Genomic DNA, 42,688 nt, shown 5'->3' with positions numbered 1-42,688 from the left:
GACTCGCCAATCGACAGTGCCGGCAACTGCCGCTCGGCCTGCGCCAGTGCCCACTTAACCCCGCCGGGGGTGGCGGTAAGCCACCAGCCGGCGACGACCGCCAGGATTGCCAACAGCACCGCCGACCAGCCGGCGATCAGCACCAGTCGCCGTAGCCAGACCAAGGATGTCAGGAGAGCTGAAGCCGTGCTCAAAACGCTGCCCCCAACCCGAGATGCAGCATCGGCAGGCCATCACTGCCGTCCAGTGGCTGGGCAATATCGACGCGCAGGATGCCCACCGGCGAGCGCCAGCGCACACCCACCCCGGCACCGGTCTTGAGCTCGGCCTCGGGGTCAGTGTAGGCATTGCCGCTATCGACGAAGGCGGCCAGATACCAGTCATCCCCGACCACCGGGAACATGGCCTCGAGACTCCCGGCCAGCAGGTACTTGCCGCCGGTACGCGTGCCGTCCTCGTCGCGGGGAGAGAGCGACTCGTACTCGTAACCCCGCACCGAACGGTCACCGCCAGTGAAAAAGCGCAGCGAACGCGGCATCTTGTCGAACTGGTCGGTCGCGATCATGCCCGCCTCGGCACGCCCGGCAAAGATCCATTTCCCCACCGGCAGGTAACCACCGGCAAAGGCCCGGCCACGGACGAAACTGGCCGCCGAGGCGATCGGCTCGGCCGCGCCCTGCAGCGACACGTCGAACACGACGCCCTGGGTGGGGAACAGCGGGTCGTCGAGCCCCTGGTAACCCAGCCGGCCACCGACGATGGCGAAGCCGTTGGACTCGGCCGGCTCGTCACCGTAGCGCGTCCGATCGAGCAGGTACTCCGTGAACAGCGATCGCGTCCACCGTTCGGTCTGGCGCACCCACTGCACGCCGCTGGCCGCCGCGGTGGTGACGATGTCGTTGTTGTCCTCGCGCGTGACCCGGGCGTAGATGTCATAACGCTCGCGCAACGGATCGGCCGCCCGCGGGATGGTGTAACTGGTCTCCAGGCGCTGCTCGATCGCCGAGAGCTGGGTGCGGGCCGACCACTGGTGGCCCCGCTTGTTGACGTAGCGACGCTTGACGCCGGCGCCCACGCGCGGCCCGACGTCGGTGGCGTAACCGGCGCGCAGTTCGTAGGAGGTCCGCGGGTTGCGATAGGTGGTGATCTCGACCGGCACCTCGAGGTTCTCGCGCTCGTCGAGCATCGGGCGAACCGACACCGACTCGAAATACTCGGTGCCGGTCAGGTTGCGGTTCATCGCCAACAGATCGCGGCTGGTGTAGGCCGCGCCCGGCGGCACGCCCGTCAGACGGCGGGCGAGTTCGGGCTCGAGAATGGACTGCTCGATCACCACCTCGCCGAAGCGATAGCGCGACCCCGACTCGAGCGCCAGGGCGATGCGCGCCGACTGCGTGGCCGGATCGACCACGAGTTCCCGCCGGGTGAAACGCGCATCGAGGTAGCCCAGTTTCTGCACGCGAGAGAGGATTCCATCGCGAAGGGCGTCATAAGCGGCCTGGTCGAGAGGCGAGCCCTCCTGCGGGCGTCGTTCGCTCACGAACTCGCGCACCGATTCGATCTCGCGGATCGGTTCGGGCAGGTCGATGCTCACCGACTCGATCGTGGTGACCGGTCCGGCATCGATATCGAGCGCCGGATCACGGCACTCCGCTCGTCGCTGGATCGACGGGCGGATGCGGGCATTGAAGTACCCGTAGGCCTGCAACGCTTCCTCGGCCGCCTCGATGGCGGCATCCAGGTAGCGGCGGATATGGGCGGTACTCGCCTGACAGGAAAAGCCGATTCGCGGCACGGACAGGCCGACGTTGGTGATCAGGCGGGTATCGGACAGACCGGTCAGCTGAAACTGCGGGCTCGGGGCGCCCATCGCCGCCCTCGCCCCGAACAGCCACGCCATGGCAAGCATCGCCAGGGCAAGCCGGGCCGCGCCTAGACGCGGCATGAGCAACTACACCACCTCGGCGAGATCGCCGTTTCGCTCCAGCCACGCGCGGCGGTCGGCGGCACGCTTCTTGGCCAGCAGCATGTCGAAGACCTCGATGGTGTCGTCGCCCTCCACCTTGAGTTGCACCAGTCGGCGGGTAGCCGGGGCGAGCGTCGACTCGCGCAGCTGCACCGGGTTCATCTCGCCCAGCCCCTTGAAGCGGGTGACCTGGATCTTGCCGCGGCGCTTTTCCGCCTCGATGCGATCGATGATGCCGTCACGCTCGTGCTCGTCGAGCGCGTAGAAGGTCTCCTTGCCGATGTCGACGCGATACAGCGGCGGCATGGCGACGAAGACGTGCCCGGCATCCACCAGCGCGGGGAAGTGCCGGAGGAACAGCGCCGAAAGCAGGGTCGCGATGTGCAGGCCGTCGGAATCGGCGTCGGCCAGGATGCAGACCTTGCCGTATCGCAACTTGGACAGGTCGTTCGACCCCGGCTCCAGCCCCAGGGCCACGGCGATGTCGTGCACTTCCTGGCTGGCGAGCACCTGGGCCGGGTCGGTCTCCCAGGTGTTCAGGATCTTGCCCCGCAGCGGCATGATCGCCTGGAAGTCGCGATCGCGGGCCTGCTTGGCCGAACCGCCGGCGGAGTCGCCCTCCACCAGGAACAGCTCGGTGCGCGAAAGGTCGGTCGACGCGCAGTCGGCCAGCTTTCCGGGCAGGGCCGGGCCGCTGGTCACCCGCTTGCGCGCCACCTTCTTTTCGCTCTTGATGCGGCTCTGGGCCGATTCGATCGCGATGGTCGCGATCTTCTCGCCGGCATCCGGATGCTGGTTGAGATACAGCGAGAGCGCATCCTTGACCACCCCGCCGATAAAACTCGCCGATTCACGCGAGGACAGGCGCTCCTTGGTCTGCCCGGCGAACTGCGGATCGTGCAACTTGGCCGACAGCACGAAGCGCACGCGCTCGAACACGTCCTCCGGCGCCAGACGCACGCCGCGCGGCAGCAGACTGCGGAACTCGCAGAACTCGCGGATCGCCTCGGTCAGCCCCTGCCGCAGGCCGTTGACGTGGGTCCCGCCCTGCAGGGTCGGGATCAGGTTGACGTAGCTCTCGGTCAGCCCCTCGCCGGGCTCCGTGGCCCAGACGACCGCCCAGGAAACCTCCTGGGCGCGCCCCCCGTCCGGGGCCTTCATGTGGCCGACAAAGCCCTCCGGTGGCAACACCTCCTGGTCGGCGACGCTCTCGAGCAGGTAGTCGCGCAGACCGTCGGCATAGCACCACTCCTCGCGCTCACCGCTGGCATCGTCGGTCAGGCTGACCTTGAGCCCCGGGCAGAGCACGGCCTTGGCACGCAGCACGTGGCGCAGGCGGGCCATGTTCATCCGCGGCTGGTCGAAGTAGCTCACATCGGGCCAGAAGGTCAGGCGCGTGCCGGTGTTGCGCTTGCCGACGGTATCGACCACCTCAAGTGGGCGGGTGACGTCACCATGGGCGAACTCGATGCGGTGGAGCTTGCCGTCGCGCTTGATCTCCACGACCAGACGGTCGGATAGCGCATTGACCACCGACACACCTACCCCGTGCAGACCACCGGAGAACTGGTAGGACTTGTCCGAGAACTTGCCGCCGGCGTGCAGCCGGGTGAGGATCAGTTCGACCCCGGTGATGCCGTGCTCGGGATGCACGTCCACCGGCATGCCGCGGCCGTCGTCGGCCACGCTCAGTGCCCCGTCGGCGTGCACCGTCACGTCGATCCGGCTGGCGTAGCCACTGATGGCCTCGTCGACGCTGTTGTCGATGACCTCCTGGGCCAGGTGGTTGGGCCGGGTGGTATCGGTGTACATGCCCGGGCGCTTCTTGACCGGATCGAGCCCGGTGAGCACCTCGATCGAGCCGGCGGTATAGTCGGATCTTTCAGCCATAATCAACGGTTGCATGAAGTTGAACGACGCGGGCGCGATTGCGTCCGCACGCGGGCACCAGCAGAAAGTGTACACGCACCGGCGGACGTTGCCCTTGAAATGGCCGCGTCGTGCCGCCATATCCGCCCAGGATCCGGTTTCATTCCGAACGTCACGCAGCCATACCGTCAATCGATCGAGGACAGCCAGACCATGAGCGAGAGCGAGAACGTCTTTTCCGTTGCCACCCCGGAATTCGCCGACAAAGTGCTCGACGCCTCCCGGGAAACGCCCGTGCTGGTGGACTTCTGGGCCGAATGGTGCGGCCCGTGCCGCCAGCTGATGCCTCTGCTCTCGGAGGTGGTCGAGAGCATGAACGGCCAGGTGAAGCTCGCCAAGGTCAACACCGAGGAGGAGCAGGAGCTCGCCCAGCAATTCGGAGTGCGCAGCCTGCCCACGGTGATGATGTTCGTCGGCGGACGACCGGTCGACCAGTTCCAGGGCGCCCTGCCCGAGGGGCAGATCCGCGAGTTCATCGGCCGGCACGTACTCTCCGAGATCGACAAGCTCCGACGCGAGGCGCAGCAGGTGCGCGCCGCGGGTGCCATGGACCAGGCGATGGACCTGCTCAAGCAAGCCAACCAGCAGGAGCCGGGGAACGTCGAGGTGCTGCTCGACATCGCCGATCTGATCGCCGAGCAGGGTGACCTCGATCAGGCCTGGGAGATCCTCGAATCGCTGCCGGTGGACGCGGCCACACGCGACGACGTCAAGGCGTTCAAGGCCCGCATCGGCATGGCCCGTTCGGCGCAATCCGGCCCGCCGGAAGACGAGCTCCGCGCCCGGATCGAGAAGGACCCCAAGGACTGCGAGGCCCGCGAGGCGCTGGCCGCCAAGCTCGCCATGCGCAACGACATCGAGGGCGCGCTGGAGCAGTACTACCAGATGATGCTGCGCGACCGCGCCTACAACGACGAGGCCGGGCGACGTGGCATGGTCGACCTGTTCGAGATGCTCGGCGGCGAACACCCGCTGACCCGCCAGTACCGCCGCAAGATGTTCGGCCTGCTGCACTGACCGACCCGCCGCCCCCGCCGCGAGGCTCCTCTCCCGGGGCGGCACCATCCAGCGGCGCTGGCCTACACTCACGGCCATGCACGCCCATCATCACGATCACGTTCCCCCTGTCACCGATGCCGCCGGCCGTGCGCTGGGGATCGGCATTGTCCTGAATCTCGCCTTCGTCATCATCGAGGCCGTGGCCGGCATTCTGGGTCAGTCCATGGCGTTGCTGGCCGACGCGGCGCACAACCTCGGCGACGTGCTGGGGCTGGTACTGGCCTGGGGCGCCAACCGGCTGACCCGCCGCCTGGCCAGCACCCAGTTCAGCTACGGGCTGGGCAGCACCACGATTCTCGCCGCGCTGGTCAACGGCATCACCCTCGCGCTGGTCTCGCTGTGGATTCTCTGGGAAGCCGGCATGCGGATGATCGACCCGCCCGACGTGCACGGTCTCGTGGTGATCGGCGTGGCACTGGCCGGCGTGGTCATCAACACACTGACCGCCTGGCTGCTGCTCTCCGGGCAGAAGGACGACCTCAACGTGCGTGGCGCCTTTCTGCACATGGCCGCCGACGCGGCCGTCTCGGTCGCCGTGGCGATATCGGGAGTGATCGTGCTCCTGACCGGATTCTCGCGCATCGACCCCATCCTGAGCATCATCGTCAGTGTAGTCATCCTCGTGCCCGCCGCCGGCCTGGTGCGGCGTTCCCTGCAACTGGTGCTGCAGGGCGTTCCGGACGAGGTCGATCTCGACGAGGTCGCCCGTTTTCTCGACAGCCAGCCCGGCGTGACCGACCGGCACCACCTGCATGTCTGGGCGCTCTCGACCCGGGAGACGGCCCTGAGCGTGCATCTGGTGATGCCGCAACCGCCCGCCGACAGCGATGCCTTCCTCCACGAGCTCCAGCAGGACCTGCAGCACCGCTTCCGCATCCGGCATGCCACCGTGCAGATCGAGCACGGCAGCCGCCCCTGTCCTATCGACGACTGAGACGCTCGGCCGTCAGCGCAGTTGAAGGCGGTCGAAGAAGGCGTCCAGCGCCTCTCGGGCACACTCGGCGTCCTTGTCCCCGCCCGGTGCGCCGCTCACCCCCAGCGCGCCGATGGTCGAGCCGGCTGACTCGATCACCACCGCCCCGTCGAGCACGAGGATGCCGTCGACGTGATTCATCTCCATGCGGATATCCTCCCGGTTGGCGCGGAAGGCGCCGGAATCGATCCCGGCCAGGACGACCGCCCGGGCCTTGTCCGTGGCGATCTGGCGCGTGAAGTGTGGTGCATGGGTGGCACGCATCATTACCTGCGGGTCCCCGGACGGGTCGACCACCACCGCGGTCACCGAGTAACCCCGTCGCGTACAGGCAGCCACCGCCTCCTCGGCGAGGTCGGCGGCCAACCCCATACCGATGCGGTCGCTGGTAACGACATCGCCCGCACCATCGGCATGCTCCTCGGCCTGACCCACCGTGGTGACCAGCAACATCGACAACACCAGAAGACGCATTCGCGCTCCCCTCATGGAAGAACCTCCGCTATGGTTGTGGGCATTGAGTCCACCCGAGCATAGGCCGGTACAACCCGCGGAGCGAACATGGACAAGCCGATTCCGACCGACCTTCCCGACGAGGCGCGTGAGGCGCTTGTCGCCCTGCGCGAGATAGCCCCGTTCGATCGTATCGACACAGAAACCCTCGCCGGGGCCATGTCCAGCGCGCGCATCCGCCCGCTCGGGCGTGGCGAGGTGCTGCTCGACCCGGACATGGGGCCGCCCGATGCGTTCTTCGTGCTGCTGTCCGGCCGCGTCGACGGCCTGGCGGGCGATTCGGACGGCGAGCCCGTCTGGTCGCTGGGTCGCGGCGACAGCTTCCCGCTCGGCGCACTGCTGGAGAAGCGTCCCGTCGGCACCCGCCAGATGGTGGCCGAGGCAGGCTCGGCGGTGGTCCTGCCCGCCGAGGCGTTCCACCGCCTCCGTCGGGAGAGCGAGGATTTCGCCGATTTCTGCAACCGCCGCATTGGCCACCTCCTGAGCCGTCCACCACTGGCCGCCGCCGGCGAGCGGGACGCCGGCATCGTCGGACAGGGGGCGATGCTCGACCCGGCCACGCCAATCCGGCAACGGCTGGAGGCCAATCCGCTGGTGCTCGGTGGTGACACGCCGCTGGCCAGCGCTGCCGACCGCCTCGAATCGGCCGGCAGCGAGGCCATACTCGTCGAACTGGATACCGGCTGGGGCATCGCCACCCTGCGGGATCTGGCCTTCCGCGGGATCGCCCGTGCGCAGGACCCCGACGTCACCCTGGCCGACATCGCCACCCGCGATCCGGTCACCGTCGACGCGGATACCTCTGTCCTGGAGGCCGCCGTCATCCTCGCCGAACATGGCTTCCACCATCTGCTGGTCACGGAACCGGATAGCCTCGTGCCGCTGGGAGTCATCGACGAGGCGAGCCTGTACCGTGTCAACGCGATGACGCCCGGCCTGATGCACCAGCGCATCCGGCAGGCCGACGGCATCGAGGCGCTCGCCGCCATCCGGAAGGAGGTGCCGGGCATCGTCGGCGCCCTGCTCGACTCGGGCTCCGGTTTCGCGCCGATCAGCCGCATCGTCAGCGGCATCAACGACGCCATCGCCCACCGCGTGATCACGCTGACCTTCGAGGACGCCCCCCTGCCGGCCGACCTGCGCTGGTGCTGGCTCACCTTCGGCAGCGAGGCCCGCAGCGAGCAGACACTGGCGACCGACCAGGACAACGGGCTGGTGTTCGACGGCATGGAAGACCCCGACGGGGCACGTCGTCAACTGCTACCGCTGGCCCGACGCATCAACGAGGCCCTCGACGAACTGGGCTACCCGCTCTGCCCGGGCAACATCATGGCCGGCAACCCGGACCTGTGCCTGTCGGTCGAGGAGTGGTCGCAACGCTTCCGCGGCTGGATCGACCAGGGCACCCCGGAACATCTGCTCAACGCCACTATCTTCTTCGATGCCCGCGCCCTGGCCGGCGACGAGTCGCTGTTCGACCGGTGGGCCGCAAGCTGGCGTGAGCCGGCCAGCAAGAACAGCCGCTTCCGGCGGCAGCTGGCCGCCAATGCGCTGCGTCTGCAACCGCCGCTGACCCTGTTCGGCGGTTTCCGCACCCGCAGCCGGCAAGGCCAGCGCGGCATCGACATCAAGACCGACGGCGCCACCCCCTTCGTGGACGCCGCCCGCATCGAGGCACTGGCGAAGGGAGCCACCGTCACGCGCACGGACCAGCGGCTGGCACTGGTCCCGGAACGCGCCCTGCCGGCCGAGGACCTCAAGGCCGCCTACGACTTCATCCAGCGGTTGCGACTGCGGCACCAGTACGAACAGATCGCGCGCGGCGAGGCACCAGACAACCTGATCGACCCCGATGGACTCGACGGGCTGACCCAACGCCTGCTCAAGGAGGCGTTCCGCATCGCCCGCAAGCTCCAGCAGCACCTGGCGATCGCCTACCAGCTCTGACCCGGATCGCTCGGAACTCGCCCCTCCGCATAAAGGTTCCCATTTGGGCCATTGTTCCAGTAGGCTTACGATGCGCCGGGATCCGGTCCACCTCTACGCGGCCGAATCCGGGTCGAGAAAGGAAGACAAAACGTTCGGAACCCACCGAATCGAATAACTCGAGGAGCCACTTATGGAGCAACGTTCCAATCGCGCCGATTACTGGCGTGCCAACCTGAAGGTGCTGTTCGGCTGTCTGGTCGTCTGGTTCCTGGTGTCCTACGTATTCGGCATTCTGCTGGTCGATACGCTCAACCAGATCATGCTGGGCGGTTATCCGCTGGGCTTCTGGTTCGCGCAGCAAGGCTCGATCTTCACCTTCGTGGTGCTGATCTTCTTCTACGCCTGGCGCATGAACGCCATCGACAAGAAATTCGGCGTCGCCGAAGACTGATAACGCAGGAGCCCAAGATACATGGAACTTCAGACCCTGATTTACCTGGTGGTCGGCGCCACCTTCTTGCTTTACTTCGTCCTCGCGATCGTCGCCCGAGCGGGCACCACCAGCGAGTTCTACGTCGCCGGCAAGGGGATCAACCCCGTCCTCAACGGCATGGCAACTGCCGCCGACTGGATGTCCGCCGCATCGTTCATCTCGATGGCTGGCCTGATCGCCTTCAACGGCTACTCGGCCTCTGCCTACCTGATGGGCTGGACCGGCGGTTACGTGCTGCTGGCAATGCTGCTCGCACCGTACCTGCGCAAGTTCGGCAAGTTCACGGTGCCGGAATTCATCGGTGACCGCTTCTACTCCCAAGGCGCGCGCGTCATTGCCGTCATCGCCCTGCTGGTCATCTCCCTGACCTACGTCATCGGCCAGATGAAGGGTGTCGGCGTGGCGTTCTCGCGCTTCCTCGAGACCTCGGTCGAGGTCGGCCTGTTCGCGGGCATGGGCATCGTGTTCGTCTACGCGGTGCTCGGCGGCATGAAGGGCATCACCTACACGCAGATCGCGCAGTACGTGATCATGATCTTCGCCTACACCGTGCCGGCGATCTTCATCTCCCTGCAGCTGACCGGCCACTTCCTGCCGCAGACGGGCACCGGTGCCGAGCTGACCGACGGCTCGAACCAGTACCTGCTGCAGAAGCTGGACATGGTCCTGGTCGACCTTGGCTTTGCCGAGTACACGGCCACCCCGGACCTGATGAACACCTTCCTGCTGACGCTGGCACTGATGATCGGTACCGCCGGTCTGCCGCACGTATTGGTGCGCTTCTTCACCGTCCCGCGTGTCCGTGACGCCCGGAAGTCTGCCGGCTGGACCCTGCTGTTCATCGCGATCCTCTACACTACCGCCCCGGCCGTCGGCGCCATGGCGATGTGGAACACCCTGAAGACCGTGCAGGACACCGATCAGATCGGGGCCGCGGACGGCAACCTGGTCTACGAGGATCGTCCTGCCTGGATGAAGAGCTGGGAGACCACCGGTCTGCTCGAGTTCGAGGACAAGAACGGCGACGGCCGCATCCAGTACTACAACGACAACAATGAAGAATTCGCGGCCATGGCCGAGGAAGAGTACGGCTGGCAGGGCAGCGAGCTGACCGTCGACCGGGACATCATGGTTCTGGCCAACCCGGAAATCGCCAACCTGCCCAACTGGGTCATCGCGCTGATCGCCGCCGGTGGTATCGCCGCCGCGTTGTCGACCGCCGCCGGCCTGCTGCTGGCGATCTCGTCGGCCATCTCGCACGATCTTCTCAAGGGCGTGTTCATGCCGAACATCTCCGAGAAGAACGAGCTGATGGCCGGTCGGATCTCGATGACCGTGGCGATCATCATCGCCGGCTACCTGGGCCTCAACCCGCCGGGCTTCGCCGCCCAGGTTGTGGCACTGGCCTTCGGTCTGGCCGCAAGCTCCCTGTTCCCGGTGCTGATGATGGGGATCTTCTCCAAGCGCATGAACAAGCAGGGCGCGATCGCGGGCATGCTGGCCGGTCTGACCATCACCCTGCTGTACATCTTCTGGTACAAGGGCTGGTTCTTCATCCCGGGCACCAACATGCTGCCGGACAATGCCGAGAACTGGCTGTTCGGCATCAACCCGACCTCGTTCGGTGCCATCGGCGCGGCGATCAACTTCATCGTGGCGATCCTCGTCGCGAAGATGACCACCCCGCCGCCGGCGGAGATCCAGGAACTGGTCGAGGAAGTCCGCGTCCCGCGCGCCTCGTAACCTCGCCAGCCAGACTGGTCGACCAAAAGAAATCCCGGGCAGTGCCCGGGATTTTTTTGTGTCTGCACGGCGCCGGCAGGACCGGCGGCTCGGGCTCTAGCAAGAGGCGATTTCAGCGTCCCCCGGCAATCACCCAGCCGGTGATGCCGGCGAACATCAGGATCACTCCTGCCGGGGCGAGCATAAGCAGGTTCATGAGCTGCAGCTTCTCCTCGGAGGAGCCGAAGACCATGGGGCCGAGGCCGGCGACCACACCGACGGCAGACATGATCGCACCGACGATCAGCATGTACTTGGAGGCACGGGCGAACCCCGGCTGGCGCGTTGGGGCCTCGAACCGGTACGGATCACCGATCCCCGGCTCGAACTCCTCCTCTTCCGGAGCATCCGGTTTCCTGTCGTGATCGTCTTTCATGGCATCGCCTCGGCTGTTATCCGCGTGTCTGAACGTGTTCGAATGCTACCAGCGCTCTTACCGGAACCGGAAGCTCGCGAGGGCATTGCCCGATGTTTGCTAGACTGACACTTCCGGATTCCCGCGGACTGCGGCAGCAAACCGCCAGCACCTGCCATGCAGATGGACTCGGCGCCGCTCCGGCATGTCCGCCCCCAGTGACGCGAAACAACCCCAAGGAGTCTCCACCGTGCTCGAATTTTCCGTAAAGAGTGGCGCCCCGGAAAAACAGCGAACCGCCTGCCTGATCGTCGGCGTGTTCGAGTCACGTCGGCTGACGCCGGCGGCGGAAACCATCGACCGGGCAAGTGAGGGCTTTCTGACGGCAGTCACGCGCCGGGGTGACATGGATGGTGAAATCGGCGACACCCTGCTCCTGCACGGCGTACCCAACATCCAGGCGGATCGCGTACTGCTCGTCGGTCTGGGAAAGGAGCGCGAACTCGATATCCGCGGCCTCGTCAAGGCCACACGTGCCGCGGTCGAGGCGCTGCATCATCGCGGCACGTCCGAGTGCGTCAGCCACCTGACCGAGATCGACATCCGCGGCTGCTCGCTCGAGCAGGTCCTTCGCCAGAGCATCGTCTCCATCGAGGACACCCTCTACCGTTTCGACGAACTCAAGACGGACAAGGAGCTCGGCCCGCGTCGGCCCCTGCGCAAGGTCACCTTCATTCTTTCCAACCGCAAGGACCTGATGGAGGCCGAGCGCCACGTACGCGAGGCCACGGCCATCAGCAACGGCGTGCGCGTCGCCAAGAACCTGGCCAACCGACCCGGCAACCTGCTCACGCCGACCACGATGGCCGATTACGCGCGCAAGATGACGGAAACCCACGTCGACCTGCAGGTCGAGGTGCTCGACCAATCACGCATGGAAGCGCTGGGCATGAACGCCCTGCTCTCCGTAGCGAAAGGCAGCAGCGAGCCGCCGAAGATGATCGTGATGGAGCACATGGGTGCCGATGCGGACACGCCGCCCATCGTGCTCGTCGGCAAGGGAGTCACCTTCGATTCCGGCGGCATCTCCCTCAAGCCCGGCCCGGACATGGACCAGATGAAATTCGACATGGGTGGGGCCGCCGCCACCATCGGGGTAATGTCGGCGGTGGCGGAGATGCAACTACCGATCAACGTAGTAGCCCTGGTGCCGACGGTGGAGAACATGCCCGACGGCAATGCACTGAAGCCGGGCGACGTGATCCGCAGCATGTCCGGGCAAACCATCGAGGTCCTGAACACGGACGCGGAAGGACGCCTGATCCTCTGCGATGCCCTGACCTACGCCGGTCGCTACAAGCCCCAGGCGGTGATCGATCTGGCCACGCTCACCGGAGCGTGCCTCATCGCGCTGGGACGTGTGCCGAGCGCGGTGCTGAGCAACAAGGATGCATTGGCCAACGAGCTCATCCAGGCCGGCGAGAACGCGAACGACCGCGTCTGGCAGCTCCCGCTGTGGGACGAGTACCAGGATCAGCTCAAGAGCAATTTCGCCGACATGGCCAACATCGGCGGGCGCGAGGGCGGCACCATCACCGCAGCGGCTTTCCTTTCCCGCTTCACCCGTGAATACGACTGGGCGCACCTCGACATTGCCGGCACGGCCTGGAAGGTGGGCGACGCCAAGGGAGCGACGGGTCGTCCGGTCGCCCTGCTCGCGGAATTCCTGATGAAGCGGGCCGAGCAAGCCTCGGTCGGGAAGAAGTAGGAGGGAACCGGACGGATCCCCGGTCAGTCTTCCCCGGCCACTCGGGCGAGATTGCGCCGGCGCTGCTGGCGCTTCTTTTCCGGGAGATTCTCGTAGAGGCGGTCCCGCAGCGCGATGAAGTAGCGCTCGATATCGGGAATGCCCACACCCGGCACGTCGAGTTCGGCAAAGGTACGCGCGTAGAGCCTCTCCGCGCTCTCCCGAATCTCGTCGATGAGCGGTAGGGCCCGCTCGCTCAGTCGGATGATCTTGCAGCGACGATCGGAACCGCACTGGACCCGCTCGACCCATTCGTCGCGCGACAGCCGGTCGATCATGGCCACCAGCGACGGGCCCTCGATACCCAGCTCCTCGGCCAGCTCGGACTGGATCAGCCCGTCCGGGTGGAGCGACAGGATCGCGAGCGTCCGCCACTTGGCCTGACTCAGACCATGGTGCGCCAGCTCGTTGTCCATCAGTTGCCGCCACAGCTGATCCACCCGGTGGAGCAGCACGGGCACCCGCTCCTCGGCGCAAATGTCGAATGCAAGATCCTGATCGTCCATCGAGCGTGTCGAACCTTTTCTTGAAGAGATGGCAAACGGCCGTACCTGCTTGTCGGCACGCCGCTCTCAGACAGTTTGCCACCCACGGCGGTTCCGTCCAACTATTAGCCTATCTAGCGATAGGCACAAAAAACCGCCCCCGGTAATCGAGGGCGGGCAGTCACGACTCACGCATGAGTTTGGTTGATGGCGGGCAAGATCACCCCGACCGACGGGTCATTCGCTGAAGATCACGTCGGCCGTCACCCCTTCGGCGGCAGCATACTGCTTGAGCCGACGCACGGCCTCCAGCTGGATCTGTCGAACCCGTTCACGGGTGCAGCCCAGCAGGCTGCCGACCTGCTCGAGAGTGGCCGGCTCGTGGCCGCGCAGGCCGTAGCGCCGCATCAGCACCTCGCGCTGCTTGCCATCGAGCTTGTCGATCAGGCGATCGAGGAGTTGCATCACCCCGCTGTCCTGAAGCTCTTCCTCGGGAAGCGCACTATTTTCGTCAGGTACCATGTCGAGCAAAGAGAACTCCCCGTCTCCCTTCAACGGGCTGTCGAACGAGGACTCGCGCTCGTTGTAGGACATCACCTTCAGGACATCCTTGACCGGCTTGTCGAGATGCTCGGCGATCTGCTCCGGTTTCACGTCACCGTTCTGGTTCTGCGAGATCCGCCGGGCGGCCCGGTTATAGGAGTGCACCTCCTTGACCACGTGCACCGGCAGACGCACGGTGCGTGACTGGTTCATCAGCGCACGCTCGATGGTCTGGCGAATCCACCAGGTAGCGTAGGTGGAGAAGCGGAAGCCTCGCTCCGGATCGAACTTCTCCACCGCCCGCATCAGCCCGAGGTTGCCCTCCTCGATCAAGTCGAGCAGGTCGAGCCCCCGATTGATGTATCGACGGGCAAGCTTGATGACCAGCCGCAGGTTGCAGACGATCATCTTCTGACGCGCCCATTCCTCGCCGGCCTGGGCACGCCGCGCGAAATCCACCTCTTCGGCCGGGGTCAGCAGCCGCTCGGTCTCCACGTCCTTCAAGTACAGACGAACCGGGTCAGGCGACTCGGAGTCGTCGACGTTGAACGTCCGTGCGAACTCCGCGGCTACCGGTTCGGCCGCACGCTTTCTCTCGCGAAGGGTCGGCACGATCGTGTCGGTTTCGTCCATCGCACCGTCGATTTTCGCAGGTCCGGCCTGATGGATACCGTCATTGGTCATTACCTGTGCCATGGTCGTCTCCCTCGCTCAAAATGCGATATTGCCGATCGATCTAGGTGTACAACCTTTGCATAGTCATATGGACTGATCAATACCTACGAGATCGAATAAGACAACATCACAACTTCGAAATTATCGAAATGGATCAACAGAACCTGCTGATGCACTCGTTCCAACGCCTAACACGGGACGTCGATGAAAATTATTGTACAGGACATGTACATAAATTCACCCGCACAGTCGATTGTCCACAAGGGATGTGACAGGGACATGGCGCACAAGTTTTTCATCCGACAGGCGAGTGGAGCATCGCGCCAGGCGACGACCCGCATGGCGAAGGGCGGGCGAGGAATGCGGTAACGGGAAAAGGCCGAGTGGCAGGAAGTCCGGTTCGGATCAGGGCAGATATCGCTCCGGGTCCACCGGCTTTCCCTGGCGGCGGATCTGGAACAGCAGGTGACCACCATCATCCGGCTTGCGATGGTCGCGGGGGCCGACCCGGGCGATCGTCTGCCCGCCCTTGACCCGGTCGCCCTCGTTCACTAGGAGACTCTGGTTGTAGGCATAGGCAGACAGCCATTCGGCGTCGTGCTTCACGATCACGAGATTGCCGTAACCGGGGAGCCCGTCACCCGAATAGACCACCGTGCCTCCAGCCGAGGCCTGAACCGGCTTGCCGACGGCGGCCGCAATGATCATTCCCTTTTGGGCTCGCGCGCCCTCGCTGAACCGATGCAGAATCCGACCTTCCAGCGGCCAGGACCAGCGCACTGGTGACGCGGGCGAGCCGCCGGAGGATGCCTTGGAGGACGGTTGCGTGGTACGCGTTCCCGCGGACGAGTTGGCACGCGCTTTCACTGGCGTCGCATGGCTCGATGAGGCAGTCGCCGAGGTGGATGGGCTGCGGCCACTCCCGGGAGGGGACAGCCGGAGTTTCTGCCCGATCTTGAGCTGGCGAGGATCGGAAATACCGTTCCATTTCGCCACCGTGCGCCAGTCCAGGTTGTTCGCCACCGCGATTGAATAGAGGGTATCGCCCCCCTTGACGTAATAGACGGGGGCACCGCGTTCCCAGCTTCGGTAGTCGGTGGAACTCGCGCAACCTCCCAGCAGCAGGGCGATAACCACCGCAGGGACCAAAGACCTGATAGGACTCGCTGTCGGGCGCAACTTCAAGCCGTTCTCCCCCGATCCGGACCTAATGGAACTGCCAGACGAGTATGGCAGCGATCAGCAGCAGCACGAACAACCAGCCCAGCCACTCGATGTACTGACGCAACCGTGGCGCGATGCGCGGGCCGGCCCAGGCAACCAGCCCGGAAACGAGGAAGAACCGGGCGCCCCGCCCCGCGAACGAGGCGAGAAAGAATCCCAGCGGATTCATCGTCATCGCCCCGGCGGCGATGGTGAACACCTTGTAGGGAATGGGCGAGAAGCCCGCCACCAGCACCGCCCAGAAGCCCCAGCGGGCGAACCATTCGCGGGCCTGCTCGAAGGCACCGGCATATTTCGAGCTCTCGAGCCACGGCATGATCGCCTCGATGGCCCACATGCCGATCAGGTAGCCCAGCATCCCGCCGAGCACGCTGCCGACGGTCGCGATCAGGGCAAACCACCACCAGCACCGCGGCCGGGCCAGCGCCATCGGCATCAGCATGACGTCGGGAGGTATGGGGAAGAAGGACGACTCGGCGAAGCTCAGCCCGCCCAGCACCGCCGGGCCGCGCCGGTGGGCCGACCAGGCCAGCACTCGATCGTAAAGCGGGCCGAACAACCTCATACCAGCTCTCCCGGCAGCAACGGCACGAACGTGACCAGGTCGTACCAGCGGGTCTGGTACTCGTTCCCGGCGAGTCGGGTGATCACGGTAAGCTTCTGCCCCCCTCCCTGGGCGCCCACCGGTATCACCAGCCGCCCGCCGACGGCGAGCTGCTGCTTGAGCTCGGGCGGCACGGCATCCGGGGCGGCCGTGACGACGATGCCATCGTAGGGAGCCTGCGAGGGCCAGCCCTTGAACCCGTCACGATGCATGTAGCGGATGTTCAGCAGGCCAAGCTGCCGGTGGCGCCGCCGCGCCTGCTCGAGGAAGGCACCGATGCGCTCGACGGTGAAGACCGTCTGGCAGAGCTGGGCAAGCACGGCGGCCTGGTAGCCCGACCCCGTACCCACCTCGAGCACGCGGTTCAGCCGGGTCTCGCCGCCCATCACCAGCTCGGTCATGCGAGCGACGATGTAGGGCTGGGAGAGGGTCTGCCCCTGCCCGATCGGCAGGGAACAGTCCTCGTAGGCACGCACGCTCTGGACCTCGTCGACAAAGACCTCGCGCGGAACCGACTCGACCGCCTGCAGTACGGGCCTGTTCCGTATGCCCTGTGCCTCGAGCCGATCAAGCATGGCGCGGCGCGCCCACTGGTAATCACGTTGAAACAAGGCGATTCCCTCAGGACAGCCACTGCTCGAGGGCCGACATGGCCTCGTGGCGGGTCATGTCGAAGTGGATCGGCGTCACCGAGACCCAACCTTCAGCCAGGGCCTGGAAATCCGTCCCTTCTCCGGCATCCTCCGCCTCGCCGGCGGCACCGATCCAGACGATCTCCCGCCCCCGCGGATCGATGTCCCGCACCAGTTGCCCGGACGGATGACGCCGTCCCAGTCGAGTGGAACGGATGCCGTGGATCTGCTCGAGCGGCTGGTCCGGCACGTTGACGTTGAGCAGGGTGTAGGCAGGGATCGGATGATCGTCGAAACGGTGGATCAGCCACTCGACCCAGTGCGCGGCGGAATCCAGGTGCTCCGGCGAGAAGGACTGGCTGGAAACAGCGATCGCCGGCAGCCCCAGCGCGCGCCCTTCGCTGGCCGCCGCGACGGTGCCCGAATAGAGGACGTCGTCACCCAGGTTGGCACCGTGATTGATGCCGGAGACCACCAGGTCCGGCATCTGGGGCAGGAGTCCCTTGATCCCCAGGTGCACGCAGTCGGAGGGGGTGCCGTCGATGACCCATAGCCGCTCCTCGAGCTGACGGGGCCGAAGCGGGCGCGAAAGCGTCAGGCTGTTGGACGCGCCGCTGCGGTCCCGGTCGGGGGCAACCATGGTGACCGTGGCAAAGCGCGACAGGCGATCGGCCAGGATGTTCAATCCCGGGGAGAGGTAACCGTCATCATTGCTCAGAAGGATGTGCATGCGTCGATTCACGTTCGTTGTAGAAAAGGTGCGGGCCGGCCACCACACAGAGGATACCGCCTGGGGCTCCGCAATTCAGCCCGCCAGGGAGCGGATCCGCGCGCATGGCGCCTGCCCCGGAGGACAGGCTATGATGCGCCAATGAGTGGAAAATCACGCATCGATCCTGAAGACCGCGCCCTGTTCCTGGACGCGGTGGGTGCGGTCGACCCGGTCGAGGACCACCGGGTCGAACCCGAGCGCCCCCGGCCCAGTCCCCGGCCACGACGCGACCCGGGCTTTGACGAGATGGTCGACGACCTGGCCTTCAGCGACCAGGTCGAGGCTCCCGAACAGGGGGAGCAGATGCAATACCTGCGCCCCGGCGTGCAGAAGACCATTCTCCGCAAGCTCAAGCGCGGCGGCTACAGCGTGTCCGCCTCTCTCGACCTCCACGGCATGACGGTCGAGGAGGCTCGCGTCGCCGTGGCCGCCTTCATCCGGGTGGAGCGTGCCGAACGGCGGCGCTGCGTACGCATCGTCCACGGCAAGGGCTATCGCTCGGCCGACCAGCGCCCCGTGCTCAAGTCCATGCTCAACCGGTGGCTTCCCCAGCGCGACGACGTGGTGGCCTTCTGTTCCGCGCCACCGCACGACGGCGGCTCAGGCGCGCTTTACCTCCTGCTGCGCCGCACCAGCCCGCACGACTGAAAGTCCCCCGGAAACGAGCTCCGCAGGCACGCGGTCACGGCCGGGACCTGTCGACGTTGAACGGCAGTCGGACCAGGAAGCCACCCTCCGTGCTCCGGATGGTGAGATTGGCGATCCAGTCGGTGCGGGTGGTGGTGCAGACCGGCAGGATGATGTCCTGCCGGTAGCTGCCGTCCGCCAGCCGCTCGAGGCGATAGGCGTTGATGCCCATGTCCATGTCGACCATCTCGAAATCGACCCGGACCTCTCCGACCGACCGGGCCGCCTCCCCCTGCGGGTCGACCTCGAAGGCGAACCGCTCGAGCGGGACCACCGTCTCGGGCATGGTGACGCGGAATTCGCCCAGCCCCTCGATCGGCACCAGGCAACCCTCCCCCTTCACCTCGCATCCCCGGGGGGGTTCCACCTGGGTCAGCGGCCCTGACGTCGGCGAGTCGAAGGAAAGCTTCGACGGCGCCCGCCCCCAGAGGTAGCTCAGCACCCCCAGGATCAGCAGCGACGCCACCAGCCATTTCGCCTGTTTCATGTTCATTCCGCGCCCTCCGGGATGACGGTTGTCGCAATGCCTACCAGAATGCCGAGATCGACGCGATCCCATGTCCGCCCCGTCGCCAGGCGCGGGGCAGGTCGCGCATCGACAGCCCGCCCAGCGCCAGCACCGGCATGCGCGCCCGCGCGGCCAGCTCGGCAAACGCCGGCCAGCCCATGCCCGCGGCCTCCGGGTGGGTGGCCGTCGGCCGCACCGGCGAGATGGTCGCCAGATCCACCGCGAGATCGTTGGCATGCTCCAGAGTCACGCGGTCATGGACTGCGGCTGTTACCGGCCGCCCCTCCTGCTGCCAGGCCTCGACCGTCGCGCGGTTCGCCCGCAACAACCGCAGGTGGTTCAGATGCACGCCGGCGCCGGCAGGCAGGCCGTCAGGCAATGCCGAATCGCCTGCCGGGTTGACGATCGGCCAGTGCCCGGCCCGAGACACGGTCCGCACCAGGTCACTCCATTCCCCCGCCGACAGCGAGATCTCTCCGCCCGGGCGCAGGTTGACGGCCACCGCCGCCGGCAGATCGGCCAGTCTCGCCTTCACCTGGTCCGTCCATTCCCCCGCGGACTCGCCGCGGCGGGCCGGTCGAGTGATCGCCATGCAGCGGGGCAGCACTAGGGCATTGACCAGCCCCCGGTTCGCCGGCGGCATCGCCGCAAGCCATTCGAGTCGCGTGGCCGGAGACAGCAGGCGGCGCTCGATTCGCTGCCCCTCCTGCCCCCGGGGCTCTCCCCGCCAGCGGGTCACCTCGAAGGCCACCAGATGCAGGCGGCGATCAGGGTAGTCCCAGGCGACCTGCATCAGCCGACGAGCGCGCAGCACCTGCACACCGCATTCCTCGACCAGTTCGCGTCGCAGGGCATCGCGCCGGGACTCGCCTTGATGACGCTTGCCGCCGGGGAAAGCCAGCGCACCGGCCAGATGCGCTCCATCCGGGCGGATCTCCGCCCACACGTGTCCCGACGGCTCTCTCAGGACGCCGAGGACGATATCAACCCGGGGACGATCGTTCACGGGTCAGGAACGGTATTCGGCGTTGATCTTGACGTAGTCGTAGGAGAAGTCGCAGGTCCAGACCCGGTCCACCGCACTGCCCCGGCCGAGGTCGATGCGCATGGTGATCTCCGGCTCGGCCATCACCGCCGCCGCCTCGGCCTCGACGTAGTCCGGGTCGCGGCCGCCATCGACCACCACCCGCACGTCGCCCAGCCACAGCCCGACCCGGCCCACGTCCAGGTCATCGATGCCGGCATAGCCCACCGCGGCCAGTATCCGCCCGAGGTTAGGATCCGAGGCGAACAGCGCAGTCTTGACCAGCGGGCTGTGGGCGATCGCCTTGCCCACCAGGCGACACTCGGCGCGGTCGCGACCACCGCTCACCTCGATGGTGACGAACTTGGTCGCGCCCTCGCCGTCGCGCGCCAGGGCCTGGGCGAGGAATACGGCCACCTCGGCGACGGCGTCACGCAACGGCGCGTAGTTCGGGTCGTCGACACTCGACACCTCGAGGCTGCCCTCCCGGCCGTTGGCGATCAGCATGAAGGCATCGTTGGTCGAGGTGTCGCCGTCGACGGTCACCCGGTTGAAGCTGTCCTCGGTGACCTCGTCGAGCATGGCCTGCAGCACGGGCTTGGGCACCTGCGCGTCCAGCCCCATGTAGCCGAGCATCGTCGCCATGTTGGGATGGATCATCCCCGACCCCTTGGCGATCCCGGTGATGGTCACCGAGGCCCCGCCGATCACGCGGGTCAGCGAGCGGCCCTTGGGGATGGTATCGGTAGTCATGATCGCCGAGGCGGCGCGCAGCCAATTGTCCTCGACCGCCTCGGCAACCGCCGCCGGCAGCGCGGCGATGATCTTTTCCGACGGCAGGGTCTCCATGATCACCCCGGTGGAGAACGGCCAGACGGCTCGATCGTCACAGCCCAGCCGGTGGGCCAGCGTGTGGCAGACCGCCTCGGCTCTCTCCATGCCGTCGCGACCGGTGCCGGCATTGGCGTTGCCGGTGTTGATCACCAGCGCCCGCGGGGCGACGTCGCTCTCGCGTCGCTCCCGGCACATGACGACCGGGGCCGCACAGTAGCGGTTCTGCGTGAACACGCCGGCCATGGTTGCCCTTTCGGGTAGAAGCATCACGGCCAGATCGTCGCGACCGGCCTTGCGTACGCCCGCCTGCGTGATACCGATACGGATGCCCGGAATGGGGCGGAGTTCCCCGGGGGCGGGGGGCGTCAGTCCAACGCTCATGCCTCGTTCTCCAGATGGGGCGGTCGTCAGCCGCCGAAGGCCATGTTCAACAGCTCGTTGGCGGAAGTGCCGTTGAGCATGAGATTGCCCTGACGAAAGTCGACGGTGGTCGTGACCACGCCAGCCTCCACGCTGATCCAGCCCTTCGCGACCAACGGGGCAAGCTGTTCCTCGACGACTCCGGCCTGCTGGCCGCCCGCGACCGCAGACTTCTCCAACACGGCGATGGGTATCTCGAGACTGCCCTCGATCATCAGCGCGCTGAGCATCGCCAACCACATCATCGGATTGGGCTCGCCATGGCTCAGCCCGGTCGGCAGTTCGGCCGCGAGGCGAATCTCGGTGTCACCCTCGGCCGTCGTGGCGCGTACCGGCTCGATGGCGATCCGCGGCCCTTGGCTTATCAGGGCGGGCAATTCGGCAGTCAGCGCATCGTTGAACGCCTGGTCGACCGATGCGCCACGCGCGGCCAGTTCCTGCAACGTTTCCATGCGTTCGACCAGGGCACGCACCGCGGCGGCGTCCAGCCGATCGACCGCGAGCCGCATCTGGGCGTCACGGAACTCCTCGTCCTCGATGACCGCCTCACCGACCTCGTAGTTGACCGCGAAGCCCCACAGGTCGTCCTCGCGCGCCGAATCGAAGCGGATCACAAGGCCGTCCACATAGCCCTCGCCATCCGGCTCCTTCACGTCGATGCGATCAAGCTCGAAGCGGCCGTCACTGTCCCAGACGAACCCATCCTCGGCGACCTGCCCGAAGGCAATCAGGCGCAACCCCTCGGTGACCACGGCCGAGCCGGCCTCGACGCCCTCTGCCTCGTCGTCGACGGCCAGCCGGTCCGCTTCGATGCGGTAGTCGAACCGGCCGTCAGCCGTCGTGTCGAGCACGAGGTCCGCCCCCGAGAAGTCGACACCGTCACGATCGACCGACGGGATGCGGCCGGTCGAATGACTGGCACCGGTCGGGTACAGGGCCGTGGTCAGGGTGAACTCGACGTCTTCACCGAACACCTCCGCCAGTTCGTCGCGCAGATCGGGATCCGCCGGCTCCCAACGCGTGTGGACAGTCGCGTAACGCCCGTCGATGCCCGGCACCTGGTTGATGCGATGCGTCAGCGTCAACCGTACCGGTTCCTGTTCCGGCAGGCGCAGCAACAACTCGGATTCGGCCCGGGACTCGAGGTAGCCGCGCTGGTAGTCCGTCACCTCCAGTTCCAGGGCATCACGCGTGCCCGGGAAGCGCTCGACCTCGGCCAATGTGCTTTCCATGACATGGCCGGTGACGAACGGCGCCACCGCGAGTACGGCGGCCAGCAAGGCCACCCCGGCAAGAATCAGACGTTTCATTCCCTGTCTCCTTGAACGACGTTGTGACCGGATACGTGCCGCTTGACGTCAGAGCTTGCCGCAGCACTGCTTGTACTTCTTGCCCGAGCCACAGGGACAGGGGTCGTTGCGGCCCACCTTGGGGGTTTCCCGACGTACCGGCCGGGTCGGCGGCTCGGCGGACGCGTCCGGACGGCGGGCCGGTTCCTCGGCGGGAGGCTCGTCGAAGGTAGAGACCGACTCGTGGCGGGTGCGCAGCTGGCTGGGGTCGACCTTGGGGTTATCGATCAGCTCGTCGAGCATCGAGCTGATGTCTTCCTGCTCCATGCCCTCCGGCGCGGCCACCTGCAGGCGCGTCAGGGTGCGGACGATCTCGTAGTTCATGTCGTCGAGCATCCGGCCGAACATCTCGAAGGCCTCGCGCTTGTACTCCTGCGTCGGGTTCTTCTGCGCGTAGCCTCGCAGCCCGATGCTCTGGCGCAGGTAATCCATCGCCGCCAGGTGCTCCTTCCACTGTGCATCAAGCACCTGCAGCAGCACGCCCTTCTCGAACTGACGCAGGTTGTCCGCGCCGATCAGGGTCTCCTTGGCCTGGTAGTGACGCTGAGCGGTGTCGATGATCTTCTCCAGCAGCGTCTCGTCGTGAAGGTCGTCGTCCTCGTCGAGCCATTTCTGGATCGGCAGGTCGAGCCCGAAGTCCTCCTTCAGGTGCGCGGTCAGGCCCTCGACGTCCCACATCTCCTCGAGCGCACCGAAGGGCACGTAACGGCGGAACCGGTCGGCCAGTACCTCGCGGCGCATCGACTCGATGATCGGGCTGGTGTCGGTGGTCGCCATGACGGCACGGCGCTGCTCGTAGATGACCTTGCGCTGCTCGTTGGCGACGTTGTCGTAGTCGAGCAGGTGCTTGCGCATGTCGAAGTTGTGGCCCTCGACCTTGCGCTGGGCGTTCTCGATGGCGCGCGACACCCAGGGGTGCTCGATCGCCTCGCCCGACTTCATGCCGAGCTTCTTCATCAGCCCGGAGACGCGCTCGGAGGCGAACACGCGCATCAGGTTGTCCTCGAGCGAGAGGAAGAAGCGGGTCGAGCCCGGGTCGCCCTGGCGGCCGGCCCGGCCGCGCAGCTGGTTGTCGATCCGGCGGGATTCGTGGCGCTCGGTGCCCACCACATGCAGGCCACCGGACTCGAGCACCTTCTCGTGGCGCATCTCCCATTCCTTGCGAACGTGATCCTGCTCTTCCTCGGAGGCGTCGGGACCGAGCTCCAGCAGTTCCTGGTCGAGATTGCCACCCAGCACGATGTCGGTGCCTCGACCGGCCATGTTGGTGGCGATGGTCACCGCCCCGGGACGACCGGCCTCGGCGATGATCTCGGCCTCGCTCATGTGATTCTTGGCGTTGAGGACGTTGTGCGGGATGCCGGCCTTCTCCAGACGGTCCGAGACGATCTCGGAGGCGTCGATCGAGGCAGTGCCCACCAGGGTGGGCTGGCCACGGTCACGGGCCGCCTGCACGTCCTTGGCGATCGCCTCGAACTTCTCCTCGGCGGTCAGGAAAACCAGATCGCCATGGTCGACGCGCTGGACGGGGCGGTTGGTCGGAATCTGGATCACGTCCAGGCCGTAGATCTCGCCCAGCTCGCGCGCCTCGGTCTCGGCGGTACCGGTCATGCCGGCCAGCTTCGGGTAGAGACGGAAGTAGTTCTGGAAGGTGATCGAGGCGAGCGTCTGGTTCTCGGGCTTGATCGACACCCCTTCCTTGGCCTCGACCGCCTGGTGCAGACCCTCCGACCAGCGACGGCCGGCGAGCGTTCGCCCGGTGAACTCGTCGACGATGATGACGTCGTCGCCCTTGACGATGTAGTCGACGTTGCGCTTGTAGATCGCGTGCGCCCGCAGTGCGGCTGTCAGGTGCGACAGCAGCATGATGTTGTGCGAGTCGTACAGCGACTCGCCTTCCTCGAGCAGGTTGGCCTGAATCAGCAGGCTCTCCGCCTTGTCGAAGCCCTGCTCGGTGAGGAAGACCTGCTTGTTCTTCTCGTCGACGGTGAAATCACCGCGCTCCTCGTCGGTCAGCGGCGGCTCGTCGTCCTTGGGTTCCTCGCGCGCCTGCTTTTTCAGCTCGGGGATCAGGCCGTTGATGGTGTGGTAGGTCTCGGAGGAGTCCGCCGCCGGACCGGAGATGATCAGCGGGGTGCGTGCCTCGTCGATCAGGATGGAGTCGACCTCGTCGACGATGGCGAACACCGGCTCGCGCTGCATGATCTGCTCGGCGGAAAACGCCATGTTGTCGCGCAGGTAGTCGAAGCCCAGTTCGTTGTTGGTCGCGTAGGTGACATCGCAGTGGTAGGCGTCACGCTTGGCCCGCGCGTCCATGCCGGGGACCACCGTGCCGACCGTCAGGCCCAGCGCGGTGTAGATCCGCCCCATCCACTCGGCGTCACGCTTGGCCAGGTAGTCGTTGACCGTGACCACGTGCACGCCCTTCTTCGTGATCGCGTTCAGGTACACGGCCAGGGTGGCGACCAGCGTCTTGCCCTCGCCGGTCTTCATCTCGGCGACCTTGCCCTGGTGGAGCACCATGCCGCCGATCAGCTGCACGTCGAAGTGGCGCATGCCCATCACGCGGCGACTCATCTCGCGGCAGACGGCGAAGGCTTCGGGCAGCATGGAGTCGAGGCTTTCCCCGTCCTTCCAACGCTGGTGGAACTCCTCGGTGCGCCCTTTCAGTTCCTCGTCGGACAGCGCCTGAGTCGCCTCTTCGAGGGCGTTGATCTCCGTGACGCGTTTCCCGAGCTTCTTGACCTCACGGTCATTGCGCGTACCGAAAACCTTGGCTGCAAGCGATCCAATCATGTCCAATCCCGTGTAACGACAAACCGCGCCAGACGGCGCGCGGCCAATTAGCTAAATGCGCTGAATCTTACGGCAGATCCGTGGATAATGATAGGTGGGTCAGGCAACCTCCCGACCCCGCGCAACCCCTTGGAAAGGCGGCACGATGAACCTCCAGCGCTATCGCGTGAACAACCCCGCACTTGCCGGCATTCTCGATCGCGTCACGCTGATCCGCGCCTACCAGGCGATCGTCGACGGGCTGGTTTCGAGACGCTCTGCTGCACAGGTCCAGGTACTCAATGTCAGCGAGCAGAAGCTGACGCTGGGGGTCTCCAGTGCGGCCATCGCCAGCCGGCTGCGCTTCGAGGCCCCCGACCTGCTTGCCCGGTTGCACGAGGCATTGAAGGAACACCCAGGCGCACCCAGGCCCGCCAGTATTCAGGTCCGGATCACCGCGTCGCCCGCGGGAGGTGCCCGAAAGGCTCGCCGGACGGAACGATCATCTTCTCCGGCCGGCAGCCGGGCGCTGCACTGCCTGGCAGAAACCCAGTCGGAAGGCGACCTGGCAAGGGCATTGGAAAGGCTCTCGAAGGCCATCCGGCCCGATTGACGCTGCCTGTTCGAGATCCCGCTCAGTTTCCCGTCATCCGCTCCCTGTCGGACAGCAGCCGGAAGCGTCGCTCGCCGTCATCGTAGCGAGTCTCGAGCAGCGTGACGGTTTCGCCCGGCGAGATGGCTCGATTTCCGGCATAGAGCCGAACCTCCGCGCCGCTTTCCAGTCGGACCAGCACGACCGGGAGCGTGCCAGCAGACCCGCCTGCCGACGGGGATTCAAGCACCGTCGCGGTGACGGCGCGGGTCTGCCGGGGCTCGTCATTGAAGAACAGCAGAACGATCAGGATCGCTGGAACCAGCACGACCACGGCGCCGATCGCGCGTATCAGGCGGTAGTGGGTGGCGTAGTCACTCACGAGCGGGCTCGTTCACCAGGGCAGCTACTGCCCGCCTCAGCCGGCATGCATGTCCATGGATGACGGCCGCGCCCTGGCGGGCAGGCGCCCCTTGAGCACCAGTCGCTCGATGCGGGTGAACACCTCGGCGCGGCCGAAGGGTTTCTTCATGAAATCGTCGGATCCCATGCGATCGAGGACCATCCGGGCCATGGACTGCTCATCACCGCTGATCATGATGATGGGAATGTTGGCTGTCGCGGGATCCTGTCGCAGGCGCCGCAGGGCGGCGAAGCCGTTCATGCCGGGGAGGATGATGTCGAGAAAGATCAGGTCCGGCCGGGTTTTCCGCGCCATCTCCAGCCCCTCCTCTGCACTGCGTGCGCCAAGCGGCTCGAAGTCGTTCTGGCTGAGCATCCGGCTCAGCACCTTGACCACGGTCAGAGAATCGTCGATCACGAGGATCCGGATGCCGCGAGACGCCTCGACACGGCGTGCGCGCCGACGCTCCCTTGCCTTGCGCAGCCCGAGCAGGCTGCCCATGCGGTGCATGTAGTCCATGCCACACTCCCTTGTCATTCGTTCCTGTCGACGGCCTGTGCCGACTCTCCGCCCGACCTGCCTGTCGGGCGCTACACCAGTTCAGTCTTGCGCAAATGACCCGCCCTGTCTAGCGGAAAGAGCGCCACCCGCACCGTGAGCAGAACCCGATAAAAACGCCCGGGAATACGCCCCCTTCGGAATGCAGTCCGCGACCGGCGTTCGATCACGCCGAAAGCAACGGGCCCGGGGAAATGCCCGGGCCCGTCAGGAAAACTGCCGCAGTCTCACTCGGCGATTTGTGCCGCCGGGCGCGAGAAAGAGACCGGAGGCGGGTCCTCGTGCTCGAAGGTCACCACCTCGTAGGCCTCCTCGTTGGCCAGCAGGGCGCGCAGCAACTGGTTGTTGAGCGCATGGCCCGACTTGTGGCCGGTGAAGCTGCCGATCACGCTGCAACCGAGCAGGTAGAGATCGCCGATCGCGTCGAGGATCTTGTGCTTGACGAACTCGTCGCCGTAGCGCAGCCCGTCCTCGTTGAGGATCTGCTCCTCGCCGACGACGATGGCGTTGTCCACCGAGCCGCCGAGAGCCAGGTTGCGCGAGCGCATCATCTCGAGATCACTCATGAAGCCGAAGGTGCGCGCGCGGGAAACTTCCTTGACGAAGGTGGTCGAGGAGAAATCGATCTCCGCCAGCCGTGCGGACTTGTCCAGCACCGGGTGGTTGAAGTCGATCGACATGGCCACGCGGAAGCCCTCGTGCGGATCGAAACGCACCCAGCGGTCGCCGTCGACCACCTCCACCGGCTGGAGAATACGGATGAAGCGTTTGGGTGCGTCCTGCTCCTCGATGCCGGCGGACTGGATCAGGAAGACGAACGGGCTGGCGCTGCCGTCCATGATCGGCATTTCCGGACCATCGATCTCGACCAGGCAGTTGTCGATGCCCAGGCCGGCGAGCGCGGACATCAGGTGCTCGACGGTGGAAATCTTCACGCCGTCCTTGACCAGTGTGGTGGAAAGCTGGGTTTCGCCGACGTTGAAGGCATGCCCCGGAACCAGGGCGTCCGGCCCCAGGTCGACCCGATGAAAGACGATGCCCGCGTCCACGGCCGCGGGCTTGAGCGTCAGTCGCACCTGCTCGCCGGTATGCAGACCGATCCCCGTGGCGCGAATGGTGTTTCTGAGTGTGCGTTGCTGAACCAAGATCTTAAGAACCCAAAGCGGTAAATCTTATAATTATCGCACGCCTGTGATGGGATAAAAACAACCGATATCACCAGCACGACGCCTGTCAACGGCAGGCACACACGAAAAACCCCGGCGGCGCCGGGGTCCGTTTCCAGTGCGAGCCGCCGCTCTGTCAGACCATCAGGCGAGCAGACGGTTCAGCCGGCTGACGAAGTCGGCCGAATCGGCCAGCTTGCCGCCCTCGGCGAGCATCGCCTGCCCAAAGAGGACATGGGCGATGTCGGCAAAACGCGCATCGTCGGACTCGCCCTCGGCCTGCTGGAGCAGGCGGTGGTCGGGGTTGACCTCGAGGATCGGCTTGGACTCTGGCATCGACTGCCCGGCCTGCTCGAGGATGCGCTGCAGGTGGAGGCTGACGTCGCCCTCGTCGGTTACGAGACACGCCGGGGATTCGACCAGCCGCCGTGAACGGCGCACGTCCTTCACCTCCTCGCCCAATGTCTCCCTGAGGCGCTTTATCAGCGCTTCGTGCTCCTGCTTCTCCTCCTCGGACTCGGACTCGTCCTCCTCGTCGACGTCGATCTTCGCCTTGGTGACCGATTTCAGGGTCTTGCCGTCGAACTCGGTCAGGTGCGCCATGACCCACTCGTCGACCCGGTCGGAGAGCAGCAACACCTCGATGCCCTTCTTGCGGAAGATCTCCAGGTGCGGGGAGGCGATCGCCGCCTGGTAGGAATCGGCGATGATGTAGTAGATCTCGTCCTGGTCCTCGGGCATGCGCTCGAGGTAGTCGGCGAGCGAAACGGTCTCCTCGCTACCCTCGCCTTTCGTGGAGGCAAAGCGCAGCAGGCCGGCGATCTTTTCCTTGTTGGCGAAATCCTCGCCGATGCCTTCTTTCAGCACGCGACCGAAGGTCTGCCAGAACTCGGCGAATTTCTCCGGCTCGTTTTTCGCCATCTTCTCGAGCATCGAGAGCACGCGCTTGACCGAGCCGGAGCGGATGGTGTCGAGCACGCGGTTGGACTGCAGGATCTCGCGCGAGACGTTCAACGGCAGGTCGGCCGAGTCGATCACGCCGCGCACGAAGCGCAGGTAGCGCGGCATCAGCTTGTCGGCGTCGTCCATGATGAACACGCGCTTGACGTACAGCTTGACGCCATGGCTCTGCTCCGGCTCGAACAGGTCGAACGGCGCGCGCTTGGGGATGTAGAGCAGCGAGGTGTACTCGACCTTGCCCTCGACCTGGTTGTGCGCCCACGCCAGCGGCGGCTCCCAGTCGTGCGAGACATGCTTGTAGAACTCGGTGTATTCCTCGTCGGAGATATCGCTCTTCGACCGGGTCCACAGCGCATTGGCATCGTTGACAGTCTCCCAGCGCCCCGGGGTCTCGGTCTCGTTGCCCTCCTCGTCCTTCTCGGTCTTTGGCGGCACCCACATCTGGACCGGGAAGTTGATGTGATCCGAGTACTTGCGGATCACCGAGCGCAGGCGGAAGTCGTCAGCGAATTCCTGCTGGTCCTCGCGCAGGTGCAGGACGATGCGGGTACCGCGTTCGGGCTTCTCGACCGTCTCGATGGTGTACTCGCCCTCGCCGTCCGAGGTCCAGCGCACGCCGTGTTCGGCACCCACGCCAGCGCGCCGCGTGATCAGTTCGACGTGGTCGGCGACGATGAAGGCCGAGTAGAATCCCACGCCGAACTGGCCGATCTGGTTGGCATCCTTCTGCTTGTCGGCCTCGAGCTGCTCGAGGAAGGCCTTGGTGCCCGAGTGGGCGATGGTGCCGATGTGCTCGACCACCTCCTCGTGGTTCATGCCAATGCCGTTGTCGTCGATGGTGACGGTCTTCTTGTCGGCGTCGAAGGACACCCGTACGCGCAGGTCCTTGTCGTCCTCGTAGAGGCCGTCGTCGGCCAGCGCCTCGAAACGCAGCTTGTCGCAGGCATCCGAGGCATTCGAGATCAGTTCGCGGAGGAAGACCTCCGGATTGGAGTACAGCGAATGGATCATCAGGCGAAGCAGTTGCTTCACCTCGGTCTGGAAGGCATGCGTCTGGGCTTGACTCATGAAGCGGGTCTCCGTGTTGTCGCTCGGGGTTTCGAATACGGACAGGCGACGGCCGGGGGCCCGGCCGCCGTCGACGCCGTCGAGATAGGGGCAAACGCGGGGATTTCAAGGCGGGCCCGTTTCTGACTGACCCCGTAGGCGGGTCAGAAAATGATACGCATCGGCAGGCCGTGGGCGAGTTTCACACAAGCGCCTCATTCACGACATCAGCCGCCACTCCTGACCTATGTATCACCTTGGGGTGCGGTAATCGTGTCGATGCCCGCGACACGCAGTTCGCGAAACTCGGGCAGCAGGCACTCCAGGCGCGGGACGACCACGGCACGCAGCTCGGCAAACGGCCTGGACACCTCGGGCTGCGCGACCGCCACCCAGCCAGCGGGGGCAGCCATCAATCCCGGCAATCCAACGCGTGCTCATGTCGTCTGCCTCGGCCAGCAGGCCAAGGGCGCGAAACCCGGCACCCGAAAAAGCGAAACCCCCGTCACCGAAGGTGCGGGGGTTCGTTCCGTCGACCGGGGCCGAATCAGCCCAGGCGCTCGCGGATACGCGCGGCCTTGCCGGTACGACCACGCAGGTAGTACAGCTTGGCACGGCGCACGTCACCGCGACGCTTGACCTTGATGGACGCGATGGCCGGGCTGTAGGTCTGGAAGACACGCTCCAGGCCCTCGCCGTAGGAAATCTTGCGTACCGTGAACGAGGAGTTCAGGCCACGGTTGCGCTTGGCGATGACCACGCCTTCGAACGCCTGCAGGCGCTCGCGGTCGCCCTCCTTGACCCGAACGTCAACGGTAACCGTGTCGCCGGGGCCGAACTCCGGCACCTCGCGGCTCATTTGATCCGCTTCGATTTTCTTGATGATCTCGCTCATTTTCCGCCACCTGTTATCAATCGCGTGTTCTATGGCTGGTCCGGGGTGTTCTCTGCATCCCCGAGCCAGTGTCTTTCCAGTGCCGCCCGCTCGTCCGCGGTGGGCTCGTGTTCCATAAACAAGTCCGGCCGTCGCCGGGCCGTCGTCAGCATGGCCTGCTCGCCCCGCCATGCCGCGATCCGCCGATGGTCGCCACTGGTGAGTACTGCCGGCACCCCACGACCTTCCCACTCTGGTGGTCGTGTGTAGTGGGGGTGGTCCAGCCGGTCGGCCTCGAAGGAATCCTCGACCACCGACTGGGCGTCCCCCACCACGCCGGGCAAGCGCCGGGCGATGGCATCAATGACCACCATCGCGGCCAGCTCTCCGCCGGACAGGACCAGGTCCCCCAGCGAGTACTCCTCGTCCACCCGGGAATCGAGGATGCGCTGGTCGAATCCCTCGTAGCGACCGCAGACCAGCACCAGCGGCTGCCTGCGCTCGGCCCAGTCCGCGATCACGTGCCGGTCGAGCCGCCTGCCCTGCGGCGACAACGCCACCACCAGCGGTCGGCACTCCAGATCCGACACGGCCGCGTCGATCGCGCCGCACACCGGGCCGGGCTGCAAAAGCATTCCGGGCCCGCCGCCGAAGGGACGATCGTCCACCCGGCGGTTACGGTCCTCAGACCAGTCGCGCGGGTTGTAACCCGTCACCGCCAGACTGTCCTTCTCGATAGCCGACCGGACCATCCCGCAGCGATTCCCCGCATCCACCAGTTCGGGGAACAGGGTCACCACGGATATCCGCATCAGAAGTCCGGGTCCCAGTCGACCTCGATCCGGCGCGCATCCATATCCACGTTCAGGATCACGTCTTCCGGCAGGAACGGGATGAGTCTCTGCCGGTCGCCCTGGACCACGAGCACGTCGTTCGCGCCGGTTTCCATCAGCTCCCGGACGGTACCAAGCACCTGCCCGTTGGCGTGTACGACCTCGCAACCGACCAGGTCGCGCCAGTAGTACTCTTCCGGGCCTGCCGGCGGCAGGGCGTCACGCCCTACCACGATTTCGGCCCGACCCAGCTGTTCCACCGCGGTACGGTCGTCGACCGAGGCGAACTTCGCGGTGACACCCTTCGGGGTCACCGAGAGCTTTTCTATCCGTGCCGCCCGAACTTCCCCCTGCTGCGGCCGCAGGTAGACGTCACGGTACCGCGTGATGTTGTCGATCGGTCGGGTGAACACCTGCAGCCACACCCAGCCCTTGATGCCGAAAGGACGGCCCAGCTGGGCGATGACTACCGGATCGACCGGACCTGCCGACTCGGCCACGCCTTACTCGGCGGCTGCCGTGGCCTGCTGCTTCTTGCTCTGGCGAACCAGGGAAGCCACGCGCTCGCTGGTCTGGGCACCGCGCTCCTGCCAGAAGGCAAGGCGATCGAGGTCCAGGCGCAGGCGCTCTTCCTTGCCACGGGCCACCGGGTTGAAGAACCCGAGGCGCTCGACGTAGGAGCCGCTGTCACGGGCATTGCGCTTGTCGGTGACGACTACGTGGTAGAAGGGCTTCTTTTTGGCACCAGTACGAGCCAGACGAATCTTGACCATAACGTTTATCGATTCCTGTTGGAGTAGTGACTACCAGACTGCGTCGCCGGACGACGCCGGCCGGCAAACGGCCGATCTCGCAGCACTTGGAAATTCAAGTGGCGCGATTTTACGGATTTCTGCCGAAAAATAAAGACCTGTGTCCCGCCGATTTCGATTTCGACGGGATAACGGGCATCCGGTCGGGCCGATCAGGCCGAGTACGGATCGCGCAGGACGATTGTTTCCTCGCGGTCCGGACCGGTGGAAACCAGGTCGACCGGCACGCCGGTCAGTTCCTCGATACGGCGGATGTAATCCCTCGCGGCCTGCGGCAGGCCGTCGAGATCCTTCACGCCCACGGTGCTTTCCTGCCAGCCGGGCATGGACTCGTAGACGGGCACGCAGCGCGAATAGGTGTCGGCGGAGAACGGTGCACTCTCGATGCGCTGGCCGTCGATCTCGTAACCGTTGCAAATCTGCACGGTCTCCATGCCGTCGAGCACGTCGAGCTTGGTCAGACAGAGGCCGGACAGGCTGTTGATCTGCACCGCCCGACGCAGGGCCACGGCATCGAACCACCCACAGCGGCGGGCACGGCCGGTGGTCGAGCCGAACTCGTGCCCACGCTTCGCCAGCCGCTCGCCGATCTCGTCCTCGAGTTCGGTGGGGAACGGACCGCCACCCACCCGCGTGGTGTAGGCCTTGGTGATGCCGAGGACGTAGTCCAGTTCCAGCGGCCCCACCCCGCTTCCGGTCGAGGCGCCGCCGGCGGTGGTGTTAGACGATGTCACGTACGGATAGGTGCCGTGATCGATGTCGAGCAGCGTGCCCTGCGCCCCCTCGAACATCAGGTTGACGCCTTCCGCGCGCATCCTCGCCAGCGTGCCGGGAACGTCACCGACCATCGGCGCGAGGATCTCGGCCTGGGCGAGCAGACGATCGAGGGTCTGCTGGAAGTCGATCGCCTCGGCCCCGAAATAGCGGCGCAACACGAAGTTGTGATAGTCGAGCACTTCGCCGAGCTTCGCCGCGAGACGCTCGCGATGGAAGATATCCTCGAGACGAATACCGCGACGGGCGACCTTGTCCTCGTAGGCCGGACCAATGCCACGCCCGGTCGTGCCGATCTTCTGCTCGCCCCGGGCATGCTCGCGCGCCTTGTCCAGCGCGACATGGTGGGGGAGGATCAGCGGGCAGGCCTCGGAGAGCATCAGGCGATCGGAAGCCGGCACACCCCGGCTCTCCAGCGACTCGATCTCCTCGATCAACGCGTCGGGAGCCAGCACCACACCATTGCCGATCAGGCACCGCGTGCCCTCGCGCAGGATCCCCGAGGGGATCAGGTGCAGCACCGTCTTCTCGCCGTCGATCACCAGGGTATGCCCTGCGTTGTGACCGCCCTGGAACCGGACAACCGCGCCGACGTTTTCCGTCAGCAGATCGACCACCTTGCCCTTGCCCTCGTCGCCCCACTGAGAGCCGAGCACGACCACACTCTTGCCCATGGTCCTATTCACCCATCAACTGCCAAGTTTGTTCATTCCCGTTCGAGGCGGGGACGAGGCGTGCCTCGTCTGCCGGGATCTCCGCCGTGGTAGTAATCACTCGATAACCTTCCTCGCGCAGCCGGGCAACCACCCGGTCGAGCTCCGCGTCGTTCAACCGTGCCGGCGCATAGACCATTCTAGGCACGGTCGGCTCTTCCGACTCGCCCACCCCGAGCAGGTCACGCAGGTCGAGCGAGAAGCCCAGCGCCGGGCGTGAGCGCCCGAACACCTGGCCGATATCGTTGTAGCGACCGCCGCGGGCGATCTCGCGCCCCATCCGCGGCGAATAGGCCGCGTAGACCAGTCCGGTCTGGTAGTGGTAGCCGTGCAGCTCGGACAGATCGACGAGCACGGCGCCCTCGACCCGGCCCTCCAGCGCCTTGGCGACCACCGCCAGACGTTGCAGCGACTCCAGCCCCTCTCGGTCGAGCAGCGGCTCGAGCATCTCCTCGGCCGCACCCAGCGTCTCCTGCCAGGGGCCGTGCAGATCGCAGAGCGCCTCGATGCCCTCGGCAAGCTCGCGCGACAGATCCCATCCGGCCAGCAGTTCTCGGATCTCCGTGACGGCCTTTCTCGTCAGGGCATCGCGCAGGCGATCCTCCCGGGCCTCGTCCAGACCTCCGGCCCGCACCAGGGAGCGATAGACACCGACATGACCGACATCCAGCGTCAACTGACTGCACCCGCCGACCCTCAGCGCCTCGCACATCAGCGAGATCATCTCGACGTCCGCCTCGGGGGCATCACTGCCGAACAACTCGGCGCCGACCTGCATCGGCGCACGCGAGCCACCGAGACCATCGGTCTTGCCACGGATGACGGTCCCGATGTAGCACAGACGTCGCTCGACCACCGGAGGCAGGCTGTGCGCGTCCATCCGGGCGACCTGCGGGGTCATGTCGGCCCGCACGCCCAACTGCCGTCCGGAGAGGCCATCGGTGACCTTGAGGGTTTCCAGGTCGAGATCCTCGCCCGTGCCGACCAGCAGGGTGTCGATGAACTCCACCATGGGCGGAATCACGAGATCGTAACCCCAGCGATCGAAGATCTGGAGCATGGCCGAACGGACCCGCTCGACCCGACGGGCCTGCGCGGGCAATACCTCGTCGATGCCCGCCGGCAGAATCCAGGGTGACTGATTACTCATTAGCTTGCTGGTCACGAGTTGTTTCGGTGAGTGCCTAAGGGCGTTACCGCTGTCACGGCAGGTCCGGGCCCCGGACCGACACAGCGGGCAAAACGCGCACAGTGTAAACGCCGGACAGAAAAAACCCCAGCCCGGGCATCGACCCGGGCCGGGACACTGGAATATTCGGACCAGCCCGGATGCCCATCCGGGCTGGCAATCGAGACATGCGGACCCGACCTCGCCCGATCAAACCGGGAGGAGGCTCAACCCCAGACCCAAAGCGCGAGCCCCACGAGCAGGATCACGAACGCGATGCTCCGCATCCGCGAGTCGGGCGTGAGCGCGATCTGCGCCACGGCCTGCCGGTAGGCTCGCGGGCTGATGAACGGGAGCAGAGCCTCGATGATCAGCACCAGCCCGAGTATCCGCAGCAGGTCGTCCATCATGCCCGACCAGTTCAGCGTGCCGGCAGCGTCGTGCCGGCGGCGTCCTTGTCGCCCTCGTCCTGCGTGCCGTTCGGCGAGTTGAAGTAACGGAAGAACGGGCTGTCCGGGCTGAGAACGAAGGTGTCACCGCCCTGGGCGAACGCCTTGCCGTAGGCCTGGATGCTGCGATAGAAGGAGAAGAACTCCTCGTCCTGGCTATAGGACTCGGCATAGACACGGGCGGCCTCGGCATCCCCCTCGCCTCGGATCTCGTCGGCCTCGCGCTGGGACTCGGAGAGGATGACCACACGCTGGCGATCGGCATCCGAGGTAATGCGCTTGGCCTGCTCCTCACCGCGGGAGCGGATCGCCTTGGCCACCGTCGAACGCTCCTTCTCCATCCGGGAGTAGACCGACTCGCGCACTTCCTGCGGCAGTTCGATGCGCATGATGCGCACGTCGACGATCTCCAGGCCCAGACCGGAAATGTCCTCGTTGGTAGTGCCAATCACGTTGCGCATGAACAGGTCCCGATCCCCCGACACCACCTCGGCGATGGTCCGGCTCGAGAGCTGGCTCTTCATGCTGTCCTTGACGATCTGGTTCAAGCGGCTCTCTGCGACCGCCTCCCGGCCACCGGTGGCCCGGTAGAAGTCGGACGGGTTCGTGATGCGCCACTTGATGTAGTAATCGACGATCAGGTTCTTCTTCTCGCTGGTCAGGAACCGCTCCGGCGGCGTGGACAGCGAGAGGATGCGCGTGTCGAACAGACGCACCGTGTTCACGAAGGGCAGCTTGAAGTGCAGACCGGGCTCGAACTCCGTCTCGACGATCTCGCCCAGACGGAACTTGACGCCCTCCTGGTATTCGGCCACCTGGAATGTCGCTGTCGCGTAGAGGAACACGATCACGACGACGATCGGCAGCAAAAGCCGTGTCACCCAGTTCATTCTGACCCCCTCGTACGCAGACCGGAGCGATTGTTGTTGGTCGTGGTGCTCGGCTGGCTGCCGAACGCCTGACCGCTCATCAGGGACGGCACCGCCAGCGGGGCAACATCTTCCTGGCTACCCGTCAGATCATTCCGGGAAGCACCCCGGGCATCCATCGGCAGGTAGAGGATGTTGTTCGAGTTCTCCGGATCCACCAGCACCTTGTTGCCCTTGGCGTAGATGTCGCCGAGCGTATCGACGTAGATGCGCTCCCGGGTAATCGACGGAGCGATGCGGTACGACTGCAGCAGTGCGTTGAAGCGCGCGGCCTCACCCTCGGCGGCGTTGACCACGCGGGAGCGGTACCCCTTGGCCTGCTCGACGATCTGGGCCGCGTCACCACGGGCGCGCGGCACGACCTGGTTGGCGTAGGCCAGCGCCTCGTTGATGTAGCGCTGCTCGTCCTCTCGTGCCCGGATGGCGTCCTCGAACGCCGGCTGGACCGGCTCGGGCGGCTGCACGTCCTGCAGGTTGACCGAGCGAACGGTCAGCCCGGTCTGGTAGGACTCGAGCAGTTCCTGCATCCGGGTACGAACGGCATCGACGATCTCGACCCGGCCGTCGGTGAGCACGTAGTCCATGCGGCTATTGCCCACGACCTCGCGTATCGCGCTCTGCATGACATCGCTCAGCGTCCCGCTCGGGTCACGGACGTTGAACAGGAACTCCACCGGGTCGCGGACGGTGAACTGACTGGCGAGATCCAGCTCGACGATGTTCTCGTCGTTGGTCAGCACGGTCATGCTCAGCTCACGGTCTCGGTACTCGTCGACGTTGACCGTGATCACCTCGGAGATCGGATACGGCGGGTGCCAGTGCGGACCCGGGCCGGCGGTGTTCGTGTACTTGCCGAAGGTCAGTACGACGCCGCGCTTGCCCTCGTCGACGATGTAGATGCCCGAGAGCAGCCAGCCGACGATCACGATCACGATGATGGCCAGGATCCCCTTGTTGCCACTCGAGCCCCCCATGCTGCCGCCGAAGCGATCCTTCAGGCGGCCGAGGGCGTCATCGATGTTGGGCGGCTTGCCGCCCCGGCCGCGGGGATTCGACCAGGGATCCTTACCGCCACCTGGCTCGTTCCAGGCCATGGGCATACTCCAGAGTGATGACCTGCCCGGAGAACCCGGCAGGTGTTGGCATACGTTTCGGTTCGTCGAACTGACCTAAAGTCCTTCTCTCGCCGGGGCGACTCCCCGGCCCGACAGCGACGAAAGGCAACGTGGGAGTGTAGTGTTCGCGGCGGTCGACCGCAACCGCCGACAGTGTTCAATCGCGGGAATCGAGCACCGCCTCCCACGGCTCGAGCGGGCGCTCCGTCGGCGGATCGAGCACGAATGCCTCCAGCCGCGGCTCCTGCTTGAGCAGCTGCCCCCAGCGGGAGGCCGGCAGGGCGACCTCCAGCCGCCAGCCGGACTCGTCACAGTCCTCGGTGACGACCGCCCCCTCACCTTGCAACAGGGCGTAGAAACGACCTTCCGCCATCGGGATGAACAATCGGTGCCGCACGCCCTTCGGCTCGACCCGCTCGACCAGCGCATCGCGCAGCTCCTCGAGCCCGAGCCCCTCCTTGGCCGACACCCACACACGGACGGGCGAATCTCGTCCATCCCGGTCCACCCGCACGGACTGGTCATCCAGGCGGTCGATCTTGTTCATGACGGTCAGTCGCGGCATTTCGCCGGCGCCGATCTCCTCGAGCACCGAGTCCACGTCCTCGATCTGGCGACTCCTTTCCGGAGAGGAGGCATCGACCACGTGAAGCAGCAGATCCGCCTCGAGGGTCTCCTCCAGGGTCGACCGGAATGCGGAGACCAGCTCATGCGGAAGATGGCGGATGAAACCGACCGTGTCGGCGAACACCACCGTCAGCTGCGGGTTCAGTTCCACCCGTCGCAGCGTGGTGTCGAGAGTGGCGAAGAGCTGGTTGGCGGCAAAGGCCTCGGAGGTGGTGAGCGCATTGAACAACGTGGACTTGCCGGCGTTGGTGTAACCCACCAGGGCTACCGTGGGCACGTCGGACTGCTGACGCCCCTTGCGCCCCTCGGCACGCTGCCGGCGTACCCGGGCGATGCGCTCCTTGAGCTGCTTGATGCGTCCACCGAGCAGACGACGGTCCATCTCCAGCTGGGTCTCACCCGGCCCCCGCAGACCGATCGAGCCGCCCCGCTGGCGCTCCAGGTGGGTCCAGCCGCGGACCAGCCGCGTGGAAAGGTGTGAGAGTTGCGCCAGCTCGACCTGCAGCTTGCCTTCATGGGACCGCGCCCGCTGGGCGAAGATGTCGAGGATCAACCCGGTGCGGTCCAGGACCCGGCACTTGAGCAGCGCCTCCAGGTTGCGCTCCTGGGAAGGCGAGAGCTGGGCGTTGACGATGACGAGTTCCGCGTCATGGGCGGCGACCAGTTCCGCCAGTTCCTCGGCCTTGCCCTTGCCGATGAACAGGCGCGGGTCGGGGGTCTGGCGATTGACCACGCTCTCGGCGAGGATCTCGGCTCCGGCCGAATGCACCAACTCGCGAAACTCGGCCAGATCTTCACTCGAATCGGCAGCCCGCCGCTCGACGTGCAGCAGAACGGCTCGCTCGCCGCCCTCGTGACGTTCGAAGAATTCCATCAGGACTGGTCGTTATCCTCGTTGCCTTTCGGCGCGATGTCGATGTTCACCGGTCGGGTAGGCACGATCGTGCTGATAGCGTGCTTGTAGACCAGCTGGCTGCCATTGTTCTTGAGCAGCACCACGAAATTGTCGAACGAATCGATCTGGCCCTGCAGCTTGATGCCGTTGCGCAGGTAGATGGACACCGGAATGTGCTCCCGACGCAGCGTGTTCAGAAAAGGTTCCTGCAATGACTGGCTTTTGGCCATGGTTCGTCCTCTTTTGTTGATTATCCGGTCGATTCGATCGACACGGCGGCCGTTCTCGGGCGGCCTGGAACACCCGAATGCGTGACGTCGCCACCAGGAACGCCGACGCTCCGCCTGCCCGGCTGATTATCCGGCGCGGAGCGGTCGGCACATCCTGACTGCGGCTGGGTCGATGCCTCAGCCACGGTTATGGGGCCTTACGCAATCAATTCAACGTTGGAGTGTAGTGCCTCGATAACGACGGCACACGGAACGCCGCCTGTCGGTGGGATCACCCACCCCATTCAGGATTCCTTTCCGGCAACAAAGTTCATTATGAGCGATTCGGTCGCTTCCGTGGCCTCGGCATTCCGAGCCCGCCAGCCGGGTGCGGATCGCAGCCAGGTACGCTGTCGCTTCGCCAGTTGCCGGGTGGCGGTGATCGCGCGGTCTCGCATCTCGTCAAAACCGTATTCCCCGGCCAGATAGCCCCAGACCTGGCGATAGCCGACCGCACGCAGGGCCGGCAGCCCCGGATGCAGGTCCGGGCGCTCGAACAGGCGGCGCACCTCGTCAATCAGACCGGCCTCGATCATGGCATCGAAACGCTCAGCCACCGCCCGGCGGGTATGCGCGGTGCTCTGGGGCCACAGTGCGACCTGAAGACAGCGCTCGCCCGCCAGCGGCGAGCGCGGCGGATTCTCCCGCTGCCAGTCGGTGAGACTCCTGCCGGTCCCCAGGTAGACCTCCAGCGCCCGGCCGATGCGTTGCGGGTCCGTGGCATGAATGCGCTCGGCTGCCACCGGGTCGACCTCGGCCAGGCGGCGGTGCAACGCCGGCCAGCCGGCTTCCGCCGCCTCGGCGGCCAGGCGCTCGCGGATGGCCGGGTCGCTGGCCGGCAGGCGCGACAGCCCCTGGAACAGCGCCTGGAAGTACATCATCGTGCCGCCGACGAGCAACGGCAGGCGACCAGCGGCACGTGCCGAGGCGATGGCCGTCATCGCATCGTTGCAGAAGCGCTCGACGCTGTACGCCTCCGCCGGGTCGCAGATGTCGACCAAGGCATGCGGGTAGCGCTCGAGGAGATCGGGTGCCGGCTTGGCCGAGCCGATGTCCATGCCCCGGTAGATCATCACCGAGTCCACGGAGATGATGGACACGTCCATCCGGTCGGCCAGTCGCATGGCCATCGCCGTCTTGCCCGAGGCGGTGGGGCCGGCGATGGCGACAATCGGCGGGCGGGGGCTGTCGACCGCGACCACCGTCACTGCCCCCGCATGAACCAGCGGTCCAACTCCTGCAGGGACAGCGCCCGCCAGGTCGGCCGCCCGTGGTTGCACTGATCGCTGCGTTCGGTGCGCTCCATGTCACGGAGCAGCGCGTTCATCTCCTCGATACCCAGCCGCCGGTTCGCCCGCACCGAGCCGTGGCAGGCCATGGTCGACAGGATCTCGTCGACCCGATCGTCGATCACCGAGGATCGCGCGCCATCCGGCGCCAGCGGAACGCGCCGCAGTTCGGCGAGCATCTCGCGCACCAGCGCCTCGATGTCCGCCTCACGCAGCATCACCGGCACCTCGCGCACCCGCACCCGTTCCGGGCCGATCCGGTCGAGCACGACACCCGTTGCCGCGAACGCGTCGCAGAACTCCTCGAAGGCATCGGCCTCGCCCGGCGAGACAGACAGGTCGACCGGGAGCAACAGGGGCGCGCCACTGAGGCCCTGATCACGGTACTTCTCCTTGAGACGCTCGTAGGTCACGCGCTCGGCCGCCGCATGAGCGTCGACAATGACCAGACCCTCGCGGTTCTGCGCCAGGATGTACACCCCACCGAGATGGGCCACGGCATAGCCCAGCGGCGGGACCTCACCCTCGATCGGCGCCGGTTCCCGCACTCCGGGGGCACCTCCTGGCGATGATTCCCCGCGGTGTCCCTGGGCAAGCAGGGACAAGTAGGCCTGACCGGAGTCGCCCGCCGAGTAAACGCCCGAGCGCCCCGCCCCACCGAATCCACCGAATCCACCGGAAGAGCGACCGGTCGCTGGCCGGACTGGCGGCGGCACGTGGTCATCGGCAACCGGGAAAGAGGGTTCCGCCCCCTCGGCACCGGCGTGGCGACCACCCCCCGGGGCGGCCAGCGCGCGGTGCACCGCCTGAAAGAGAAAGTCGTGCACGCCGCGGGCATCGCGGAAGCGCACCTCGGCCTTCGTCGGGTGCACGTTCACGTCCACGGCCGTCGGATCGAGCCAGAGCGACAGTACGTAAGCGGGATGCCGGGCCTGGTGCAGCACGTCGGCATAGGCCCGTCTCACCGCGTGGGCGATCAACCGATCACGCACCACGCGCCCGTTGACGAAGAACAACTGCTGGTCGGTCGACGAGCGGGCGTACTGGGGGCTGGCCACCAGCCCACGCAGGGCAAGACCGGACGCCGCGGCATCGATATCCCGCGCCTGGTCGAGAAACGCCCGGCCGAGCGTCGCGGCGATACGCCGCTCGAGATCGGCCGCCTCGACGGCAGGAAGGTCCAGTACGCCGCGGCCGTTGTGTACCAGGGAGAACGACACGGCCGGGTTGGCCAGCGCCAGTCGACGGAGCAACTGATCGATATGCCCGAACTCCGTGCGCTCGGTCCGCAGGAACTTGCGCCTGGCCGGCACGTTGAAGAACAGGTCGCGCACGTCCACCAGGGTGCCGGGCCGGGCCGGGGTCGGGCGCGGCTCGTCGTCGACACCGGCCTCCAGTTCCCAGCCGTGCTCGGCATCGGCCGTCCGTGATACCAGGCGCAGGCGAGAGATCGACTGGATGCTGGCCAGTGCCTCGCCGCGAAAGCCGAGGCTTGCCACCGCCTCAAGGTCGTCAAGATTTCGGATCTTGCTGGTGGCGTGGGGCGCGAGGGCCAGCGGCATCTGCTCGGGGGGCATGCCATGGCCGTTATCGCGGACCGAAAGCTGCTTCACGCCACCGGCGACCACCTGTACCTCGATGCGGTCAGCACCGGCATCCAGCGCGTTCTCCACCAGTTCCTTGATGACGCTGGCCGGCCGCTCGACGACTTCCCCGGCGGCGATCTGGTTGACCAGGGACTGTGGCAGCGCAAGTATTTCAGGCATGGAGTCTCTGCGGCACAAAACGGGCATTGTCGCCCGCCCTGTCATGCCGAGACAAGCACCCCCGCGCAGGCGGCGGGAGATCAGATCAGAGCATCGCGTAGCGCGTGCCCT

42 protein-coding genes are annotated in these 42,688 nt (G+C 65.9%); 8 read left to right on the top strand and 34 right to left on the bottom strand.

All coding sequences use genetic code 11. The features are described from left to right. From ACESL5_RS03135 to parE, 3 genes are all read right to left on the bottom strand, one after another. Positions 1–194, bottom strand: a 194-nt coding sequence (locus ACESL5_RS03135; protein WP_372591326.1) for a hypothetical protein, incomplete at its 3' end; no start/stop codon positions are given. Then, positions 191–1,945, bottom strand: a complete 1,755-nt coding sequence (locus ACESL5_RS03130; protein WP_372591325.1) for an autotransporter assembly complex protein TamA — start codon at positions 1,943–1,945, stop codon at positions 191–193. The genes ACESL5_RS03130 and ACESL5_RS03135, both read right to left, overlap by 4 nt. Positions 1,946–1,951: 6 nt before the next feature. Continuing rightward, positions 1,952–3,856 carry a DNA topoisomerase IV subunit B gene (gene parE / locus ACESL5_RS03125; RefSeq protein ID WP_372591324.1) on the bottom strand — a complete coding sequence of 635 codons (1,905 nt, stop codon included), beginning with the start codon at positions 3,854–3,856 and terminating at the stop codon, positions 1,952–1,954. A gap of 192 nt (positions 3,857–4,048) precedes the next feature. Between parE and trxA the strand changes: the two genes are divergently transcribed. Further along, entirely contained in the window at positions 4,049–4,912 is an 864-nt protein-coding gene (trxA, locus tag ACESL5_RS03120) for a thioredoxin (RefSeq protein WP_372591323.1), read from the top strand. A gap of 76 nt (positions 4,913–4,988) precedes the next feature. Next, on the top strand, positions 4,989–5,888 hold the full coding sequence (locus ACESL5_RS03115; protein ID WP_372591322.1) for a cation diffusion facilitator family transporter: 900 nt from the start codon (positions 4,989–4,991) through the stop codon (positions 5,886–5,888). Between the two features lie 12 nt (positions 5,889–5,900). Here ACESL5_RS03115 and ACESL5_RS03110 read toward each other — a convergent pair whose 3' ends face one another. Further along, positions 5,901–6,416, bottom strand: coding sequence for a GlcG/HbpS family heme-binding protein (locus tag ACESL5_RS03110; protein ID WP_372591321.1), 516 nt, complete (start codon positions 6,414–6,416; stop codon positions 5,901–5,903). A gap of 72 nt (positions 6,417–6,488) precedes the next feature. Here ACESL5_RS03110 and ACESL5_RS03105 point away from each other — a divergent pair, with 72 nt between their 5' ends. The 3 genes from ACESL5_RS03105 (at position 6,489) to ACESL5_RS03095 (ending at position 10,605) form a co-directional block, all read left to right on the top strand. Further along, positions 6,489–8,387, top strand: coding sequence for a DUF294 nucleotidyltransferase-like domain-containing protein (locus tag ACESL5_RS03105; protein ID WP_372591320.1), 1,899 nt, complete (start codon positions 6,489–6,491; stop codon positions 8,385–8,387). Between the two features lie 172 nt (positions 8,388–8,559). Beyond that, positions 8,560–8,820 carry a DUF4212 domain-containing protein gene (locus ACESL5_RS03100; protein ID WP_372591319.1) on the top strand — a complete coding sequence of 87 codons (261 nt, stop codon included), beginning with the start codon at positions 8,560–8,562 and terminating at the stop codon, positions 8,818–8,820. A gap of 21 nt (positions 8,821–8,841) precedes the next feature. Continuing rightward, positions 8,842–10,605, top strand: a complete 1,764-nt coding sequence (locus ACESL5_RS03095) for a sodium:solute symporter family protein (RefSeq protein WP_372591318.1) — start codon at positions 8,842–8,844, stop codon at positions 10,603–10,605. A gap of 112 nt (positions 10,606–10,717) precedes the next feature. On the opposite strand, the gene ACESL5_RS03090 is transcribed toward ACESL5_RS03095, so the two are convergent. Next, positions 10,718–11,020: a hypothetical protein gene (locus ACESL5_RS03090; protein WP_372591317.1), complete on the bottom strand. Its 303-nt coding sequence runs from the start codon at positions 11,018–11,020 to the stop codon at positions 10,718–10,720. A 229-nt stretch (positions 11,021–11,249) separates the two neighbouring features. On the opposite strand from ACESL5_RS03090, the gene ACESL5_RS03085 reads away from it, so the two are divergent. After that, entirely contained in the window at positions 11,250–12,767 is a 1,518-nt protein-coding gene (locus tag ACESL5_RS03085; RefSeq protein WP_372591316.1) for a leucyl aminopeptidase, read from the top strand. 23 nt (positions 12,768–12,790) lie between these two features. Here the strand turns inward: ACESL5_RS03085 and ACESL5_RS03080 are convergent, their stop codons facing one another. The 6 genes from ACESL5_RS03080 to surE form a co-directional block, all read right to left on the bottom strand. Next, positions 12,791–13,312, bottom strand: a complete 522-nt coding sequence (locus tag ACESL5_RS03080; protein ID WP_372591315.1) for a MarR family winged helix-turn-helix transcriptional regulator — start codon at positions 13,310–13,312, stop codon at positions 12,791–12,793. A gap of 216 nt (positions 13,313–13,528) precedes the next feature. Then, positions 13,529–14,530 (bottom strand): RNA polymerase sigma factor RpoS, encoded by a 1,002-nt coding sequence (rpoS, locus tag ACESL5_RS03075; protein WP_372591314.1) that lies wholly within the window; start codon positions 14,528–14,530, stop codon positions 13,529–13,531. A gap of 384 nt (positions 14,531–14,914) precedes the next feature. Beyond that, complete coding sequence (locus ACESL5_RS03070; protein WP_372591328.1) at positions 14,915–15,217, bottom strand: murein hydrolase activator EnvC family protein; 303 nt, start codon at positions 15,215–15,217, stop codon at positions 14,915–14,917. Between the two features lie 499 nt (positions 15,218–15,716). Further along, entirely contained in the window at positions 15,717–16,298 is a 582-nt protein-coding gene (locus tag ACESL5_RS03060; RefSeq protein ID WP_372591313.1) for a YqaA family protein, read from the bottom strand. After that, on the bottom strand, positions 16,295–16,912 hold the full coding sequence (locus ACESL5_RS03055; RefSeq protein ID WP_372591327.1) for a protein-L-isoaspartate(D-aspartate) O-methyltransferase: 618 nt from the start codon (positions 16,910–16,912) through the stop codon (positions 16,295–16,297). Before ACESL5_RS03055 ends, ACESL5_RS03060 begins: the two co-directional genes overlap by 4 nt. Before the next feature lie 46 nt (positions 16,913–16,958). Next, on the bottom strand, positions 16,959–17,699 hold the full coding sequence (surE, locus tag ACESL5_RS03050) for a 5'/3'-nucleotidase SurE (RefSeq protein WP_372591312.1): 741 nt from the start codon (positions 17,697–17,699) through the stop codon (positions 16,959–16,961). A gap of 141 nt (positions 17,700–17,840) precedes the next feature. Here surE and ACESL5_RS03045 point away from each other — a divergent pair, with 141 nt between their 5' ends. Then, entirely contained in the window at positions 17,841–18,389 is a 549-nt protein-coding gene (locus tag ACESL5_RS03045) for a Smr/MutS family protein (RefSeq protein WP_372591311.1), read from the top strand. 34 nt (positions 18,390–18,423) lie between these two features. Here ACESL5_RS03045 and ACESL5_RS03040 read toward each other — a convergent pair whose 3' ends face one another. The 5 genes from ACESL5_RS03040 to secA are packed head-to-tail and all read right to left on the bottom strand — an operon-like array spanning position 18,424 to position 25,359. Then, positions 18,424–18,915, bottom strand: a complete 492-nt coding sequence (locus ACESL5_RS03040) for a hypothetical protein (RefSeq protein ID WP_372591310.1) — start codon at positions 18,913–18,915, stop codon at positions 18,424–18,426. A gap of 40 nt (positions 18,916–18,955) precedes the next feature. Beyond that, complete coding sequence (locus ACESL5_RS03035; RefSeq protein WP_372591309.1) at positions 18,956–19,942, bottom strand: thiamine phosphate synthase; 987 nt, start codon at positions 19,940–19,942, stop codon at positions 18,956–18,958. A 3-nt stretch (positions 19,943–19,945) separates the two neighbouring features. Continuing rightward, positions 19,946–21,175, bottom strand: coding sequence for a bifunctional glutamate N-acetyltransferase/amino-acid acetyltransferase ArgJ (gene argJ / locus ACESL5_RS03030; protein WP_372591308.1), 1,230 nt, complete (start codon positions 21,173–21,175; stop codon positions 19,946–19,948). A 26-nt stretch (positions 21,176–21,201) separates the two neighbouring features. Further along, positions 21,202–22,524, bottom strand: coding sequence for a DUF945 family protein (locus ACESL5_RS03025; RefSeq protein WP_372591307.1), 1,323 nt, complete (start codon positions 22,522–22,524; stop codon positions 21,202–21,204). A 48-nt stretch (positions 22,525–22,572) separates the two neighbouring features. Beyond that, complete coding sequence (secA, locus tag ACESL5_RS03020; protein WP_372591306.1) at positions 22,573–25,359, bottom strand: preprotein translocase subunit SecA; 2,787 nt, start codon at positions 25,357–25,359, stop codon at positions 22,573–22,575. Positions 25,360–25,504: 145 nt separating this feature from the next. On the opposite strand from secA, the gene ACESL5_RS03015 reads away from it, so the two are divergent. Continuing rightward, positions 25,505–25,951, top strand: coding sequence for a DciA family protein (locus ACESL5_RS03015; RefSeq protein WP_372591305.1), 447 nt, complete (start codon positions 25,505–25,507; stop codon positions 25,949–25,951). Positions 25,952–25,973: 22 nt separating this feature from the next. Here ACESL5_RS03015 and ACESL5_RS03010 read toward each other — a convergent pair whose 3' ends face one another. The 18 genes from ACESL5_RS03010 to mutL all read right to left on the bottom strand — a co-directional run bounded on the left by ACESL5_RS03010 (position 25,974) and on the right by mutL (position 42,577). Further along, complete coding sequence (locus ACESL5_RS03010) at positions 25,974–26,312, bottom strand: hypothetical protein (RefSeq protein WP_372591304.1); 339 nt, start codon at positions 26,310–26,312, stop codon at positions 25,974–25,976. A gap of 36 nt (positions 26,313–26,348) precedes the next feature. Next, entirely contained in the window at positions 26,349–26,852 is a 504-nt protein-coding gene (locus ACESL5_RS03005; protein WP_372591303.1) for a PleD family two-component system response regulator, read from the bottom strand. Between the two features lie 266 nt (positions 26,853–27,118). Beyond that, positions 27,119–28,036 (bottom strand): UDP-3-O-acyl-N-acetylglucosamine deacetylase, encoded by a 918-nt coding sequence (gene lpxC / locus ACESL5_RS03000; RefSeq protein WP_372591302.1) that lies wholly within the window; start codon positions 28,034–28,036, stop codon positions 27,119–27,121. A 165-nt stretch (positions 28,037–28,201) separates the two neighbouring features. Beyond that, positions 28,202–30,085, bottom strand: coding sequence for a molecular chaperone HtpG (htpG, locus tag ACESL5_RS02995; protein WP_372591301.1), 1,884 nt, complete (start codon positions 30,083–30,085; stop codon positions 28,202–28,204). Between the two features lie 224 nt (positions 30,086–30,309). After that, on the bottom strand, positions 30,310–30,477 hold the full coding sequence (locus ACESL5_RS02990; protein WP_372591300.1) for a hypothetical protein: 168 nt from the start codon (positions 30,475–30,477) through the stop codon (positions 30,310–30,312). A 134-nt stretch (positions 30,478–30,611) separates the two neighbouring features. Continuing rightward, a complete protein-coding gene (gene rplS, locus ACESL5_RS02985) occupies positions 30,612–30,959 on the bottom strand; it encodes a 50S ribosomal protein L19 (RefSeq protein WP_372591299.1) in 348 nt (115 codons plus the stop codon). Positions 30,960–30,988: 29 nt separating this feature from the next. Further along, the gene (trmD, locus tag ACESL5_RS02980) at positions 30,989–31,750 is read right to left on the bottom strand and encodes a tRNA (guanosine(37)-N1)-methyltransferase TrmD (protein WP_372591298.1); all 762 of its coding nucleotides are present in this window, start codon (positions 31,748–31,750) and stop codon (positions 30,989–30,991) included. After that, positions 31,750–32,271 carry a ribosome maturation factor RimM gene (rimM, locus tag ACESL5_RS02975; RefSeq protein WP_372591297.1) on the bottom strand — a complete coding sequence of 174 codons (522 nt, stop codon included), beginning with the start codon at positions 32,269–32,271 and terminating at the stop codon, positions 31,750–31,752. Before rimM ends, trmD begins: the two co-directional genes overlap by 1 nt. 3 nt (positions 32,272–32,274) lie before the next feature. After that, the gene (gene rpsP / locus ACESL5_RS02970) at positions 32,275–32,544 is read right to left on the bottom strand and encodes a 30S ribosomal protein S16 (RefSeq protein WP_372591296.1); all 270 of its coding nucleotides are present in this window, start codon (positions 32,542–32,544) and stop codon (positions 32,275–32,277) included. Between the two features lie 191 nt (positions 32,545–32,735). After that, positions 32,736–34,031, bottom strand: coding sequence for an adenylosuccinate synthase (locus ACESL5_RS02965; RefSeq protein WP_372591295.1), 1,296 nt, complete (start codon positions 34,029–34,031; stop codon positions 32,736–32,738). 4 nt (positions 34,032–34,035) lie between these two features. Next, positions 34,036–35,220, bottom strand: a complete 1,185-nt coding sequence (locus tag ACESL5_RS02960) for an ATP phosphoribosyltransferase regulatory subunit (protein WP_372591294.1) — start codon at positions 35,218–35,220, stop codon at positions 34,036–34,038. A gap of 245 nt (positions 35,221–35,465) precedes the next feature. Beyond that, complete coding sequence (locus ACESL5_RS02955) at positions 35,466–35,648, bottom strand: DUF2065 domain-containing protein (protein WP_372591293.1); 183 nt, start codon at positions 35,646–35,648, stop codon at positions 35,466–35,468. A gap of 11 nt (positions 35,649–35,659) precedes the next feature. Beyond that, positions 35,660–36,577: a protease modulator HflC gene (gene hflC / locus ACESL5_RS02950; protein WP_372591292.1), complete on the bottom strand. Its 918-nt coding sequence runs from the start codon at positions 36,575–36,577 to the stop codon at positions 35,660–35,662. Further along, a complete protein-coding gene (gene hflK / locus ACESL5_RS02945; protein WP_372591291.1) occupies positions 36,574–37,710 on the bottom strand; it encodes an FtsH protease activity modulator HflK in 1,137 nt (378 codons plus the stop codon). The genes hflC and hflK overlap by 4 nt, the downstream gene beginning before the upstream one ends. A 178-nt stretch (positions 37,711–37,888) precedes the next feature. After that, positions 37,889–39,232, bottom strand: a complete 1,344-nt coding sequence (hflX, locus tag ACESL5_RS02940; RefSeq protein ID WP_372591290.1) for a ribosome rescue GTPase HflX — start codon at positions 39,230–39,232, stop codon at positions 37,889–37,891. After that, the gene (gene hfq / locus ACESL5_RS02935; protein ID WP_372591289.1) at positions 39,232–39,483 is read right to left on the bottom strand and encodes an RNA chaperone Hfq; all 252 of its coding nucleotides are present in this window, start codon (positions 39,481–39,483) and stop codon (positions 39,232–39,234) included. The genes hflX and hfq overlap by 1 nt, the downstream gene beginning before the upstream one ends. A 284-nt stretch (positions 39,484–39,767) precedes the next feature. After that, positions 39,768–40,730, bottom strand: coding sequence for a tRNA (adenosine(37)-N6)-dimethylallyltransferase MiaA (gene miaA / locus ACESL5_RS02930; RefSeq protein ID WP_372591288.1), 963 nt, complete (start codon positions 40,728–40,730; stop codon positions 39,768–39,770). Beyond that, positions 40,727–42,577: a DNA mismatch repair endonuclease MutL gene (gene mutL, locus ACESL5_RS02925; protein ID WP_372591287.1), complete on the bottom strand. Its 1,851-nt coding sequence runs from the start codon at positions 42,575–42,577 to the stop codon at positions 40,727–40,729. The genes miaA and mutL overlap by 4 nt, the downstream gene beginning before the upstream one ends. Between the last annotated feature and the right edge of the window lie 111 nt (positions 42,578–42,688).

The sequence above is a fragment of the Guyparkeria sp. genome, from assembly GCF_041687595.1.
Lineage (GTDB): Bacteria > Pseudomonadota > Gammaproteobacteria > Halothiobacillales > Halothiobacillaceae > Guyparkeria.
Note: the sequence above shows the minus strand (reverse complement) of the source record. Positions and strands in the feature narration are given on the sequence as shown.

Bases quoted from the DNA above. Each gene is read 5' to 3' on its own strand.
- ACESL5_RS03130 (WP_372591325.1), bottom strand. From the start codon at position 1,945: ATGCCGCGTCTAGGCGCGGCCCGGCTTGCCCTGGCGATGCTTGCCATG.
- parE (WP_372591324.1), bottom strand. From the start codon at position 3,856: ATGGCTGAAAGATCCGACTATACCGCCGGCTCGATCGAGGTGCTCACC.
- trxA (WP_372591323.1), top strand. From the start codon at position 4,049: ATGAGCGAGAGCGAGAACGTCTTTTCCGTTGCCACCCCGGAATTCGCC.
- ACESL5_RS03115 (WP_372591322.1), top strand. From the start codon at position 4,989: ATGCACGCCCATCATCACGATCACGTTCCCCCTGTCACCGATGCCGCC.
- ACESL5_RS03110 (WP_372591321.1), bottom strand. From the start codon at position 6,416: ATGAGGGGAGCGCGAATGCGTCTTCTGGTGTTGTCGATGTTGCTGGTC.
- ACESL5_RS03105 (WP_372591320.1), top strand. From the start codon at position 6,489: ATGGACAAGCCGATTCCGACCGACCTTCCCGACGAGGCGCGTGAGGCG.
- ACESL5_RS03100 (WP_372591319.1), top strand. From the start codon at position 8,560: ATGGAGCAACGTTCCAATCGCGCCGATTACTGGCGTGCCAACCTGAAG.
- ACESL5_RS03095 (WP_372591318.1), top strand. From the start codon at position 8,842: ATGGAACTTCAGACCCTGATTTACCTGGTGGTCGGCGCCACCTTCTTG.
- ACESL5_RS03090 (WP_372591317.1), bottom strand. From the start codon at position 11,020: ATGAAAGACGATCACGACAGGAAACCGGATGCTCCGGAAGAGGAGGAG.
- ACESL5_RS03080 (WP_372591315.1), bottom strand. From the start codon at position 13,312: ATGGACGATCAGGATCTTGCATTCGACATTTGCGCCGAGGAGCGGGTG.
- rpoS (WP_372591314.1), bottom strand. From the start codon at position 14,530: ATGGCACAGGTAATGACCAATGACGGTATCCATCAGGCCGGACCTGCG.
- ACESL5_RS03070 (WP_372591328.1), bottom strand. From the start codon at position 15,217: ATGATCATTGCGGCCGCCGTCGGCAAGCCGGTTCAGGCCTCGGCTGGA.
- ACESL5_RS03060 (WP_372591313.1), bottom strand. From the start codon at position 16,298: ATGAGGTTGTTCGGCCCGCTTTACGATCGAGTGCTGGCCTGGTCGGCC.
- ACESL5_RS03055 (WP_372591327.1), bottom strand. From the start codon at position 16,912: ATGCTTGATCGGCTCGAGGCACAGGGCATACGGAACAGGCCCGTACTG.
- surE (WP_372591312.1), bottom strand. From the start codon at position 17,699: ATGCACATCCTTCTGAGCAATGATGACGGTTACCTCTCCCCGGGATTG.
- ACESL5_RS03045 (WP_372591311.1), top strand. From the start codon at position 17,841: ATGAGTGGAAAATCACGCATCGATCCTGAAGACCGCGCCCTGTTCCTG.
- ACESL5_RS03040 (WP_372591310.1), bottom strand. From the start codon at position 18,915: ATGAAACAGGCGAAATGGCTGGTGGCGTCGCTGCTGATCCTGGGGGTG.
- argJ (WP_372591308.1), bottom strand. From the start codon at position 21,175: ATGAGCGTTGGACTGACGCCCCCCGCCCCCGGGGAACTCCGCCCCATT.
- ACESL5_RS03025 (WP_372591307.1), bottom strand. From the start codon at position 22,524: ATGAAACGTCTGATTCTTGCCGGGGTGGCCTTGCTGGCCGCCGTACTC.
- secA (WP_372591306.1), bottom strand. From the start codon at position 25,359: ATGATTGGATCGCTTGCAGCCAAGGTTTTCGGTACGCGCAATGACCGT.
- ACESL5_RS03015 (WP_372591305.1), top strand. From the start codon at position 25,505: ATGAACCTCCAGCGCTATCGCGTGAACAACCCCGCACTTGCCGGCATT.
- ACESL5_RS03005 (WP_372591303.1), bottom strand. From the start codon at position 26,852: ATGGACTACATGCACCGCATGGGCAGCCTGCTCGGGCTGCGCAAGGCA.
- htpG (WP_372591301.1), bottom strand. From the start codon at position 30,085: ATGAGTCAAGCCCAGACGCATGCCTTCCAGACCGAGGTGAAGCAACTG.
- ACESL5_RS02990 (WP_372591300.1), bottom strand. From the start codon at position 30,477: ATGGCTGCCCCCGCTGGCTGGGTGGCGGTCGCGCAGCCCGAGGTGTCC.
- rplS (WP_372591299.1), bottom strand. From the start codon at position 30,959: ATGAGCGAGATCATCAAGAAAATCGAAGCGGATCAAATGAGCCGCGAG.
- trmD (WP_372591298.1), bottom strand. From the start codon at position 31,750: ATGCGGATATCCGTGGTGACCCTGTTCCCCGAACTGGTGGATGCGGGG.
- rpsP (WP_372591296.1), bottom strand. From the start codon at position 32,544: ATGGTCAAGATTCGTCTGGCTCGTACTGGTGCCAAAAAGAAGCCCTTC.
- ACESL5_RS02965 (WP_372591295.1), bottom strand. From the start codon at position 34,031: ATGGGCAAGAGTGTGGTCGTGCTCGGCTCTCAGTGGGGCGACGAGGGC.
- ACESL5_RS02960 (WP_372591294.1), bottom strand. From the start codon at position 35,220: ATGAGTAATCAGTCACCCTGGATTCTGCCGGCGGGCATCGACGAGGTA.
- ACESL5_RS02955 (WP_372591293.1), bottom strand. From the start codon at position 35,648: ATGATGGACGACCTGCTGCGGATACTCGGGCTGGTGCTGATCATCGAG.
- hflC (WP_372591292.1), bottom strand. From the start codon at position 36,577: ATGAACTGGGTGACACGGCTTTTGCTGCCGATCGTCGTCGTGATCGTG.
- hflK (WP_372591291.1), bottom strand. From the start codon at position 37,710: ATGGCCTGGAACGAGCCAGGTGGCGGTAAGGATCCCTGGTCGAATCCC.
- hflX (WP_372591290.1), bottom strand. From the start codon at position 39,232: ATGGAATTCTTCGAACGTCACGAGGGCGGCGAGCGAGCCGTTCTGCTG.
- hfq (WP_372591289.1), bottom strand. From the start codon at position 39,483: ATGGCCAAAAGCCAGTCATTGCAGGAACCTTTTCTGAACACGCTGCGT.
- mutL (WP_372591287.1), bottom strand. From the start codon at position 42,577: ATGCCTGAAATACTTGCGCTGCCACAGTCCCTGGTCAACCAGATCGCC.